Consider the following 56455-nt stretch of genomic DNA (forward strand, 5'->3'; position numbering starts at 1 on the left):
TCTCGCAACGTTCGAGTAGCGTTTGTTCTGACCAAGCAAGTGTTGTTCTCAATTCATGACGAAGATTTGCCAGTGTTCCGTTTGGTTCGCTTGCGTGCGCGTTTGCGTCCTGGCTCAGTGAGTAATGCAAAAGATGTGTTGCTAGATTTGTACTCAACAGATGCTGAGTATTCTGCTGATGCTTTGGAAGAGGTTTATGAAAACCTGGAGCAAGCTGGTAAACGGGTCTTGCAAGATGACATCAATGATGCAGATGCAGAGCAAGTCCTCGAAACTATTGCCAAAGAGGAAGATACCAACGGACGCATTCGTCGTAACGTGATGGATACCCGCAGAGCCTTGTCCTTCCTTATGCGCAGCAAGTTACTCTCTGATGAGCAGCAAGAGGAAGCGCGTCAAATTTTGCGCGATATCGACTCTCTGGAAAACCATACTGCTTTCTTATTCGACAAGATTAACTTCTTGATGGATGCTACCGTCGGTTTTATTAACTTGAACCAATCCAAGATCATCAAGATCTTCTCGGTGGTATCCGTAGCCTTAATGCCGCCAACCTTGCTTGCCAGTATTTGGGGTATGAATTACAAGCACATGCCTGAGTTAGATGCTACTTGGGGTTACCCAATGGCAATTGGTGCGATGGTAGTTTCGGCAATCATCCCTCTCTGGTATTTCCATAGCAAAGGCTGGATGAAGTAATTGGCGGTCTGGATTTGCGCTTAACTTCTGAGTAGTGCGATTAACTCAGTCAGCGCAAATGCTGTTGCTTGCTGCCTTACTGCTTGACGATCACCGTCAAAATACATGGTTTTAGTCAGGGTTTGATTTTCGGTGGCCCAGCCAAAACAGACTGTGCCTACGGGCTTCTCAGCGGCCCCGCCTGATGGCCCGGCTATACCGGTGATGGAAATAGCTACATTGCTTCCAGAATTGATCCGTGCACCTTCGGCCATGGCCTTGGCTACTGGCTCGCTAACAGCCCCATGGGACTCAATGAACTGGGCTGGGACATCCAGGCACTCCGTTTTCGCTTCATTGCTGTAAGTGATGTAGCCACGTTCGAACCACTCGCTTGAGCCCGCAAGTTCAGTCAGGGTAGCGGATACAAGGCCACCAGTACAAGACTCGGCTAGGGATACTGTCCAGTTTCTAGAGAGCAAAATCTCGGCTAAGGTTTTGGTGAGATCAGTTGAATTCATTATCTAATGAGAAACTGTATTAAGGCTACTGCGAGCAGTGTACAAAATGCAGCGGCAAGATCATCCACCACAATTCCAAATCCTCGCCAAATAATTTTCAAGAAGCTTGATCGCTGCGCGCTATCACTTGCTGTATTTTTAAAGTGACGATCAATCATGCCAATAGGGCCTGGTTTGATTGCATCAAAAAATCGAAATAGCGCAAAAGCAATCAACTGCATCCAAACATTAGCTGGCATGATGAAGATAAGCACCAGCCAGAACGCGACAATTTCATCCCAAACAATGCCGCCAAAATCTTTTTTCCCAAGCTCTTCGCTGACATGGCCGCAGATCCAGCAGCCGAGCAAAATGCCGCCACCAATGATCCAGAGAAAGTCTGCCGTACTTAAAAAGTATTCACCCATCAGAAATGCAGCCCAGGCCCAGAGGGTGCCAGCAGTGCCTGGAGCTATAGGGCTTAGCCCACTACCAAAGCCAAAGGCAATAGTACGACTAGCGGTTTGAAAAACCCATTTGAAGTTTGGTTTCACTTCTGCGGAATGCTCAACTTTAGTCATCAGGCAAAGTGGTCAAATGAGTTGAGGAAAGGGGCTGCTTGTAAATCGCTCAGTATTACTCCTGCTACATCTAGTAAATATACTCTTGTCTTCTCATCTTTTTTCGGAAGTATTTTTCCAATGAGTGTTAGTGGCAAGTTCAGTGACTTACCAATATCCTGTATTTTTTTCTGCTGGCTTGATGGTGCAGTAAAGCAAAGCTCATAATCATCACCACCGCATGCAGCAAATAAATTTTGAATAGAAGATTCTTGTTTTTTCAAGATGCTCGATTTTGGTAATTGATCCAGATGAACTTGCGCATCAACTTGCGATTGCTTCAAAATGTGGCGTAAATCACCTAACAAGCCATCAGAGATATCTAAAGCTGCGCTCGCCACATTTCTCAGTTGAATGCCTAATTCAATGCGCGGTTTTGGTTGATGCATGCGGTGTTCGATCTGTTGCAAATCTTCACTAGATAGATTTATTTCATGACGCAGTGCAGCAAGAGTGAGTCTGGCATCTCCAACCGCACCCGAGACCCAAATATCATCGCCTGCCTTCGCACCTGATCTGCAAATAGCATTGCCGGCAGGGATGTTGCCAAAGGCGGTGATAGAGATGGTGAGGGGGCCTGCAGTAGTATCTCCGCCGATAAGGGGGCAGGAATACTCCTTAGCAATGGCAAAAAGCCCTTTGGAGAAAGCTTCTAGCCAGACTTCATCTACTTTTGGTATGGCAATTGCCAAGGTAAAACCTAGCGGACTTGCCCCCATGGCCGCTAGGTCTGAAAGGTTGACTGCTAGGGCTTTGCGGGCCAAAAGGGCCGGATCGGTGCCAGCAAAAAAGTGCCTGCCCTCCACCAACATATCGCTGGTAATGGCTATTTCTTCATTCCCTGGTGGTTTGATCAGGGCGCAGTCATCACCAATACCCAAGGTAACGCCCTGATCTGCTTTAGTGCGCATTGAATCCGCACCCGTTTTGAAAAAACGTTCAATCAGGTCAAATTCACCGAGGGGGGTAGAGCGGGAAGACATGCCCCATTTTATGGTGGTTATGATGCGAATGTCCGAGAGGAATAGAATTGAAGTCTTATAAGTCTTAGATAAATGAAGATAAGACAGAACTTAGCGAGTTAGTGGATGAGCAAAGAAAATAATAAAGAGCAACAAATTGCAGCCTTAAGAGAGGCAGCGCTTCAGTACCACGAGTTTCCGACTCCGGGGAAAATTGAAATTGCCCCAACCAAGCAACTAACCAATCAACGAGATTTAGCGCTGGCTTACACGCCTGGCGTTGCAGCGCCTTGCGAAGAGATTGTTAAAGATCCCGCAAATGCATTCAAGTACACGGCGCGTGGAAATTTAGTGGGCGTTATTACGAACGGCACTGCTGTTTTAGGTTTGGGAAATATTGGGCCTCTGGCAAGTAAGCCGGTGATGGAAGGTAAAGCAGTTCTTTTTAAGAAGTTTGCTGGCATTGACGTTTTCGATATTGAAGTCAATGAAAACGATCCCGATAAGTTAGTAGAAATTATTGCGGCACTAGAGCCAACGTTTGGCGGTATCAATTTAGAAGACATTAAAGCGCCCGATTGTTTTGTGGTCGAGCGTAAGTTGCAAGCGCGCATGAAGATTCCGGTCTTTCATGATGATCAACACGGTACAGCGATTGTGGTTGCAGCCGCTATCCTCAATGGTTTGAAGGTAGTTGGTAAAAAAGTAGAAGAAGTAAAGCTTGTTACTTCTGGGGCGGGAGCTGCTGCCTTGGCCTGTTTAGATCTGCTGGTTGATTTGGGTATTCAGCGTAAAAATATTTGGGTGACTGACTTAGCTGGTGTTGCCTATAAGGGCCGTAAAGAGTTGATGGACCCTGAGAAGGAGCCTTTCTGCCAAGACACTGATTTGCGTACATTGGATCAAGCCATTGAAGGTGCAGATATTTTCTTAGGTCTTTCTGCTGGTGGCGTATTAAAGCAAGACATGGTGAAGAAGATGGCGCCTAAGCCATTGGTCTATGCATTAGCAAATCCAACTCCAGAAATCTTGCCTGAAGAAGTAAAAGCGGTTCGTCCAGATGCAGTGATGGCAACGGGCCGTACTGATTATCCGAACCAAGTGAATAACGTTTTGTGTTTCCCGTTCATCTTCCGCGGTGCATTGGATGTGGGTGCGACAACGATTACCCGCGGCATGGAAGTCGCAGCAGTAAAGGCTGTCGCGGAATTGGCGCAAGCCGAACAGAGTGAAGTAGTTGCCTCTGTTTACGGTATTGAGAACCTATCCTTTGGTCCAGAGTATTTGATTCCGAAGCCATTTGACCCCCGCTTGATCACGGTGATTGCCCCGGCAGTTGCTAAGGCAGCTATGGATGATGGTGTAGCTTCACGTCCGATTAAAGATTTCGATGCGTATCGCAATCAGTTGCAGCAATTCGTGTACCACTCTGGTACTTTGATGAAGCCACTCTTTAGCATTGCTAAACGTGTACCAGCAAATCAAAAACGTATTGTTTTTGCTGAGGGCGAAGATGAGCGCGTATTGCGCGCAGTACAGATCATCATTGATGAACATCTTGCAACCCCAATCTTGATTGGTCGCCCAGCTGTCATCGAGCATCGGATTGAGAAATTCGGTCTGCGCATGAAGGCAGGCGATGACTTTGAGATTGTGAATCCAGAGAATGATTCTCGCTTCCGTGATTTCTGGCAAACCTACCTTGCACTCACAGAGCGTAAGGGCGTAACGCAGTCGTTTGCTAAGTTAGAAGTACGCCGCCGCAACAGTTTGATTGGAAGTCTGTTGATTCAAAAGGGCATGGCCGATGGCATGATTTCTGGGACGGTTGGCAATATCGCCACCCATTTGAAGTATGTTGATGAAGTGATCGGACATGAGCCTGGCGCGAATGTTTATGGTGCGATGTCAGGTTTGATCCTACCGGGTCGCCAAGTATTTTTAGTGGACACCCATATCAATCTTGATCCTACTGCTGAACAATTAGCAGATCTCACTCTCATGGCCGCAAGTGAAATGAGAAAGTTAGGGCTAGCTCCTAAAGTTGCGCTTCTGTCTCACTCGAATTTTGGTTCTAGCAACGCCCCTTCTGCAGTCAAGATGCGTGAAGTGTTGGCATTACTCCAAAAGGCAGATCCAACTCTAGAGGTTGATGGAGAGATGCATGGCGATAGCGCTTTAGATGCCAGCATTCGTGAAGGTGCAGTATCTTCATCTTCACTGAAGGGCGATGCCAATCTATTGGTTCTGCCAAATATCGATGCTGCCAATATTTCTTACAACTTGCTAAAAACAGCAGCAGGCAATGGCATTGCAATCGGCCCGTTGTTGCTGGGTGTTGCTAAGCCAATTCACATCCTCACTCCGGCCGCAACTGTGCGCCGTATTGTGAATGTGACAACTTTGGCGGTTGTAGAGGCAGCAAGTAACGCCAGAGGTATTTCTTAAGAATTGGTAATTTATGTAAGTTAGTAATAACTTACATAAATTATTTCTATATAAATCAGTGCTTTACATAAAATGCACTGTATTTGGGCTTGATTTGATGGCGTGTTACGGGTAACCTAGCACCCATCATGAATAATCGCTCTGAAAACAGCAATACAGCCAGCTTCGATGAACATAGCCGTGCTGAAAGTTGGGATAGCAATGATCGACTGGAAACCGAATCATCCGCTGCCAACATTTATGCTGAAGGCGGTTTATCTCGTTTACAAACCTATGCAGCAAATCAAGTTTCGGGGAAAAAAGTGACAGCTTCTTGGCGTGCCGCTTTGGCCGTTCGCGATGCCGGACCGCCGGCAATGTTGCGCAGTGTGCGCCCTAATATCGTTCAATCCATTCGCGCTTTCCGCACTCCTGATTTGAAGGAAGCGGCAACTGAATTGGGTCAACACTTCATTTATGCCAATTGCGCTAATGCAATGACTAAAGGTGAGGTTTTGGAGTCGATTGCGATTGCTTACTCATTTACTAAGCAGCAGGCAAAAAATTACGATCCTTTGTTAGATGCATTGACTACTACGGTAGACAAGTCTGGCCCACAGCCTGGATTTGTAGTGGTGCTCGAAGGACTGCCTTGCACTCAGAAGTTTGACAAAGAAGCTCGTGAAACGCTGTTAGATGTTTTCCGCGATGCCGTTGATTTCTGGGCCGAGCGCCGCACTCCATACCGCGTCTTCTATTCTTTTGCTTAACCGCTAAAGTCCTGCAAGCCCTATAAATCGCCTCTATTTGAGGCGATTTTGCATTTCTGGATTCCATATGCTGTGTACGGCTGTAATAGCCACTACACCCGCTGTTTCTGTTCTGAGTACCCGCTCCCCCAGTGAAACTAATTGATAGCCTGCTGCTTGCGCTTGTGCCTCTTCTTCAGGTGAATGACCGCCTTCAGGGCCGATCATTAAGACGATATCTTGGGGGTCATTTTCAATTAGTACCGAATACAGGCTTTTCGTGGCATCAGGACTGAGTAGTAGTTTGAGTGCGGGTTTTGGAGTCGCCTTTAAATAACTCTCAAAAGTTTGAATGGGCTCTAGGCTGGCAAAGACAGTCCGATCGCATTGCTCGCAAGCGGCTTGAATAATGCCTTCCCAGTGGGCAAGCCTTTTTTGGGCACGCTCTAGGTCGCTGGAGCGGGTGAGCTTGAGGATGGAGCGTTCACATTGCATCGGGGCAATATTTTGGGCGCCAGTTTCTACTGCTTTTTCCACAATCCAGTCCATTTTGTCGCCACCAGCCAATCCCTGGGCCAAGGTAATGGCATAAGGTGTCTCGCGATGGGTGTCTGTGCGGATATCCGTTAACTGCACTTGACCTGTTTTCCCGCTTAAAGAAAGGAGTTCGCCCTTTGCGACCTGCCCCTTTCCATCAAATACCGGGAAGAATTCCCCGATTTGGACACGTCTCACGCGCAAATGGTGGGCAACCTCTGGGGGGAGGGCGGTTGGCTTTTGGGATTCCCATGGTCCGGGAAGATAAAATTGAGGCATTACTGCAATATAGCCAATTAATTTTCCAGAGACCACTTTTACGATGTCAAATCTTCAAATTCGTATGGCCAATGCCATTCGCGCCTTATCCATGGATGCTGTACAGCAGGCAAATTCAGGTCACCCTGGCATGCCAATGGGTATGGCAGATATTGCTGTCGGTCTTTGGAATGAACATTTAAAACATAACCCAACAGATCCACATTGGATTGATCGTGATCGTTTTGTTTTATCCAATGGTCATGGATCCATGTTGTTGTATTCACTCTTACATCTTTCTGGTTACGACTTGCCGATTGAAGAGTTGAAAAATTTCCGTCAATTGCATAGCAAAACTCCAGGACATCCTGAATATGGAATTACTCCAGGCGTGGAAACAACTACTGGTCCATTAGGTCAGGGTATTTCCAACGCAGTTGGTATGGCACTCGCTGAAAAATTACTCGCTGAAGAATTTAATCGTCCTGGCTTTAATATTGTTGATCACTTCACCTATGTATTTTTAGGCGATGGCTGTTTGATGGAGGGCATTAGCCATGAAGTATGTTCTTTGGCTGGCACACTCAAACTCAATAAGCTGATTGCATTGTGGGATGACAACGGCATCTCGATTGATGGCAAAGTTGTTTCTTGGTTTAATGAAGATACCCCTAAGCGTTTTGAGGCTTATGGTTGGAATGTGATTCGGGCTGTTGATGGGCATGATGCAGAAGCTGTATCTGCCGCGATTGCCAAGGCTAAAAAGAGCGATAAGCCAACCCTGATCTGCTGTAAGACCGCGATTGGTCAAGGCTCGCCGAATATGGCGGGTAGCGATAAGGTGCACGGGTCCCCATTGGGTGCGACAGAAATTGCAGCTACTCGTGTTGCATTGAATTGGCCATACGCTCCATTTGAAATTCCGAAAGATATTTATGCGGCATGGGATTTTAAAAAGCGTGGTCAAGCAGCAGAGCACGAGTGGAATAAAGAATTTCAGAAATACAAAAATAAATTTCCAGAACTTGCTGCTGAATTGCAACGTCGTATGGCGGGTGATTTATCTAAAGACTTTTCATCTACATTAAATGCGTACTTAAAAACTTGCCAAACTAAAGCAGAAACCATTGCGACTCGTAAAGCCAGTCAGAACGCGATCGAAGCTTTGGCGCCTGCTTTGCCAGAATTTATGGGCGGTTCTGCTGACTTAACAGGATCCAACCTAACTAATTGGTCTTCATGCAAACCTGTACGCGGTGATCAATGGGGTAACCATATTAATTATGGTGTGCGTGAATTTGGTATGAGCGCCATTATGAACGGCATTGCCTTGCATGGTGGTTACATCCCATTTGGTGGCACATTCTTAACATTCTCAGATTACAGTCGTAACGCTTTGCGTATGGCTGCTTTAATGAAATTGCGCAGTATTTTTGTCTTTACCCACGACTCAATCGGTTTGGGTGAGGATGGTCCAACCCATCAGTCTGTAGAGCACGTAGCTAGCCTACGCCTCATACCGAACCTGATGGTTTGGCGTCCTTGTGACACCACGGAGAGCGCTGTAGCCTGGGGCTCAGCCATTGAACGTAAAAATGGACCTAGCGCCCTGATCTTTAGTCGTCAGAATTGTCCATTTGTATCTCGTACTCCTGCACAAATTAAAGAAATCGCACGCGGCGGCTATGTTTTGCGTGACCCGTCTGGAAAGATTGATGCAGTCATTATTGCAACTGGCTCTGAAATTGCTCTCGCATTACAAACTGCGCAACAGTTGGAAAAAGAAGGTTTAGGTATTCGAGTGGTTTCAATTCCATCAACCACTGTCTTTGATCAACAAGATGCTGCCTACAAAGCAAAAGTATTGCCTGCGAATACTCCGCGCATTGCAGTTGAAGCGGGCGTGAGTGATTTCTGGTGGAAGTATGGTTGCGCAGCAGTTCATGGTGTGGATACCTTTGGTGAGTCCGCACCTGCGCCAGTGCTATATGAATATTTTGGTTTAACGGTTGATCAGATTGCGAAGACAGTTAAACAATGCGTCGCAAAGAAATAAATCACAGTACAAAGTAAATTCAATATTAGTAAGGGGAAATAAATGACAATTCGTGTCGCAATTAATGGTTATGGGCGTATTGGACGCATGGTATTACGTGCCTTGTATGAAGATCAAGTAAACGGCAAGCCACGTCGTGATATCAAGATCGTCGCAATTAATGCAATGGGTGATATTGCTATTAATGCCCACCTTACAAAATATGACTCTGCTCATGGCCGCTTCCCAGCGGATGTATCTGTTGATGGTGATTGCATGGTAGTTAATGGCGATCGCATCAAAATGTTCTGCACACGTAATCCTGCAGAAACTCCATGGGGCGATTTGGGCGTTGATTTAGTTTTGGAATGTACTGGTAAGTTCACTTCAAAAGAAAAAGCCATGATCCATATCGAGCAGGGCGCGAAGAAAGTTTTGATTTCTGCCCCTGGTGAAAAAGATGTAGACGCAACTATTGTGTACGGCGTAAATCAAAATGTATTAAAGCCAAGCGATGTTGTTGTGTCTAATGCTAGTTGTACAACAAACTGTTTGGCTCCATTAGTTAAACCGCTCTTAGAAAAGATTGGTATTGAATCTGGTTTGATGACTACGATTCATGCATTTACTAATGACCAAGTGTTAACAGATGTGTATCACAAGGATATGCGTCGTGCGCGCTCTGCTGTTACCAGCATGATTCCAACGAAGACGGGTGCTGCTAAGGCGGTTGGTTTAGTTCTGCCAGCTTTGGCAGGTCGCTTTGATGGCTTCGCAATGCGCGTACCAGTCATCAATGTTTCCGTTGTGGATCTGACTTTTGCTGCAAGTCGTGCCACCAGCGTCGATGAGGTGAATGCCATTCTCAAGACCGCTAGCGAGGGAGAGCTCAAAGGTATTTTGGGCTTCAATACATTGCCATTGGTATCCATCGACTTTAACCACGACCCACGACCAAGTATTTATGACGCCTCCCAAACTCGCGTCTCTGCAGATGGCAAGTTGGTAAAAGTATTGGCTTGGTATGACAACGAATGGGGTTATTCAGTGCAGATGCTGAATGCTGCAGAAGCATTAATGGCTGTAAAGTAAGAAAAAATAGCTAAGAGCATCTAAAAGTTGCTAAAAAACGCTTAAATCGTACTTTTAGGCTTAATTATGTAAAAAAGACCTCAATTTGAGGTCTTTTTTGCTGCTAAAGCGCCAAAAATGGCTTATTTTGACTGTTTTATTTAGCTTGTTTGTTGCGGCAATTCTTCTTTAGACAGTGACCATACATGGCCAAAGCATGCTCTTGGAGCTTAAAACCGAGGTTTTTGGCAATATCGCGCTGCCTTTTTTCAATAGCTTCGTCCACAAACTCCTCAACATGGCCACAATCAATGCAAACCAGATGGTCATGATGCTGACCCTCATTGAGTTCGTAGATAGCCCTGCTATCGCCTTTACTGGATTCAAAATGGCTTCGCAATAGGAGGCCAGCCCGCTCAAACTGGGTCAGCACCCGGTAAACCGTTGCCAAACCGATCTCTTTATCTTCTTTGGCCAAGGCCATAAAGACATCTTCAGCGCTAAAGTGCGTGCCACCGTTTTGATGAAAAAAATCGAGGATTTTCATCCTTGGACCGGTAGCTTTTAGGCCAATATCGCGTAAATCTTCAGGGGTAGGGTTTTGGGTCATATTTATGGCATTGGGAGCTAAAATCAATGTCTTAATGATACGGCCAGCCATGCAAAATTGCCTTGAACTTTTTACCCGTCTTTTGAACCCGGTTCTGAAGGGTACTTACTCACCAATCCGATTGGGAATAATCGCTCTTGCCTTGTTTGGTTTGCTGGGGGTAACTGGATGCTCTACCGCAGTTGATGAAACTCAACGCGCTTGGATGAATAAGATTTTTAGACCTTATGTCCCCGATGTTGTGCAAGGCAACTTCATTTCTAGCGAGCAGTACGCTAAGTTGCAGTTAGGCATGACGCGTGAGCAGGTGCGTCAAATTTTAGGCACACCATTATTAGCAAGTTACTTCCACGCAAATCGCTGGGACTATATTTTTGAATTTAAGCGCGCTGGTCAGGTCATGGGCAAAGATCGTCATGTCACAGTGTTCTTTGATGGCGACAAAGTGGTGAAGTTTGAAGGTGATGCTTTGCCTACAGAAGTTGAGATGGTTGCCGAGATTGATAACTACGCCAAAACCAAGCGTTCGTTCTGGGAAGTCATCACGGGCACCAATAAGCCACCTGTTACCCCACCATTGCAGCAGCCTGAACTCATGGTGCCAAGTAAAACGGATAATTTAGCGGCTGGTGTAGCCATACCGCCAGCTAATACTAGCAGTTCATTCTGGGACTATTTTAGTTTTTCTAAAAAGGATCCAAATGTTCAGCCTGAGCCATTAGGGCCTGGCGCTCTTAATGTTCCGCAGGCTAGTGAAGCCAAGTAAAAATTACTTATGTGTTGATGCTGAAGTGAGTTTCTTCAGCAACTTTTAATCAGAAGCGAAGAAAAATGATGAAGATTGCAATAGCAGGCGCAACAGGGCGTATGGGTAAGATGTTGATTGAGACCGTTCTCAATACAACTGATGCACAGTTGGTTGGTGCGCTTGAGCATAATGCTTGCCCACAGTTGGGTGAAGACGCTGGCGCCTTTTTGGGCAAAAAAACTGGCGTACTGATTTCCTCTGATGTTGCCCAGGTTTTAGCTAATGCACAATTCTTAATCGACTTCACCAGGCCTGAGGGCACCATGGCCCATTTGGCTGTTGCCGAAAAGACCGGCACCAAAATGATTATCGGTACAACAGGCCTAACTACCGATCAAATTGCGAGCTTGAAAAATGCATCAGCAAAGTTAGCGATCGTTTTTGCGCCAAACATGAGTGTGGGTGTGAATGCGACTTTTAAGTTGCTAGAGATCGCTGCAAAAATGCTCAATCAAGGTTATGACATTGAGATTATTGAGGCTCATCATAAGCATAAGGTGGATGCTCCTTCTGGTACTGCACTCAAGATGGGTGAAGTGATTGCGGATGCTTTAGGTGAAAAGCTCGATGACGTTGCTGTGTATGCCCGTGAAGGTCATACGGGTGAGCGCAAAGAAGGCTCAATTGGTTTTGCAACGATTCGTGGTGGCGATATTGTTGGTGACCATACTGTCTTATTTGCAGGTGATGGCGAACGTATTGAGATTAGTCATAAATCTTCAAGTCGTCAGTCCTATGCGCAAGGTTCATTGCGTGCAGCCCGTTTCTTGCAAAACCAAAGTGCTGGTTTATTCGATATGCAAGATGTTCTCGGCTTACGTAAATAATTAGTCAATCAATCAAAAATAGAAGAAAAGAGTTGTCGAAGAATGAGCAAGGATTACGACTACCGCAGTATTGAAGCGGCAGCGCAAGCTGATTGGGAAAGTGCACAAGTCTATCAAGTAGCCGAGAACGCAGTTGATGCGCAGGGTAAGCAGAAACCAAAGTACTACGCCTGCTCAATGTTGCCTTATCCATCTGGCAAGCTCCACATGGGGCACGTACGCAACTACACCATTAACGATGTGATGGCACGTCAGCTCCGCATGCAGGGCTATAACGTCCTCATGCCTATGGGTTGGGATGCCTTTGGCATGCCTGCAGAAAATGCAGCGATACAAAATAAAGTTCCTCCCGCTAAATGGACCTACGACAACATTGCTTATATGAAAAAGCAAATGGCTGCGATGGGTTTAGCGATCGATTGGTCACGTGAAGTGGCTACCTGTAGTCCTGACTACTATCGTTGGAATCAGTGGCTCTTTTTAAAGATGCTCGAAAAAGGTATCGCCTATCGCAAAACGCAAGTGGTGAATTGGGATCCAATTGATCAAACTGTTTTAGCAAATGAGCAAGTGATTGATGGTCGTGGTTGGCGCTCTGGCGCTTTAGTAGAGAAGCGCGAGATCCCTGGTTATTACTTCAATATCACGGCGTATGCAGAACCATTGCTTTCTGGTTTAGATGGCTTGGGTTGGCCTGAACGCGTTAAGACGATGCAGCAAAACTGGATTGGTAAAAGTCGTGGCGTTCGTTTTGCGTTTAAGCACGAGATTACCGATGACCATGGTAATTTCATTCAAGATGGTCTGCTCTACGTATTTACTACCCGCGCTGATACCATCATGGGCGTCACTTTCTGTGCGGTAGCGGCTGAACATCCTTTGGCAACACAAGCAGCCGCTAATAATCCAGCGCTCGCTACATTCATTGAGAAATGCAAAACAGGTAGTGTGATTGAAGCTGATTTAGCTACCCAAGAAAAAGAAGGAATGTTTACTGGTTTGTATGTCACGCATCCGTTGACGCATGAACCTGTGCCTGTTTGGGTTGGCAACTACGTATTGATGTCTTATGGTGATGGCGCGGTGATGGGTGTGCCTGCGCACGACGAGCGTGATTTTACTTTTGCACTCAAGTACGACTTGCCAATTAAACAAGTGATTGCGCTTCAAGGCGAATCTCCTATGTTTAATACCACTCGTTGGGAGGATTGGTATGCCCAAAAAGAGGGTGTCGTTTGCTTTAATAGTGCTCAGTTTGACGGCCTATCGCATGAAGAGGCTGTGAGTGCTGTTGCGAAAGAGCTAGAAAAGCTTGGTGTTGGTGAAATCAAAACCACCTATCGCTTGCGCGATTGGGGAATTTCTCGTCAGCGCTATTGGGGCACACCGATTCCGATTATTCATTGTGGTGATGAGGGCAATCCGGGATGTGGCGCTGTGCCTGTACCAGAGGCAGATCTGCCGGTAGTGTTGCCGGAAGATTGTGTGCCAGATGGCAGCGGTAATCCGCTAAATAAACGCGCTGACTTCTTAAACGTCAAATGTCCGAAGTGCGGCAAGCCTGCACGTCGTGAAACTGACACCATGGATACTTTTGTAGATTCCTCTTGGTATTTCATGCGCTATACCGGTCCTAATGCTAAGACCATGGTGGATGAGCGTAATGAATATTGGATGCCAATGGACCAGTACATCGGTGGCATTGAGCATGCGATTTTGCATCTTCTCTACGCGCGTTTCTGGACTAAGGTGATGCGTGATCTCAATCTCATCACATTTGATGAGCCGTTCCAGAATTTGCTGACCCAAGGCATGGTTCTCAATGAGACTTACTACTCTGAAGATGCTTCAGGTAAAAAAACTTGGCTCAATCCTCTAGATGTGGAATTAGACCTCGATGAAAAAGGCCGCCCTCAAGGCGCTAAGCTTATTGGTGACGCTTCGAATACACCAGTGATCATTGGTGGTGTTGAGAAGATGTCTAAGAGTAAGAACAATGGCGTTGATCCTCAAGCTTTGATTGATCAGTATGGCGCTGATACCGCGCGCCTATTTGTAATGTTCGCTGCCCCGCCTGAGCAACAGCTGGAGTGGTCTGGTGCTGGTGTAGATGGCGCCTCTCGTTTCTTGCGTAGAGTCTGGATGTATTCCAGCGGTCACGCTAGTGTCTTGCGTGATGCATCTGACACCCTGCCTAATAATCTGAGCGATGCTGAAAAAGAATTGCGTCGTGAAGTTCACACTATCTTGAAGCAAGCTAACTTTGACTATCAACGTCGTCAGTACAACACGGTTGTTTCTGCTGCGATGAAAATGCTCAATACACTTGAGCCGATCAAGCTCGATCAGAATGCCGCGATTAGCGCGCCGGTCTTGCGTGAATGCCTGAGTATCTTGTTGCGCGTTCTCTATCCAGTAGTTCCACACATGACCCATGTGTTATGGAAAGACCTTGGCTACACCAAATCTTTTGGCCCTTTGCTTGACGCCCCTTGGCCTTCTGTAGATGAGGCTGCATTGGTGCAGACTGAACTGACTTTGATGCTCCAAATTAACGGTAAGTTACGCGGTGATATTAAGGTACCCGCTGACGCAACCAAGGAGCAAGTTGAAACCATGGCTTTACAAAGTGAGCCTGCACAAAAAGCATTAAATGGTGGTGCGCCGAAGAAGGTGATTGTAGTGCCCGGACGTTTGGTCAATATTGTTGCTTGAATAGAAAAAAGATATGAGCGTAAATTCCCTACGTCGCGCAATGCTAGGCTTCATTGCTACAGCCCCGGTAATGGGGTTGATCGCTTGCGGCTACCGCTTGCGCGGTATGGTGGACTTGCCTTTCAAGGTCATTGCGATTACAGGTAATCCATCCCCGCCATTGAGAGCGGATTTGCAGGCAGCAATCTTGACGGGAACGGATGCAAAAGTTGCGATTAATCCTAAAGATGCAGATCTCATTTTGGATATTAATAACGACATAAATGGTCGTGAGATCTTGGCTTATAACTCCAATGGTCAAGTATCAGCCTATCGCCTGAATATTCGAGTTGGATTTAGGGCATATGATTTGGCTGGTGCTGAAATCGTCCCAGAATCTGAGATCTACATGACCAGGGATATAGACTTCAGTGTGTCAACAGTGTTGGCAACTGACGTTCAAATTCAGCAGTTCTTAACTCTGATGCGCAAAGATTTGGCGACTCAGATTTTACGTCGTGTATCGGCTGCTGCAAGAGCGCCGCAAGCAAAATCTTTCTAGAGATGAATTAGGGCATGGTTAAAGTTGATGCCTTACAAGTGCACCTCAAGTCTTTGAGTTCTGGTGGTGCAATGTTGCCACTCTATGTATTTAGTGGTGATGAGCCTCTGTTGATGATGGAGGCTATGGATCAACTGCGATCTGCTGCCAAGAAACAAAACTTTACTGAGCGTGAAGTCTTATTGCAAGAGCGTGGCTTTGATTGGAGCGCTTTGTTAAATGCCGGTCAAACCATGTCATTGTTTGGCGACAAACGTTGGGTGGAGTTACGAATACCGACCGGTAAACCTGGTCGCGATGGGGCTGACGCTTTAAAACAATTTGCCACTCAAATTGCTTCTCAAGCTGTTGGGTCAGATGGTCCAGATACCGTTGTTTGTATTGTGTTGCCCCGTTTAGATGGTAAGACTAAGACTTCTGCGTGGTTTAGTGCTTTAGATGATGCTGGTATGGCGATTCAGATTGATTCTTTGGATCGCAGTCATTTGCCGCAGTGGATCGCTGGACGACTTAAGCGCCAAAATCAAGAAGTAGAGCCGGGTCCAGAAGGTCAGCGCGCACTTGAATTTATTGCTGATCAGGTAGAAGGCAATCTCATCGCTGCTCATCAAGAAATTTTGAAGTTGGGGTTGTTATACCCCGTAGGAAAATTGACTGAGGAGCAAATTCGGTCATCCATTTTGAAGGTGGCGCGCTACAACGTCTTTGAGCTGACTGAAGCAATGCTGGCTGGAGATCTGGCTAGGCTCAATCGCATGCTGGATGGCCTCAAAGGCGAGGGTGAGCCGCTGGTATTGATTCTGTGGAGCGTAACTGAAGAGCTTCGGATACTATCTAAATTGAAGGCTGCAAGCGATGCTGGCGAATCAGTGCAGAACTTGATGCGGGCCAACCGAATTTGGGGAAATAAAGAGCGTTTATACCCAGCAGCATTGAGAAGGGTTCAGCCCCTCAAGTTGCGAAGAGCGATGCAGGTTGCGGCAGGATTAGATCGCCAAGTAAAGGGTTTGTATGCGGCTGAATTGCCTGCCGATCCATGGGATGGTTTGCGTTTAGTTGGAAATTTACTCCGTTAAGAAATAAGAGATTAAGAAATGAGTTCACCCATTCAAGAAATGATGCAAGACATTGGGATGCGAGCGCGTGCGGCTTCGCGTGCGATGGCACGTGCATCAAGCGAGCAAAAGAATCAGGCTTTATTGCATATTGCTAAGGTAGTTCGTCAGCAGGCCGCTGAAATTCAGAAGATTAATCAAGTGGATGTAGAGCGCGCAAAAGGCAATGGACAAGATCCTGCTTTTGTTGATCGCCTAACTATGAGTCCTAAAACGATTGAAACCATGGCTTTGGGTTTAGAGCAAATTGTTTCTTTGGATGATCCGATTGGCAAAATTTCCGCTTTGCAAAAGCAGGCTTCCGGCATTGAGTTAGGACAGATGCGTGTACCTTTGGGTGTTATTGGCATCATTTATGAGTCTCGCCCAAACGTCACTATTGATGCGGCCGCCTTATGCTTAAAGTCCGGCAATGCCGTGATTTTGCGTGGTGGTTCGGAAGCAATTGATTCAAATACTTTTTTGGCGCAGATTATTCAAGAGGGTCTGGCTGCTGCTGGCTTACCTAGAGATGCTGTGCAAGTGGTAACTACTACCGATCGTAGCGCCGTCGGCCAGATGATCACCATGACCCAATATATTGATGTGATCGTGCCTCGTGGTGGTAAGAGTTTGATTGCCCGTCTTATGGATGAAGCGCGTGTACCGATGATTAAGCACTTGGACGGAATTTGTCATACTTATATAGATGCTGATGCGGACATAGCAATGGCAGTAAAGGTGTGTGATAACGCCAAGACTCAACGCTATGCACCTTGCAATGCGATGGAAACTTTGTTGGTGAATCAAGATATTGCACAGAAAGTCTTACCAACGCTTTGCAAGATTTATCAAGATAAAGGCGTGGAGTTACGGGTTGATGGCTTGACTCGCAAAACCCTTGAAGCAAATGGCTTTCAGAATTTGGTCGATGCCAAAGAGGAGGATTGGCAAACTGAGTACTTGGCTCCCATCTTATCTATTAAGACAGTGGCTAATATCGATGAAGCCATGAATCATATTGAGCAATATGGCAGCAAACATACGGATGCCATTATTACTAATAACAAAGCGCAGGCCGATCGCTTCTTGCGTGAAGTGGATAGCGCCAGTGTGATGGTCAATGCCAGCACTCGCTTTGCAGATGGCTTTGAATATGGCTTAGGGGCAGAAATCGGCATCTCTAATGACAAATTGCATGCCCGTGGCCCTGTTGGCCTTGATGGATTGACCTCATTGAAGTATGTGGTCATGGGTCATGGTGAGATTCGGACCTAAAGTAAAAAGATAAATAGAGCAAACTACATATGAGCAACGCCTACCTCTGGGTAAAAACCTTTCACATCGTATTCATTACCTCTTGGTTCGCTGGTTTGTTTTACCTGCCCAGAATTTTTGTGAACTTAGCAGAAGAGAAAAACTCGGATGCTTATGCCCGTTTATTGGGTATGGCAGACCGTCTCTTCCGCTTTATGACTATCTTGGCTGTGCCAGCGGTACTGCTAGGTCTGACGCTATGGCTTTACTTTGGCATTGGCGCTGGCGATATCTGGATGCATGCCAAATTGTTCTTTGTGATTTTGGTGATTGGGTATCACCATGCCTGTTTAAGTCTACTCAAGAAGTTTCGCGCAGGTGTCAATAAACGATCTGGCGTTTGGTTTCGTTGGTTTAATGAAGTCCCAGTGATCTTATTGGTCATTATTGTTGCCTTGGTGTTGTTTAAGCCTTAAGACCAGCTTTTTAATACTGCTTAATGCTGTTTTATTTTTTAATCCCCTCATTTAAAGACTGTTAGCCTCATGAGATTTTTTGTTGTTTGTCCAGGCGGTTTGGAAGTACCGCTTGCCCAGGAGCTAGCAGAGATTGCTGGACGCCCAGAATGTAAGGCCTTGGGGGCATGGGTAATTGACCCTACGCCAACTAGCCCTACGGGTGGTGTTGGTCTTGCTGCACCGATTTCTGCTGCAATGGCGCTGAACTTGCATTCCCGCATTGCGAGTCGGGTGTTATTACAAATGGCCCAAGCGCCTTATAGGCAAGAAGAGGACTTATATAAATTGGCGAGCGGCTTGGCCTGGGAGGAGTGGTTTAGTTCAAAGCAAACTTTACGAGTGGATGTGACAGCGCATCGCTCCCCATTAAAGAGCTTAAATTTTGCAACCCTCAAAATTAAAGACGCCATCGTTGATCGTTTGCGCGATGTGACTGGTGATCGCCCCAGTATCGACACTGCCTTTCCGGATGTGCGAGTGCAGGCTCATTTAACAGCCACTCAAATCACAATTTATTTAGATACTTCGGGTGAAGCATTGTTCAAGCGGGGCTGGCGTGATGAAAAGGGTGATGCGCCTCTGAAGGAAAATTTAGCCGCTGGCATCTTGTCGATTACTTCTTGGAAACCAGGGCAAGCTTTATTTGATCCTATGTGCGGTAGCGGCACCTTCTTAATTGAGGCTGCGCAGATAGCACTAGGCGTTCCGCCGGGCGCTATTCGTGCGGGCTTGTATGGCGATGATGCCAAGCCGAGCCGCTTGGCTTATCGTCCTTTAATCACCTCTGCTCATGGTTTTGGATTTCAGAGACTCAAGCCATTTAATGATGCTGCAGAACAAAAGCGCTGGGTAGACTTAAAAGATGCTGCTCTTGCTTTGATGTTGGAGAAGCGTAAGCAGCATCCTAGTGTCGAGTCCTTAAAAATTTCTGGTGGCGATATTAATGAGAAATTAGTATCGATGTTTAAGGGTAATTGGCAAAGAGCGCAATTGCCAGATCAGCCTATCGTTCGTCAGGTTGATGCTTTGGCAGCGAAAGCACCGGGTAATTTGAGTGAGGGTGTGATGCTATTAAACCCTCCTTATGGTGAGCGTCTAGTGATTAAAGGTGGACGTGGTCAGGATCGCGCCTCTTCTCAAGAGGAAAGCTACGATGATGAGCCTGATAATCGTTTTGAGTTGAATTTAGAGACTGGCCGTCAAAGCGCAAAGCGCTCTAGTCGTGAGTCATTGAAGAAGCTTCAAGCTCAAGAAGAGCAGGATCCGAAGTTTGTCGAGTTCTTGCGTCAGTTTGGACAACACCTCAAAGAGGAGTTTGGTGGGTGGAATATCTTTGTGTTGACTGCAGATATGGCGCTTCCAGGCCAACTGCGCATTAAAGAATCTAAACGCACACCTTTATTCAATGGCCCATTAGAGTGTCGTTTATTCAAGTTTGAGATGCACGCTAAGCGACCAACTTAAAGCAAGTAAAAACCTTAAAATAAAAGAGCGGGCTTATTGCAGCTAAATTCAAGTAGCTAAAAATATTCGGAGATTAAAGCAATGGAATTTAAAACGTATATGTGTTTGATATGTGGCTGGGTTTATGACGAAGCCACTGGTCTCCCTGATGAAGGTATTGCACCTGGAACCCTTTGGAAAGATGTTCCGATGAACTGGACTTGCCCAGAGTGCGGTGCTCGTAAAGAAGATTTTGAAATGATGGCGATTTAATTTATTAAATTCGAAAAAATAATGGCAAAAGTAGATCAAAACGAAGCGCTGTTTGAGCGCGCACAAAAGACTATCCCTGGGGGCGTCAATTCCCCGGTGAGGGCTTTTCGTCAGGTGGGCGGAGTTCCCCGTTTTGTTTCTAAAGCCAAAGGGCCTTATTTTTGGGATGCAAATGATCAGCGCTATATCGATTTAATTATGTCTTGGGGCCCCATGATTGTGGGTCATGCAAATCCAGAGGTAGTGGCTGCAGTTCAAAAAGCGGCTGAAACCAGTTTTAGTTTTGGCGCACCTACCGAAGGTGAAATTGAACTGGCTGAGCGTATTTGCGCTTTGATGCCCAGTATTGAGCAGGTACGTATGGTGTCAAGCGGCACTGAGGCAACGATGAGTGCCTTACGCTTAGCCCGTGGGTATGCCGGTCGCGATTTGATTATCAAGTTTGAGGGCTGCTATCACGGACACGCTGACAGCTTATTGGTAAAGGCAGGCTCAGGATTGCTTACTTTTGCTGACTCTACACAAAATGCACCTTCTTCTGGTGGTGTTCCACAAGATCTGGTGAAACACACTTTGGTGTTGCCATATAACGATGTAGCAGCCATTGAAGAGGTCTTTAAAAAGCAGGGTGATCAAATTGCCGCTGTCATCATCGAGCCTATTGCTGGCAATATGAACTTGATTAAGCCTTCAAAAGAGTTTTTAGCGGCTATTCGTAGTCTGACTAGCAAGCATGGCGCTGTATTAATTTATGACGAAGTCATGACTGGTTTTAGGGTGGCCTTAGGTGGCGCTCAGTCTTTGCAAGGCATCACTCCTGACCTCACTTGTTTAGGCAAGGTTATGGGTGGCGGTATGCCTATGGCAGCGTTTGGCGGCAAGCAAGAAATCATGTCTAAGCTAGCCCCGCTGGGTAATGTGTACCAGGCAGGTACGCTTTCTGGTAATCCGGTAGCTGTGGCTGCAGGCCTAAAAACTTTAGAGATTATCTCTAGAGAAGGTTTTTATGAATGCTTAACTGGTCAGACTGAGAAGTTAATGGCTGGCTTGAAACAGGGTGCAGATAAAGCAAATATTCCATTTGCTGTTGATAGCGAAGGCGGCATGTTTGGGTTTTACTTTACCAATCAAGTTCCTGCTTCATTTGAAGCGGTGACTAAATCCAATATTGATGCGTTTAAGAAATTCTTTCATCTCATGCTAGACGAAGGTGTGTATTTGGCGCCTTCAGCTTATGAAGCAGGCTTTACATCGATTGCACATGACAATGAGGTAGTCGATGCCATCGTTGCTGCTGCTGAGAGATCATTCAAAAAACTTTAAACCTTAAAAAGTTTTTAATTCTAAAGAGAAATTACATTCGAAGTGGGTGGTCATAGCCGCTCACCTGAATAATCTCTAATTTCTTGCTGTCTTTATTGGAGTCTGAGATTTCTAGGGCAGTGAGCTTTCCACCCCATACGCAGCCAGTATCTAAGCCAATCACGTTATGTTGGCGCAATAGCCCCAAGGTAGACCAGTGGCCAAAATAGGTAAGGACGTCCTGGGTTTTCCTGCTTGGAACGGTGAACCAGGGAACATAGCCTTTGGGACCTTGCTCTAAACCTTCTTTGCTCTCAAATTCCATTTGACCTGCGGGAGTGCAAAAACGCATTCTGGTGAGCGCGTTGGTGATTACTCGAAGACGTTCGTAACCTTTAAGTGACTTGCTCCACTTATTTGGAGTGTTGCCATACATATTGGCCAGAAAGTCTTTGTACGATTTACTGCGCAGTGTTTTTTCAACTTCTTGAGCGCATTCGATTGTTTGCTGTAAGTCCCATTGCGGCATTACGCCTGCGTGCACAGTTAAAACATTTCCATTGCTCAGTGCCATGGGTCTATTGCGAACCCAATGAATCAGCTCTTTTCTATCGGGCGCTGATAGTATGGGCTGAATCGTATCCAAGCCTTTAGGGTTGCGTAAGCCAGCATCAATGGCTAAAAGGTGCAGATCATGATTGCCTAATATGCATTCGGCACGACCTGACTCCTGCAAAGATTTGAGTTGGCGTAAAGCACCAAGAGAGTCTGGACCGCGATTAACCAAATCCCCCAAAAAAATCATCTTTGATTTTTGAGGAATTTTTTTAACGAGGGCTTTGAGGGATGGTGCGCAGCCTTGCACATCTCCCACGGCATAGATCTTGCTCATGCCCTATCTTAAATCGGAACTGCAAATAGTGTTCTATTAAGTTCTAAGGCGTGATGGATTAGGCAACCTTTTTCACCACGCTATAGCGCACCAAGGTATTTTTCCGCGCTTCATCGTGATCTACGACTGGTAATGGGTAATCTCGCCCAATAACTATCCCAGCAGCCTCTAATTCAATATGACCGGCCTGCCACGGGGCATGGATAGATTTCTTGGAGAGCCTTTCCAGTTGGGGCAGGTAGCGCTTGATGAACTTGCCCTCAGAATCAAACTTCTCTGATTGAGTAATGGGGTTGAAGATGCGAAAGTAAGGTTGTGCGTCACATCCAGATGAGGAGGCCCATTGCCATCCACCATTGTTTGAGGACAGTTCAAAGTCATTGAGATGTTCGGCAAAATAGGCTTCGCCCCAACGCCAATCAATACCCAGATCTTTTGTCAGAAAGCTTGCAACCACCATACGTAAGCGATTGTGCATATAGCCGCTTTGGTTGAGTTGATGCATTGCTGCATCCACTAGTGGATAACCAGTTTTACCCTCACACCAGGCAGCAAATAATTTTTTAGCCTTAACTCCAGACTCCCAGGCAATGTTGTCATAGTCAGGTTTAAAAGATGCGCCTGATGCAAGGCGGGGATGATTGGCGAGAATCATGAAATAGAAATCACGCCAGATCAACTCACTTAACCAAATGGTTGCACCCATACTGCCTGCCAGCATACGTCGATGGGCTTCGCGCACCAAACCTCTGATCGATAACATCCCAAAGCGTAAGTGGGCGGAAAGATAACTTACCCCCTTAATTGCAGGAAAGTCTCTGCCAATTTGGTATTGATCAATGCGGGATAAGAAGTCCTCCAGGAAGGCCTGACCACCCTCTGAGCCAGGCGGCAGATAGCTTTCGATACCAGTGGCACAAAACCCCATGGATTCTAAAGAAGGAAACGGCTCATTTAACTTTTTGGGAACAGCTGCTAGTTGACCTGGCTTTGGATTGCACTCATAAGCGGCTAGATCTTTTTCTTGCAGAGTTTTTAGCCAATTATTTTTATAGGGTGTAAAGATTGAGAAGACAGTATTAGAGTTGGTGAGGATTTCTTTTTTCTCAAAGATCACCTGATCTTTGAAAGTCTCAAACCCAATATCTTGTTGCTCTAATTTTGCTTTAACTATTTCATCGCGTTCAATTGCCGAAGGTTCGTAGTCGTGATTTACAAATATAGTGTCAACGCCGAGTTCTTTGGCAATCTCAGGAATGCACTCAGTCGGCTTGCCAAAGCGAACGATGAGTCCTCCACCTTGTTTACGTAATTCATCATCTATTTGCTTTAGACCTTGCCATATGAAATCCACGCGGCGGTCATGCTTTAGACCTTTGGGATCTAATTCACCCTTAAGCAGGGGCTTGAGGATATCTGTATCAAAGATAAAGGTGAGCCAAACCCTCTCACTTTCCTTGAGAGCATGGTGAAGGGCGGCATTGTCATAAAGACGGAGATCACGGCGGAGCCAAACTAGAGCTTTTTGCATAGCCCCTATATTAGGGCTTATTTAGCTTCATTGCAGGCGCCTGGGCTTGTCAGTCAGGTTAAGATCGTAGGGAATTATGGATACGATCTTTTTTATTTTGTCGAAGTTGGTACAGTTTTGTATAGAGCCACTGAATTGGGTGCCTATATTTACCTTCTTGGCTTTACTCTTTCTGTCCCTCCGAAAACCGCATCTCTGCAAGAAATTCCTGGTGCTCGCTTTGGTAGACCTGGCCCTGGTGGGTTGGCTTCCTGCATCTGAAGTGTTTCTGAGGGTGCTTGAGAATGCTGTGACGAAAATAGAGATTTCAAAATTATCAAATAATGAAATCGGCGGCATCATTATTCTAGGTGGCGCAATTGAGGGCGGGGAGATTGCAGTTGATCGTGGCGAGATTTCAATCTATTCATCTGCCGAGAGAGTCACTAAAGCCTTTGAGTTAATTCGTAAGCACCCCAATGTGCCATTTATATTTAGCGGTTACTCAGGCCGCATTCTGTCGAAAGGAGTTTCGGAGGCTGATGCATTTAAGCAGTTGATTCAAGAGCAGGGCTTAAGTGAGCAGAACGCTCACTACGAAAATCAGTCTCGAAATACTTACGAGAATGTTCTATATATGAAGCCAATGATTGAGGAATTTGGTTTAAAAGCAGATACGGGGCAATTAAAGCCATGGCTCTTGATTACCTCAGCTAGCCATATGTATCGCTCTACTAGGATTTTCCAAAAACAAGGATTAGAAGTGCTGCCAATGTTGGTAGATTATCAAACGGCCAATAACCTTCAGTGGACAACGTTTGACCTGGTGGATGGAGCTCGTAACTGGAATACCTTGGTTCATGAAATAGTTGGTCTTTTTGCTTATTGGATTACCGGAAAAATCTAGATATTCTGTAAAATAGACCTCATGACTTCTGCTAAAAAAGCACCCCCTGCTTCAGAACGAGCTTCTGTGTCAGAGTCATCAATTTCCTTTTCCGCAGACCATCTTGCCAATCAGTTTTTAATCGCCATGCCAGGCATGGTTGATCCCAACTTTGCCGGTTCCGTGATCTATCTCTTTGAGCACACCGAGAGAGGTGCAATGGGCTTGGTAGTGAATCGACCTACCGAGGTTGATTTAAAAACCCTCTTTGACAAGATTGAGTTGAAATTAGAGATTGCTCCCCTGTTAAAGCAGCCAGTGTATTTTGGCGGACCAGTTCAGATTGAGCGCGGTTTTGTTTTGCATGAGTCTGATTCACTAAGTCCTTATAGCTCTTCTCTTGTCATACCAGGCGGTCTGACAATGACCACTTCAAAGGATGTTCTCGAGGCGGTAGCTGCAGGCAAAGGACCACAACATTTTTTGATGACTTTGGGTTATGCGGGTTGGAGTGCAGGTCAGCTTGAAGAAGAAATCACTCTCAATGGTTGGATGAATGTGCCACTTGCACGTGAGCAAATGATTGAGATTATCTTCAATACCCCATCGAGTCAGCGTTACGAGAAGGCAGTGGGTCACCTAGGATTTAATTTATCGGATTTATCTGGTGAGGCTGGGCATGCCTAAGGCATTGACCATACTGTCTTTTGACTATGGAGCTCGCAGAGTAGGGGTAGCGGTTGGAAACTCGATATCTAAGTCAGGCCAAGCTTTAAAGACGATTGCTGCGCCAAGTAGCGATGCCTTGTTTAAAGATATAGAGATCCTTATAGCGGAGTGGCAGCCAGACCAATTGGTGGTTGGAAAACCAACCCATCCAGATGGAACGCCCCATGAGATGACGTCTAAAGCAACGCGCTTTGGCAATCAGCTACATGGACGCTTTCATTTGCCGGTTGCTTGGGTTGATGAGCGATATACCTCAGCTGTTTTAGAGGGGAATCCAGAGATGTACGACAATCTAGATGCCCATTCTGCCGTTTTGATTTTAGAGCAGTATTTTGCAGAGCAAAGCGCGAAGTCTTTAAATTAAAAGTAGATACAAAAATAGAATTGATATAAGCACCGGACCAAAGAATGAACGCTGAACAGTTATACGGAAAATTATTAGAGAATCTGCGCAACAGAAAACAAGAGGGTGCATTTGAGCTTGCAGGTCTCGCTATGGGAGGCGCATGGATTGCAGAGCGTTTGGCTAACGATTTAGGGCTTTCACACTTTGGCGTAATTAATGTGGCCTTTCATCGGGATGATTATGCAGAGAAGGGTATGACAGCTCTACGGACTGCCAGCACGATGACTACCCATTTACCGTTTGATGTAAACGGCGCTAATGTGATTTTGATTGATGATGTTTTGCTAACAGGTAGAACTGTCCGCGCGGCTTTAAATGAGTTATTTGATTTTGGTCGGCCAGCACAGGTTGAGTTGATGGTTTTGGCTGATCGAGGAAATCGTGAGCTGCCAGTTACTGCTAATTTTGCAGGCGAGCAGATAGAAGTTCCAGAGAATCAAATTCTGGTTTTAGAGAAAGATACCGCTGGCAAGTTCAGCTTTCAGTTAGAGGAGCGTGAATAATGAGTCAGTTAGTCAATCAATTTAACTCCGCTGGCGAGTTAACGCATCTTCTAACGCTTGAAGGTTTGCCCAAAGAGCAAATTCTTCATATTTTGGATACCGCGCAGCAGTTTGTGAGCGTGACTGATCCTGCGCGTGAAGTGAAAAAAGTCCCACTACTCAGGGGTAAAAGTGTATTCAACCTCTTTTTTGAAAACTCTACCCGCACTAGAACTACTTTTGAGATTGCTGCAAAACGTTTATCTGCGGATGTGATTAATTTAGATATTTCCACATCCTCCACTGCTAAGGGTGAGAGCCTTCTCGATACGATCGATAACTTAGTAGCAATGCAGGCAGATATTTTTGTTGTACGACATGGTGTTTCTAAAGCGCCTATTGAAATTGCCAATCACGTGCCAGCACATGTGCACGTTGTGAATGCTGGTGATGGTAGCCATCAGCATCCAACCCAAGGTTTGTTGGATATGTATACGATGCGTCACTTCAAACAAAGTTTTAAGGGTCTGAAAGTCGCGATTGTGGGTGACATTGTTCACAGCCGTGTAGCAAAGTCCAATATTCATGCACTAACTACATTAGGTTGCGAAGACATCCGTGCTATTGGACCAGAAAGTTTGCTCTCAAGTGATTTAGATATGCTGGGTGTTAAGGTATTTCATAGCATGGAAGAAGGCCTAAAAGACGTTGATGTGGTGATGACATTGCGTATCCAAAAGGAGCGTATGGAAGCCGGGCAAGTTCCTGAAGGCGATGCATTCTTTAAGCAATATGGTTTAACGCCTACACGTTTGGCCTTGGCTAAGTCAGACGCAATAGTCATGCACCCTGGTCCCATGAATCGTGGCGTTGAAATTGACTCGATTGTTGCTGATGGTCCTCAGTCAGTCATTCTGAATCAAGTCACCTTTGGTATCGCAGTGCGCATGGCTGTAATGTCTATAGTTGCCGGTAACTAAGATCATCAGCATGCAGTCTAAAAAACGTTGGTTGATTCTGTCGCATGGCTTCAATATGGATGGCCGTGCCTCAAGCCAAACGATTACCGACAAGATTCCTTATTTTCTAGAGGCAGGCATTGAGCCGATTGTCTTTAGTGCTATCACTGGAATTAAAGATCAACGCTTTCCTCATCGCCAATTTCTAGCTTGGGGCCCAGCAGCGTTCCGGTTTGATTTTCGTCATTGGATTGCAAATCAATACGGCAGGGGATTCTTCTACAAGATCTCAACCGGCATCGTTTCTTTACTGCTTGCTCCCTTTATTGCCTTGGAAAAGTTTGTTCTTGGCTATTCCAGTCAATGGTCTTGGTCGATTCCTGCCTACCTTCATGGCTTGCATTTGATTCGATCTGGCAAGGTTGATCTGATTTATTCAACAGGCGGAGCATGGTCTGCTCATTTGGCGGGTTTATGGCTCAAGAAGAAAACGGGCGCACCATGGATAGTAGAGATTCATGATCCTTTGGTCATTCGTCATAGTCCTGAAGATCCAGGTTTTGAAAAGCCTAGCAACCGTGATGCTCGCTTTAGACAATATTTAGAAAAGCAAATCTGCAAATATGCCGATTTAGCCTGGTGGTTTACTGATGGTGCCGTGCATTATGCGAAAGTACGCAACCCTAATTTAAATACCTTAAATAACGCTCATGGTTTTATGGTTCTTCCTGGCGCTGAACCTCCGGGGGGCTCAAGTGGCCAGCAAGCGCATCAGTATTCTGAGCATTTAAACCTATGTCACTTTGGTTCCCTAGCAAATGATCGATCTTTATCGACCATCCTGAATGCCTTAGTACCACTTTTTAAGAAGTATCCTCATGCAAGAAAGCATATCCGTATACATGCCTATGGAGCGCCCTTAGATTCATTAACAGTAGAAGCTCTCAAACAACTAGCATTTGAAGGTGTTTTACTCGCCCATGGACGTTTAGAAAAAGATCCTAGTACTGGTAAGTCAGGGCGTGAGCGCGTGGTTGAAAAAATGCAATCTGCAGACGTTTTAATACTTTTGCATGGTAATGATGAGTGGTGTGCGGAATACATTCCCTCTAAGTTTTATGAGTACCTTTGGACCGGCAGGCCCATTTGGGGTATTACCCATCGCAACCCTCAATTGGATCAAATGCTATTGGAGCGCTCTGCTTACTTGAGTCCTCAAAATGATTCTGAGGCCGTTGAACTGGCTTTAGAGAGAATTTGGTTGGACTGGGAAAGTAAGCAGTTAGTAGCGCCCAAAGGTGTCCCTATCGGTGTAAATCAGGCTGCATATAGAATACTATCTGAAGTACAAGCTAAAACTGAAAGAAGCGCTTGAAAGATATCGCCCTCTATTGCAAATCTTACCGCAGAGACTTTTTGCGTCTTAAGCGCCTGTTAGATTCAATAAATCGACACAACGTCGACCAAATCCCCTTTTATATTTCTACTCCCGAAGATCAATATCAGGAGTTGCAATCGGTTTTGGGTGTGGGCACCGGATACAGGTGGGTTTCTGATGAGTCGATTATTGCCTCCAATCCTCGAGTTCCTGATGGCATCGAAAAAACGAGATCTGGTGGTTTAAGTCAGCAAGCCATCAAATCGGAGTTTTGGCGCCTTGGTTTGGCTGAGAATTATGTTTGCCTCGATTCGGACTGTGTCTTTATTAAAGACTTCCATCGGTCTGATTTTTTAAGCTCTGATGGCACCCCATACACAGTCATCTATCAAAATAAAGAATTTTTCCAGCTATCGATTAATCGAGGGCATGAAAAAGTTGCAGCTAATCTTCGTAAAGAGGGTGATCGTGTAAAGGCTTTGTTTTCTAGGTTGGGACCTAACTACTATTGCCCATGCCCGCCATTTATTTGGTCAGCTAAGGTTTGGCAGTCTCTCGATAGACAATATCTTGAACCCAGAGGTTTGCATTTCTGGGATATTTCTAGTGACGAACACCCAGAGACACTTTTATATCTCGAGGCTTTATTGAACTTCCGTGCAATTCCTTTGTATCCAATCGAGCAATTATTTAGGATTTACTACTACGATTGGCAATACTATTTGGTGCGCAGAACGGGCGAGTCTGAGGCTAAATTAAAAGCAAATTATTTGGGCGTGATCTATCAATCAAACTGGGATTCTGGAATGGATTTTGGGGGAGCATCTAAATCCCTTGCCTCTCGTATAGTCAAGCGCTCAAAGCGTTTTGGAAGATATTTGCAAAGTTATTTTTAAGGCCAAATGGAAGCAAAGTTACCACTACAAGTCTTCGTAATCTCACTAGAACGCTCTACCGAAAGAAGGCGGAGGGTAGAGGAGCAGCTCAATAAAACAGGTATTCAATGGCAATTTTTAAATGCCGTAGATGGATATGCTCTTTCTGCAATGCCTTCTAGCTATAAACAGTCAAAGGTAAAAAGGCTACAGGGATATGAATTAACCCCTGGAGAGATTGGCTGTTTTTTATCGCACATTAAGACTTGGAATTTGTGTGTACAAAATAACATCACTACTCTGGTATTTGAAGATGATTTCCTTGTCGGCGATAAATTTGAGTCTGTGATTGATGATTTGCTAAAGATTGTTGACCAATGGAATTTGGCGAGACTGTCTGGAATTTATGAAACTCAGCATCAAATTCTACAAAAAAGATCAGATTATGATTTGGTTAAAAATCTTGGTGAGCCATGCGGAACAGCGGCTTATATGATTCAGCCAAGTGCCGCCAAAATCTTACTTGAAAATGCATCCGATATTTATGAGCCTGTTGACCACTACTTAGAGCATTATTCAAAGCATGGTCTTCGTTGCTTAGCCGCAAAACCCTATCCAATAGGGTTGGCACATACAAAGTCGACAATTACCGATCGCCCTGGAAGATTGCCAGTCAAAGGCTTACGTAAGACTATCCGATCTATCTGTCGTTTTATTGATAGATACACCAGCCCATCACCTTGGTTTCCGACGTAAGAGTTTAGGATGTTGCTGATTCGAGTATTTGCTTGATGAATTTTTTAAGCGGCTCGATTGATGGTCTGGCGAGTAAAAGCGGTTGTTCCGCGTAAGTTGCCAATGCTTCCTTAGAGTGCAGAATTTCCCCTAATTTGGTGAAATGACTAATTGCCATCGGCGCAAGATTGATGAATGCATTGGGATTAAAGTCCGCTTTTACATTTTCATCAGCCCAGGTGATGGGTAGGCATCCCGCCATAAACGCTTCTGGAATTTTCTCTGTGTAGTAACCAGGGTGCATGCCATTTTCGGGGCATAAATTAAAGGCAAACGCCTGGAGCTCATCAAATTTAATTAAGCCACTCTCTGAGTGATTTTTGATGAGTGGATTAAATGATTTACCAAACTCCACCACCTCGATTTGGCTCTTCACAGCATTTAATAAGGTGCCTCTAGGCTCTCTGAGGTGTGAGGCAAATATCGCTGCCTTTTGGGGGCGCATCAGAAAGTCATTGCCAAGCGGTTGCAGGAGGCGATTGATATCTAGCAACTTTCCGTATCTGGGGTTGGTGTTGCCAGTTACCCCTTGCGCAGACCAGTCAGCCACTTCCATCCAGTAAGGCATGCGGAAGTGATGGGGGCCAGATACCCCTAGATCGAAAGTTAGAGCATAGTCATTGGACACAAAATCATGCCGAAGATTCTCGCCGGTCTGGAAAAGGATCAAAGCTTGCTTATGCGATGCGGGGATAATCGCTTGAATCCCATCGCCTAGACTTTTAACTAAGGGTCTAAGCGGTTTGGGGCACCAAGCTAGCTTCTTTTTGCCTAAATTATGAAATGATCCGATAATCATCAAATCACATTTTTTTGGCTCAACCCATTCAATTTGATAGCCTAGGTTCTGACATATAGCTGGAACAAGGCTGGTTTTATAGTCGCTGGGCAACCCTACAGCGGATACTCGGATTGCAGTCATAAATACCTTACTTTCTACATGCCTATATGAAGTATTCAATTGTAATAACTACCTTTGACAAGCGCTTCGAAAGCGATCTCATCCCCCTCATTACTAGCATTAAAACTCTACGACCATCAGTAGAGATCATTTTGACAGTAAATGGACCTTGCCGCTCGCACTTTGATCAGGTTTATCGCTCAAATCTGATGAAATTTTTGTCAAAATGGGACGAGGTTTACCCAACCCTTTTTCCGGAATTCCAGTCCCTTGCGAAGATGTGGAATAGAGGAGTTCTTACTGCGTCCCATGAGAGGGTACTTATTCTTAATGATGACTTAAAAATCCCTGTAAATAGTGAAATGTCATTTTTTGAGCACTTTGAGCGCACACTTGAAGTGGCGCCGGAAACCTTCATCATTAATGGTAGCTTCTCTCATTTTGTCGTAAGTAAAAAAGAGCTAATGGAGGTCGGATTCTTTGATGAGCGCTTATTGGGTTTGGGTGAAGAAGATGGTGATTTTTATTGGCGCTATCACGAGAAATACAATAGAGAGATACCTGAAATCGCCATTGAGTTAATTGAAAACATTCATTCCGATGTGACCGATGGCGGTTACACAAAGGGTATTCGCACTGCTTCTCAATTTAACCGTGACTTTATGAAAATGACAAAATACAAAGACATGCTCTTTGGGGGTTATCGCGGTATGTTTGATAAGCGGGTCAAGAAACTATTAGTTGACGAGATTCAATATCCTTACGAAGACTTCTATAGAAAAAATAAAGAGCGTCTTTAAGCAGAGTGTCAGGAAAATAAGTCAGATTGATTAAGAAAAATAGATAGCTTTTTCTTCCAAGGTTTATTAGTAAAGTTGCGATGAATATAGCGCCCATTCTTTAATGTGGCCCTATAAAAGTCATTCACTCTGAGCCATGAATCTACCCTTTTTTCAAAAAGCTCCCCAGCAAATTTGGGATAGCGCTCTGAATATGGGTGGCGATAGTTATAGATTCTCTCCTTGAAGTCCTCGGTGCGCACCAAATACATCTGATCAGAAAAACCAATGGAATACCAGTGATCTGGCGTTTCATAAATCATCTCCTCTCTTATCGCTGCGTCAGACTGCTCCCACATTAGATTGATAACTTTTACCTGAGGATGCCTTTCTAAAGTTTTAATACCAATTTCAAGCCAATTTTTGGCGCTTTCTCTGGAAACCATGCTATCGCCAGAAAAATGTAATAAATACTGGGTTTTTGATAGATACAGGGATACCAATTCAGCGATTGAATAGTAATAACCCATACCAAGCGATTCTTTGCTGATTTCAAAGTGCTTTAGAGCTTGATTTGCATGCTCTGCCACATTGATATACTCGGTTATGACCTCATTTTTGACTAGACGATCAGCTTCTTTTAGAACTTCTCTGAGATTATTAACGTTATTAATGAGCAATATTTTTTTATCAAATTTATGATTACACGCTTTAATCAAATTTTTAAGACGATTAGTTTTAAGGATCAACTCCCAATCCTTCTCCCAAACTTTGGTTTCAAAGCTTATGGTCATGCGCTTGACTTTCTAAGTTAAACATAAAATACATAATGAGAACTTTACCTTACGCACCTCCAAATTGGCTAACTTTTATTAATGCTGATTAAAACAATCATTAATCTTTTAACTTTTTATCAAAAAGTCTTTAAGGGAAATCATTATTCATGTCGCAAAATTTCTCAGGCTTACTTTATTTGCGATCAACGCTATGATCGAGTAATCCGAGATTATTATGAGTATGTTGAGTCTCTAATTGCAAAAGATCTTGTAGAAATTCATACTCCATGCCTAGTTTTGTTGGATTGCAGCGGTTTTTCTTGGTTAAATACTTTCCTACCGATTAAAAAGATTGCGTTTCAGATAGAGCATACCCTTGTCAAGCCAGGCGCAAGAGATTGTGAGGGGGCGATACAAGGTCATGTTGCTATGTTAGGTGGTTCTGAAAGGTATTTGGTGCGCTTGGTAAACGCTTTGCAATTGGAGGGCGCTAATTTAGTGATTGAATATAGTCAAATTAATCAATTGAATATTCAAAAAAGCCCAGATTTGAAGGCTTATACAGCTAAATCTTTTTGCATCAGTCCTGCTCTCTATCCATTACTTGAGTATTCTCTAGATTCATCTAGCTATCGGACTCTTAATACCGTTACCTTATTTGGGAATCCAGAAGAGCCCCGTAGGAAAAAATTTCTTGTTACGCTGGCTACATTAGGGATTAACAGTCAAAATATCAATCAGGTTTTTGATGGGATAGAAGATCTTTATCGTAATACACAAATTTTGATTAATATTCGACAAACTGATCACCACGATACTCTCGAAGAGTTAAGGGTTTTACCTGCATTAAGATGTGGAGTGATTGTGGTTAGCGAGCGAGCTCCTCTCATCGAGCGAACTCGCTATTCACAATATATTATTTGGGGTGAATTGGATGAATTGCCTGCCTTAGTGAAGGAAGTGCAGAGTAATTATGATTATTGGCATAAAAAAATATTCGATAATTCTGGGTTCATTAGCCGAATGAACAGAATTTCAAGACGTAATCAGTTGGTATCATTAAGGGCAGTTAAGTATTTAGGGGATTTATAACTTCATTCTAGGTTTTAGGGGGTTTCTTGATTTTAGTGACTGGTGGCGCGGGATTTATAGGCGGTAATTTTGTTTTGAATTGGTTAGCCGATCCAAACGCAGAAGGAATTGTTAATTTAGATAAATTAACTTATGCGGGCAACCTAGCAACATTAGATTCTCTAAAAAATAATGAACGCCATGAATTTATGCACGGCGATATCGGCGATAAAGAATTAGTCACTAAATTATTAAAAGAATATAAGCCGCGTGCAATTGTAAATTTCGCTGCAGAGAGTCACGTCGATCGATCCATTTGCGGACCGGCAGATTTTGTTGAAACCAATATTGTAGGCACTTTTAATTTATTGGAATGTGCTCGTGAGTACTGGAATAATCTTGAAGGAAACCCTAGAGAAGAGTTTCGATTTCATCATGTCTCGACTGATGAAGTCTATGGCTCCTTATCTTTAACGGATCCAGCATTTACGGAAAAAAATTCATATGAGCCAAATAGCCCTTACTCGGCATCGAAGGCGGCATCCGATCATTTGGTACGTGCTTGGTTTCATACGTATGGCTTACCAGTAGTCACTACCAACTGCTCCAATAACTATGGTCCTTATCATTTTCCAGAAAAATTAATTCCCTTGGTGATTTTGAATGCGCTACATAGCAAGCCATTACCCATTTATGGTGATGGCCAACAGATTCGCGATTGGCTCTATGTGGGCGACCATTGCTCAGCAATTCGTGAAGTGTTAGCCAAAGGTAAATTGGGTGAGACTTACAACATTGGCGGTTGGAATGAAAAGGCCAATATCGATGTGGTGAAAACTATTTGCACTATTTTGGATGGTCTTAAACCCCGTGTAGATGGGAAGTCATATGTTGAGCAAATCACTTACGTAAAAGATCGCCCGGGACACGATCGTCGCTATGCAATTGATGCTAGTAAGGTGGAGCGTGATTTAGGTTGGAGACCTGCAGAGACCTTTGATACCGGTATTCGAAAAACAGTCCAGTGGTATCTCGATAACCCTATTTGGGTCGATGGCGTAGTGAGCGGATCTTATCGTGACTGGCTGCAAAAGCAATACAACTAACCATAAATACTTAGAGTAAATAACTGCGTGAATATTTTAGTTTTCGGAAAAGATGGTCAGCTAGGTAAGGCGTTCAAAGCTTTATTTGATCAACTACCCCTCTCTGCAAATCTGCATGTAACTTACCTCGGTAGGGTAGAGTGCGATCTCAGTAAAGAAGAGGAAGTGCTTGCACATCTCAATAAAGTTGAGGCAGATCTGATCATTAATACCTCTGCTTACACGGCAGTTGATAAGGCTGAATCTGAAATCCATTTGGCTTACGCAGTAAATGCCACAGCTCCAGGGCTCATGGCGAAATATGCTGCAGCTCATGGCATTAGTTTTCTGCATTACTCATCGGATTATGTCTTTGATGGCTGTAAGGATGGTTTTTATGTTGAGGATGATGCTCGCAATCCATTAGGCATTTATGGCAAAAGTAAAGCTGCTGGTGAAGAGGCAATTGAGAAAGTATTTGCAAATTCTTCAAAAGGTCAATTTGCCATTTTTAGAACCAGCTGGGTTTATGGAGATGGTGGCAATTTCATACGCACGATCTTGCGTTTGGCAAAAGAGCGTGAAGAGTTAAAAGTGATTCATGATCAGCATGGGGTTCCTACCAGCGCGGAGTGGCTTGCAAAGGTAAGCCTAGATTTGGCGCTAGATTCAGAATGGAAGATAAAACAGTTCCCATCGAGTATTTATCACGCCGTACCATCAGGTGAGACTACTTGGCATGGTTTAGCCTCTTTTGTGATTCAGGCCGCTCTTGATGCTGGCATTGAACTAAAGGCTAAGCCAGCCGCTATTAAACCCATTCTGGCTGTTGAATACCCGCTCCCAGCTCCAAGGCCAATGAATTCCCGTATGGATAGCCACAAACTGCGATCTGCCCTGAAAAATCAGGCTTCTAAAGCCTCAAACTCTTATAATGATTCTCAAAATATGCCAAATTTCTCAGTCTGGGACGGCATGGTTCAAGAATACGTATCCAAGTTAGCCTTGAAGGGTTTGATTTAATACCTCAGGTTTGCTAGAGATGTGGAATAGGGGTTGTTAATGGCTGTAAATCGAAAAGGCATTATCTTGGCCGGCGGGTCTGGTACCCGTCTCTATCCAGTGACTCAGGCAGTTTCTAAGCAGTTGATGGCGGTCTATGACAAGCCAATGGTGTATTACCCATTAAGCACCTTAATGCTGGCTGGCATCCGCGACATTCTGTTAATTTCTACCCCACAAGATACTCCGCGATTTTCAGAGCTTTTGGGTGATGGTTCCCAGTGGGGTCTCAATATTGAGTATTGCGTGCAGCCTTCGCCAGATGGTTTAGCGCAAGCATTTACGCTAGGGAAAAACTTCGTTGGAAATAATCCCAGCGCCTTAGTACTTGGTGACAATATTTTCTATGGCCATGAATTAGTGGATCAACTTAATAGTGCAAACGATCGCACTTCTGGTGCATCGGTATTTGCGTATCATGTGAATGATCCAGAACGTTATGGCGTAGTAGAGTTCGATAAAGACTACAAGGCATTGTCAATTGAAGAGAAGCCTTTGAAACCCCGTAGTAACTATGCAGTAACGGGCTTATATTTTTATGACAACCAGGTTTGCGATATTGCCGCCTCCATTAAGCCTAGTGCTCGTGGCGAGCTCGAGATTACCGATGTCAATCGCGTCTATCTTGAAAAGAATGAGCTTAATGTAGAGATCATGGGCCGTGGATTTGCATGGCTTGACACTGGCACGCATGACTCATTGTTAGATGCCGCAGGTTTCATTGCCACCTTGCAAAAGCGCCAAGGCTTGATGGTAGCTTGCCCTGAAGAGATTGCTTATCGCCAAGGCTGGATTAGTGCCGAAGTAGTGCGGAAGGTTGCTACGCAGTTAAGTAAAAATAGTTACGGCCAGTATCTTGGAAAGATATTAAATGAATTGAATAATTCAGCTCAGCCCATTAGCTTGTCACATAAAAAAATTATTGGGTAAGTATGTTCTCTAAATTATTGATTACACCCACTGCTATCCATGATGTTTTTATTATTGAACCAAAAGTATTTGGTGATGAACGGGGATGGTTTGCGGAGTCATTTAATGCAGACGATTTTTCTAAAGCTACTGGTCTAGATGTTCAGTTTGTGCAAGACAACCATTCCTTTTCTAGTCAGTGGACTTTACGTGGCTTACATTATCAAGTAGAGAAGACTCAAGGAAAATTAGTTCGAGTCGTGGCTGGTAGCGTATTTGATGTAGCGGTAGATATTCGCAAAGATTCCCCAACTTACGGTAAATGGGTTGGCGTTGAATTAAGTGCTGTAAATCATAAGCAATTGTGGATTCCGCCGCAATTAGCACATGGTTTTTTGGTGCTGTCACCAACAGCTGAATTTCTTTACAAAACGACGGATTACTATCATCCACAGAGCGAAGCCTGCCTTGCTTGGAATGATGCAACCGTGGGAATCGAGTGGCCATTGCCTGCCGGTGTTCAGCCTAATATGAATGCTAAGGATGCGTCCGGTCTTTCATGGGACGCAGCACCCAAGTTCTAGTCGCCTTGGACAATTTCAAAAAGATAAGATAATCGTTATATGAGCGATTTATCTTCGACCTATTCAAAGGGTCTCCCGTCAAATCCCAAGATTTTGTTGGTAAAGCTCTCCTCATTGGGGGATGTGCTTCACAATTTACCGATTGTTTGGGATCTGCGTGCGCGTTTGCCTCATGCGCAAATTGATTGGGTGGTTGAAGAGGGTTATGTCCATTTACTTGAGCCCCTGCTTAGTCAAAAAGGTTTTAGCGGAATTGATCGAATTATTCCGTTTGGATTACGTCGCTGGAAAAAGAATCTATTTAAGCTCTCTACTTGGCAGGAGTTTTTTGCATTTAAGAAAGAGCTCCAAGAAACTTCTTATGACGTGATCATTGAGACTCAAGGCCTGCTTAAGTCAGCAATTGTTTGCTCTCTAGCAAATAAAACCCCTAATTCAGTAATTGCGGGCCTCGCCAACGCCACAGAATATTCTGGGTATGAGTCTATTGCCCGATCTTTTTATAACCAGTCTGTGCAAGTGCCAACGCAATGTCATGCAGTAGATCGTTCACGCTGGGTTATGTCTTCTGCTCTAGATTGGCTGCTGGTTGATCGCACTATTGCACCTCAGTTTTATCCAAAGACTTATGTTGATTTTCTGGGCGTCAATTCCGGTGCGGTTTTAAAAGAATTAAAGTCACCTTATGTTTTGTGTTTTCATTCGACTGCAAGAGAAGCTAAGCGTTGGCCCAATGAAAGCTGGATAGCTTTGGGTAAGGAGCTAGCTGCTCGTGGTTATGAAGTTGTTCTGCCTTGGGGCAGTTTGGCCGAGCAAGCGGTGAGTAATCAGATTGCAGCACATATTCCAAATGCTTTGGTGCCTCGGGCATTTTCAATTGAAGAGGCTTTTTCGGTGATCGCAGGTGCTGCACTGACAGTGGGTGTTGATACGGGCCTCACACATCTTGCAGCTGTTTTAGGTAAGCCTACAGTAGAAATTTATTGTGATTCACCAAGATGGAAGACCGAAGGGTATTGGTCTAACAATATTAGGAATGTGGGTGATATACAGGCGCCACCGCAGGTGGCAGAAGTCATTACGGCTTCTTTAAGTTTATTGACCTAGAGCCTAGCGTAATAAAGAGTTAATCGCTATTAAATCTTCATCTGTTAATGTGGCGGCACTGGCTTTTAATCTAATGGCACTCAGGATGGTGTTATAGCGTGCTTGCTGCAGCAATGAGCGAGTATTGATAACAGAATCCAATGCAATCAATACATCAATATTAATTAAGGTGCCCACTTGAAATCCCAGCTTGCTGGACTCTAATGCAGAGGTGGTAGAGCGCTCTGCTGCTTCATAAGCCTTAACGCTAGCTAAGCCACCATAAAAGCCTGTAAAGGCAGTCCGAGTGTTTTGAGCGGCCGCACGACGATAGTTGTCATAGTTGGCTTTGGCTGCATCTACCAAGGCAGCATTTTGACGAATGACAGAACTGTTATATCCACCTGAAACCAGTGGAATCGTCATTTGTAGGCCCAAGGTATTGTTGTACACATTGGTGCTCGATGGCGTGTAGTTGTTAGGCGTGCCATTCGAAGTGTTATATCCCGATGTGCCAACTAAGTTGATAGTTGGATAATTTAAAGCTTGGGCGCCGCGATAAGTACTTTCTGCAAGACTCACTGATAGCTGTCCTGCTAAGACATTAAAGTTTGCAGATTCTGCCTGGTTGATCCAATCATCAAGAGTTTGTCCAGGAGGAAGCGGTGGGTTTACGCTCTCAGCAATAGGGTAGCCTTTGGAATCTTTATTCTTGCTACGCGGATCTTTGAGAACACCTTCAATTTTGGCATCCTTCACTAGCGGCTTTAATGCTCCCACTGGGCGTCCAACAATTTGTTCTAGTGCACCGCGCTTCACAATCAGATCAGCCTGAGCGGTGATCTCTTGAGAGTTTGCTAGATCAAGGGCTGCTTGAGCAGTGTTCACATCTACAATCGTTGCTAAGCCAGCATCAAATTTTGCCTGTGCAGATTCAAGCTGTTGCTTAATCAAGTCCTTCTTACTTTTATAGAGTGCTACGTTATCTTGACTAGTCAGCGCATCAAAGTAAGCCTGTGATACCCGCAGGATTAAGTCTTGCTGCGCCAAGAAAAAACGCATATCTGCCAGCTTGGTATTGAGATCGCCTTGTTTGAAAAGTTCTAATGCGCCAACGTTAAAAACAGGTTGAGTGAGTGTGACGGTGTAACTTTTTTGATCAAAGACCCGCGAGTTACCAGAGTTATTTGAAACTACGGTGCTGCCCACTCCATGCTGATAGTAGCGGGTACCACCAGGGGTGGCATTAGCCTGCGGCATCAACAAGGAAAAGCCTTGCCAGTAGAGCTCTTTGCTTGCTTGGTAATTAAAGCGAGCAGCAGTTAATACTGGGTCGCTAAAAGCAGCTTCTTGATACAGCTGAATTAAATCGTTTAGTTGCCCCTTGGTGTCGGCACTTTTATTGCCGTTCAAATTAGAGGGCGCTGCAACTGCCGGTACCGCTAGTTTGCTTGGCGGCGGAATCATCTGTGGGGGCTGCTCAAGTCCAATCAGGGTAGATGCACTCATTGGAGTAGGTAAAGCGGGTCTTGCGGCAGCATTGGGGCTTTGCGCCAATGCCTGAGATGACCATGTGCCAAGACCGAGCGATTGACTAAGGATCAAACCAAAGGCGGTAAGTCGAGAAAGTCTAAAGCGGGCTGGGGTCATGTAATTCGGATACTTTTCAATGTGCCATGCAGTTTAAGGCTAATTTATTCAAAATGCTCATTTAGACGCTATTTTGCCAAATCCCCGAAATTGCATCCATATGCCTATAAAATTTGGCTCATGGACCTAATTTTGTTACTTAAAGCAGTCATTCTGGGGGTGGTCGAGGGATTAACGGAATTTTTGCCAATCTCTAGCACCGGGCATTTGATATTGGTTGGTGATTTACTCGACTTTAATGATGATCGAGGCAAGGCTTTTGAAGTCATTATTCAATTTGGTGCAATTTTGGCGGTTTGTTGGGAATTTCGCCAGAAGTTAATTCAGGTTACAACTTCTTTTGTCAGCAATGCAAATGCACGTCGTTTTGTATTGAATTTATTGGTCGCATCTATTCCGGCTATGGGGCTGGGTTTTTTATTCGGCAAACATATTAAGGCGGTTTTGTTTTCACCAATCCCAGTAGCAACTGCATTTATTGTGGGCGCCCTTATTATTTTTTGGGCAGAGTGTCGTCAGCAAAATCTGGCTGATATTTCTAGTCACATCAAAACAGTAGATGACCTCACTCCTTTGGATGCATTTAAAGTTGGTCTGGCCCAATGTGCCGCATTAATTCCAGGAACCTCCCGTTCGGGCGCAACGATTATTGGTGGCATGTTATTTGGTTTGCCGCGCGCAGTTGCCACTGAATTTTCTTTTTTCCTAGCGATACCAGTTATTGGCGGTGCTACTGCTTATGAGTTGCTCAAGCTATGGAAAGAGCCAGTGGCTTTCTCTGGCGAGTTTACTTTGGCTATTGTGGTTGGTTTCATTGCCGCATTCATCTCCGCATTTGTCTGTGTACGTTGGCTAATTCATTATGTAGCACATCATAATTTCATTCCATTTGCTTGGTATCGAATCGCGTTTGGCTTACTAGTTCTATTAACCTCGTATAGTGGTTTAATTGCATGGTCTCACTAACACCCTTAATCAAAATTTACGGAATTTAATATGGATGTTTCAATAGATGCAATCACGAACAATATTCAACTGGCTTTAGCCCCTGTTTTTTTATTAACCGCGGTTGCCACCCTACTCAATGCCATCTCAGGACGCTTAGCTAGATCTGTTGATCGTATGCGTGCCATTCGACATTCTATTGACCGAGGTGAGGTTAAGGATGCGTTGCTCATTCAGCACTTAAATAAAGAAGCAGACGAAGCTCAAACTCGCGGCCGTCTTTGCACTGCTTCTATCTTTTTCAACGTGCTTAGTGGCGTTTTTATTTCATTGACGGTTCTTGAGCTATTTTTCTTCCAGGCGGGCGCTGTACGTTCTTTGCAGACATCTTATGTTATTTGGACTTTTGTCTTAGGCCTCGTTTTCTTTATGATTTCTCTTTTAATCATATTGACTGAAGTTGTCTATGCATACCGATCAGCAGGTTGGATTACTCCAAAAAAGAACTAGAATCTGTTTGACTAAATATTAATTTCTACGCAAAGACTGACTATGAATAAAATCCTTATCACCGGCGGAGCTGGCTTTTTGGGATCTCACTTAACTGAGAAACTTCTCAAAGAAGGCAATGACGTCTTGGTAGTAGATAACTATTTCACGGGCTCTAAAGATAACTTAGCACATTTATTGCCTAACTCTCGTTTAGAGCTCATGCGTCACGATGTGACCTTCCCACTCTATGTAGAAACTAATCAAATCTATAACTTGGCTTGCCCGGCATCTCCAGTGCACTATCAATACGATCCAGTACAAACAACCAAAACAAGTGTGCATGGTGCCATCAACATGCTCGGCTTAGCTAAGCGCACGAGAGCCCGCATTCTTCAAGCGTCAACTAGCGAGGTATATGGCGACCCTGAAGTACATCCTCAGCCGGAATCATATTGGGGTAAGGTCAATCCCATTGGTGTTCGCTCTTGCTATGATGAAGGCAAACGTTGCGCTGAAACCCTCTTTTTTGACTATTACCGACAGCATAACTTAGATATTAAGATCGTACGGATCTTCAATACTTACGGTCCTCGTATGAATCCCAATGATGGCCGAGTAGTAAGCAACTTTATTGTTCAAGCCCTTAAGGGGGAGAGCATCACTATTTATGGTGACGGTCAGCAAACTAGAAGCTTTTGTTATGTAGATGACTTAATCGACGTCATGGTCAAAATGATGAACTCAGAAGCAGGCTTTACAGGACCAGTCAACATTGGTAACCCTGGAGAGTTCACTATGCTGCAATTGGCCGAAACGATTCTTAAACTCTCTGGTAGCAAATCGAAAATCATTTATCAGCCGCTCCCATCAGATGATCCGAGGCAGCGTCAACCCAATATCGAACTAGCTAAAGCCAATCTAGGCTGGCAGCCTAAGGTCAACCTAGAGGATGGTCTAAAAGAGACGATTACGTACTTTAAGAAAATTGTTGGTTAGTGGTGGTTGAAAGCAATACTTCTGGGAAGCGCTTTGATGAGCGTATTCGCTCCTTTGTTTTGAGGGCCGGGAGAATTACTGCTGGTCAACAGCGTGCCATGGAAGAATTAGGTCCTCAGTTTTTAGTTCCATATCAACCCTCCAATCTCAATCTAATAGAGGCGTTCCAGGGCTCAAACAAGCCAAAGATACTGGAGATAGGCTTTGGTATGGGCGAGACGACTGCCAAGATTGCTGCCTTAAGGTCGGATGATGACTTCTTGGCAATTGAGGTTCATCCTCCAGGTGTCGGCGCCTTACTAAAACTCATTGGCGAAAACCAGCTGAGTAATCTCAGACTCATTCGCCATGATGCTGTTGAGGTTTTGGAAAATATGATTGCTCCAGATTCTTTGGATGGCATTCATATTTACTTTGCCGACCCTTGGCATAAGAGGCGTCATCACAAGCGTCGTCTAATCCAGGCTGAGTTTGTGAAGTTGTTGGTCTCTAGATTGAAGCCCGGCGCATATTTGCATTTAGCAACTGATTGGCATAACTATGCCGAACAAATGCTCTTAGTCCTCAATGCAGAATCTACTTTACAAAACACTTCTGGCGAATTAGTGAGGGTAGAAACTTTTACCCCTGAAGATCTTGCTAAGCAAGATGAGGATTGTAATGAATTCAAGCCAACAATAGAGCAGTTAAATGCTCAGCATGCTGGATATGTGGAAAGACCTACTTATCGCCCGGTAACCAAGTTTGAAAACCGTGGCATCAAGCTAGGCCATGGTGTTTGGGACTTGGTTTATAAAAAGAAATAAAAAATAAAGAATCTAAGGCGCTAAGAAAAAATCAAGCGCTTTTTAGGTTCATAGGTTCATAGGCCTACGCAGACGTATTTCATTTCAAGGTATTCATCCATACCGTAGACGCTGCCTTCACGCCCGAGACCGGATTGCTTGATACCGCCAAAGGGTGCAACCTCATTTGAGATTAATCCCGTATTAACACCTACCATGCCGTATTCCAGCGCCTCGGCTACTTTCCAAACGCGGCCAATGTCACGGCTGTAAAAATAGGATGCCAGACCAAACTGACTACTGTTTGCGAGCTTGATGACTTCTTCGTCACTCTCAAATGGAATGATCGGCGCTATCGGACCAAATGTCTCCTCATAAGTAATGAGCATTTGACTGTTTACATTGGCGAGGATGGTTGGTTCATAAAAGTTCTTGCCTTCAATCGACTGTTTGCCGCCAGTCACTAGTGTTGCACCCTTGCTGAGAGCATCTGCAACATGTTTCTTTACTTTATCAAGGGCAGCAGTTTCAATCAGGGGGCCTTGGGTAACGCCGGCATCCATGCCGTTGCCAACTTTGATGATGGCAAGTGCTTTGGCAAACTTTTCAACAAACTGATCGTGTACTTTTTTATGGACATAAAAGCGGTTTGCGCATACACAGGTCTGGCCTGAGTTTCTAAACTTCGAAGCCATAGCGCCACTAACTGCAGCATCAATGTCAGCATCCTCAAAGACGATAAACGGTGCGTGTCCGCCTAACTCAAGAGCGAGCTTCTTAACAGTAGGGGCGCACTGTTCCATCAGAATTCGACCAACTTCTGTCGAGCCTGTGAAGGATAGGTGGCGCACTGTAGGTGAAGAGCACAGAGTTTTGCCAATAACAATGGATTGATTTGCATCGGCGGTCACAATATTAATGACCCCATCCGGAATACCAGCACGCCTGGCAAGTTCGGCAAGAGCCAATGCGGATAGCGGGGTCAATTCAGCAGGTTTAATCACAATCGTGCAGCCAGCAGCTAATGCAGGCGCAATCTTGCGCGTAATCATGGCAATCGGAAAGTTCCATGGAGTAATAGCTACGCAGACACCAATTGGTTGCTTCAAAACCATCAGGCGCTTATCGCTCCAAGTGGTTCCTAAAATTGAACCCTCAACCCGTTTAGCTTCTTCAGCAAACCACTCTACAAAAGAGGCTCCATAAATTACTTCACCAGCAGCTTCAGTCAAAGGTTTGCCTTGCTCAAGCGTCATCAGCTTTGCAAGATCTTGTGTATTTTCGATAATGAGATCAAACCACTTGCGCATGATCGAGGCGCGTTCTTTAGCAAGTTTGCTGCGCCATGCTTGCAGAGCTTTTTCTGCTGCAGCGATAGCTTGTTCGGCATCATGAGTTTCTAAATTAGCAACATTAGCAATGATTTCATCAGTTGCTGGGTTGCTTACCGCAAAAGTCTTTTTAGATGCAATCCATTTGCCATCGATAAAAGCGTTCTCTCTAAAAAGAGTGGAATCTTTGAGTTGGCTGCGAATATCTACTTTTTGCATGATCTATTGCCCTGTTCTTGCTCTGTAATCGATACAGATCATTTTATCCCTCTATAAATAAAAAAGCCTCCAAGCGGTTTAGGCTTGAAGGCAGGTATTGTGGGCTGCTAATTGGAGGTTTTAGCCTGCCTGAGTTTCCGTGGTTCGCAGTTTCTGGGCCAGTAGGTCTAATACGCCGTTCACATACTTATGGCCATCTGTGCCACCAAAGGTTTTGGCAAGCTCAACAGCTTCATTGATTGCCACTTTGTAGGGCACTGAGAGGTCTACGGCTAGTTCATAAGCGCCGATGAGGAGCGCTGCATGCTCTACAGGAGAAAGCTCATTAATCGGGCGATCTAGGGCCGGGGTGATGATGGCCTCTAATTCATCGGTGCGAGCCAATACACCATCAAAGATGCCCTGAAAGAGGTCAAGTTGGCAGCGACGGAATGCAGGGTCCTCGGCAAGTTGTTTGGCAATCGCGGCGCCATTCGGAATGCTGCCGGCACGACGCATCACAAGGCTTTGATAAACACCCTGAAGGGCGTACTCACGAGCGCGACGACGTGGTGTGAGTGAGCGCTTAGGTGCTGGCTTTAATTCTTTACCGGCTTGCGGATTGGGTGGGTTCTGGCTAGATGTAGACATGCGAATTATTCTTCTTCACTCGAGTTGATTTCGATATCGATATCAGGGGTCAATGCCAAGGCTAAGTTCGCCATTTCTACTACTGCTTGAGCGCATTCCGCACCTTTAACCTGAACACGCGCAAGCGCTTGTTCATCGGTGTCGCAAGTGAGCACACCATTAGCGATTGGCAAGCCAGAGTCAATAGAGATGCGCGTAATTCCAGCGGCAGATTCATTAGAGACTAGCTCAAAGTGATAAGTCTCGCCGCGGATCACTGCACCAAGGGCAACCAAACCATCAAACTCGCCGGTCTCAACTAGCTTTTGCAGTGCAAAGGGAATCTCAAGTGCTCCAGGTACGGTCACGAGCTTGATATCAGATTGACTAACGCCAAGTGAAATAAGCTCATTAATGCAAGAGTTCGTTAGCGCAACGCAATGATCTTCATTAAAGCGCGCTTGTACAACGCCAATGCGTAAATCCTGACCATTGAGATCTACTTCTAATACGCCTACAAAGTCATTGGTGCTAGTCATATCAATTTTCTAAAGTTATTTAATACTATGATGATTGTCAGATTTGTTAGGAAGTGTAGGGCTTATAGCCTGTCACTTCGAGCTTATAACCAGAGAGGCTTGGAACAGGGCTTGGATTGGCTAGTAAACGCATTTTGCCAACGCCGATATCTTTCAATATTTGGGCGCCAATGCCGTAGCTTCTGAAATCGGTTTTTCTCGCTAAAGGTTTTTTGGGTTCTTCTTGTGATTGATTCAGTTTCTGGAACTGTGCCAACCAATCTTGATCATTTGGAGCAGCGATGCCAGAGGCATTGAGAAGCACTGCAACACCAGAAGATGAAGAAGCAATCTCCTCCAAAGCCTTTGCTAGCGGCCAAGAATGGGTACTGACGTTAGAGTCTAGGAAATCCAAGACGGTAACTGGCTCATGCACGCGCACCAAGGTTTCTTGAGCTTCAGAAGGTTTGCCATGCACCAATGCAATATGAATGCCTGAGCTTGGAGTATCGCGATAAATAATGCCTTGGAATTTTCCCCAAGGTGTGATGAATTCTCTGCTACCTTCGCGCACCACAATGCTCTCATGTTGACTGCGGTACTGAATGAGATCTGCAATGCTACCAATTTTTAATTGATGCTCTTTTGCAAATTCAAGGAGATCTGGAAGGCGCGCCATGCTGCCATCGTCTTTCATGATTTCACAAATCACAGAAGTAGGTGAGCATCCTGCCATTGCTGCTAAGTCACAGCCCGCTTCAGTATGACCGGAGCGAATGAGTACACCACCAGGTTGCGCCATCAATGGGAAGATATGACCAGGCTGAACTAAATCACGAGGCTTGGCATTTGGCGCTACAGCAGTTTTAATAGTGAGCGCACGGTCGGCTGCTGAGATTCCAGTGGTAACCCCAGTTGCTGCCTCAATAGATACCGTGAAATTGGTTCCCATCGATGTGCCGTTATCACGCACCATCAGTGGAAGATTCAATTGTTGGCAGCGCTCACGCGTCAAAGTTAAGCAAATCAAGCCGCGTCCATGTTTTGCCATGAAATTCACGGCCTCTGCAGTGACATGATCGGCAGCAAGGACTAGATCGCCTTCGTTCTCGCGATCTTCTTCATCGACGAGGATCACCATTTTGCCGGCACGGAGCTCGGCAATGATTTCTTCGGTGGAGGCAAGGGTATTTGGCATAGCCCTCTATTTTAAGCGCAGGACCTACTTGTTGTTCAGTCCTACCGCAATATCCCATCTTTCTGACGGCAAGAGCCTTGGACAGGAGTTTCAGCCAAAGCACCTACCTTTGAAAATGGTCAATGCACCCTAAAAAGCAATTCAACTCAGGATTCGGCCCTCGAAATTGCCAGGGATTCATCTTGCTGGAGGTTTTGGTGGCAATGAGCATCATTTTGGGGGTTTGGATGGCATCGGTGGGGGTTTATCAGCGCCTCGCTTTAAACCTAGTCCAACAAGAGGCCAAAAGATCGCAATTGCGAAAGGAGTCGGTTGTCCATGAAACACAAGAACAAGTTAGAGCTAATTCCTATTTATCTGGCAAAAATTTAATCAATGAGCTTGCTCGAATGCCTAGTCGGAATCGCCCTATGCGCACTACTACTCAACCCATTGCTAAAAACCAGCGCTGATTTAGTTATCAAGCAAATTGAGTTTGAAAAAAAACAATCATTAATCTCAGAAGCAGATCGCGCCTTCGAGCTGATTGGTCGCGCTATTCGCATGGCTGGCTACCGCAATATTCAAAATACACAAATAAGAAGTCAAACTTCAGGACAAAAAACAAATGCAATTCTATTTCTTGAGATAAATAAAAAATCAGGATTTCGAGGATCTGATGCTTTGACTATCCGTCATGAATTATCGGATGGGGTGGATTTTGATTGCATTGGTAATGTGTTGACCAAAGATCGAACCAAGAATCATCTAGCTATGCAAGGGTTCTTGGTGGATCGTCAAGCAGGAGTTCCAAAGGGTCAAAAAGTAAATGGCGGCTCCCTGATATGTCAGTCGCTGGATCGTCAAGGGCGGATTCAAAATACCACCCTGATGAATGGTGTGAATGGACTCTTTATTGAGGAGCTCAATGCCGCTCAGACCGAATCTATGAAGGGCCAAAGGCTTTTTAAGATCAAGCTACAAATGACTGACGGGGCTAAGCTCAATGTGGATCTGGAGCGAACTTTTGCAACCAGGAATCTGTTGTGATCTTAGCTTGGGTAATTTCACTACTCTTGCTTTGCTCCTCTCTGGTGGCTTATTTAGAGAGGTTGAACGCATTGCGCATCGTGGAAGTGAAAACAATGCAAGTTTCACAGAGAAATTTTATTTCCGCTGAAAGTGCAGTATTAGAGTGTGAGAAAAATTTAACAGCTCTTGCTGATCTCAATGAGAATAGATGTTTTATTCAGTCAGCCGGTAAAAACCATTGGCTAATCTCAAGTAAAGAAAAGCCAGCAATTCAGATAGGTGTTGTCATTGATGAGAAGACTGGTGTTGCAACTCGTATGAATTGGCGACAAGTATTTGAATAAAGAAAATTCACATTTAGGATTTAGTCTTTTGGAGTTGATGGCTGTGGTCTTAATTATTGCAATTGCTGCTGTGGCAACGATGCCTTTATTGCAAGAGCAAATAGCAGCCAGAGAAATCGATACTATCGCCAGAAGGTTTATTGCTGATGCACATTTTGCTCGTCAGCAAGCGCTTTATTTGGGTCAGCCCGTTCACCTGGTGCCAAGCTCAGGAGATCGATGGGAAGCGGGGTGGGTTGTCAAAAGTGGCTGTATCGGAAAGTATGTGCAGCCCGGATGTATTAATAAGCCCTGGTTTGCTCAGGCAAGCATTGAGCCTATTTACTTTAAGGGAGGCGGCAAGCAGTTCATTGACCCCCATTCTGGCAAGAAGGGCATTTTGTTTAATGCGGCTGGCGCTGCTAAAACGGCTCAAGGCGGCTTTGTGGCCAATCGATTGATACTCGGCCACAGTCGGGATCCTGACTTGGAGCGGCAAATGATTCTGGGTAGCGGCGGTCGCTGGCGCATCTGCGATCCCACGAGAGATGCAAAGCGCTGCCATTGAATGGTTTAATAGACCCCATGTATAGCGCAGTTGACCACCAGTTCATGAGCGAGGCAATGGCCCAAGCTCAAAAAGCACTTTATTTATCCAACCCCAATCCCAGGGTAGGTTGCGTGATTGTTAAAGATGGGCAAGTGATTGGAAAAGGTTTTACACAAAAGGTGGGTGGTGCTCATGCCGAAGTACAAGCCCTGGCTAATGCTAAAGCGCTTGGAAATGATCCCATTGGATCAACTATCTATGTAACCCTAGAGCCATGCAATCACACTGGTCGTACGCCGCCCTGTGTAGATGCCCTAATCGTAGCTAAACCAGCCACTGTATTTATAGCCATGTCAGATCCCAATCCGCTGGTTTCCGGCAAAGGCATCGAGCGTTTAAAGGCGGCGGGGATTAATGTTCAGTGTGGGCTTATGGAGTTAGAGGCCCACGCTTTAAATCTAGGATTTATTTCACGTATGACTCGAGGTTTGCCTTGGGTGCGAATGAAGATTGCCGCAAGTCTCGATGGTAAGACAGCTTTACCGGATGGTCGTAGTCAGTGGATCACTGGATCGCTGGCAAGAGCCGATGGCCATCATTGGCGTGCACAAGCATGTGCCATTGTGACTGGTGTAGGTACTGTTAAAGAGGATGACCCTAGCCTGAATGTACGAGATGTACAAACTGAGCGACAGCCTTGGCGCATCATCGTTGATTCCAAATTAGAGACACCGCTTACTGCAAAGATCTTGGGTGGGGATCAATCTGACGTCATTATTGTTTGCGCCAGTCTAGATGGCTCTGAGATGCAAGAAAAAGCCAAAGTATTTACTGAGCGCGGCATTGAAGTTATTGCCATGGCGAACCCCTTTGGTAAGGTAGATCTGCCAAAACTTTTCTCGTATTTGGCCAAAGAGCGTGAAATGAATGAGATCCATATTGAGGCTGGCTTTAAGCTCAATGGTTCTTTGCTTAGAGAAAACTGTGTAGACGAGTTGTTACTCTACTACGCACCATTCTTCATGGGTGAGGGCATTGGCATGGCCAATGTTTCACCCCTGAATTCCTTAAATGATAAAGATCAGTGGCAAGTCATTGATCACAGTCTCTTTGGCTCCGATCTTCGACTACGTTTAATTAAGAACTAAAATTACATCTATGTTTACTGGAATCATTACTGCAGTTGGTCAAATTAAAAGCGCTCAAGCAAAAGGCGATGGCTTGCATTTAGTTGTTGAAGTTCCAGCAGGCTATCTGGATGATGTTGCCTTAGGTGACAGTATTGCGATTCAGGGCGCTTGCATGACTGCCACCCAGCTAACAAATAATTCCTTTGCCCTGGATATCTCCCGTGAGTCCCTCAATAAAACCGTTGGTCTGGATAAAGTCGGCCCAGTTAATCTTGAAAAAGCCATGCGCTTAAATGATCGCCTGGGCGGGCATTTAGTGAGCGGGCACGTAGACGACGTTGGTAAAGTAGCACACTTTGCACAAGTGGCTAACGATGAGTATGGTTCTTGGTTATTACGTATTGAGGCGCCGAAAGAATTGGCGCAATACTTGGCTTACAAAGGCTCTATCGTCATCAATGGTGTATCACTCACCGTTAATCAGACTGAAGATACACCTACTGCTTGCATCATCGATATCAATATCATTCCTCATACTTTGCAGAACACTACGCTAGGTAACTTGAAGCAAGGTGATGCTGTGAATCTGGAGGTGGATCTTATTGCGCGTTATGTGGCGAGAATGCTCAACAAAAGTAGCTGATGTGAGCTTATGAACAAAATAGTTTCCATTAAAGACGAGATTGAATATCAAGCTGCGCTGATTGAAGCATCAGTTTTCATTGATAATGAGCCCAGTCTTGGTAGTCAAGAGGCAATTAGATTTGAGTCCCTACTGAATTCAATAGAAGCTTACGAAGCTAAACATTATGCGATTGATCTGCCTGATCCAAGCCAATCAGTCAAATAAAAAAGATCTTATTTCTTTTTCTGATAGCGAGTAGGATCACTCACATTAGCTTGTTTAAAGCCCGCCTGCCTTAATCTGCAAGACTCACATTCACCACAGGCTTCACCCAAATCATTTGCTTGATAGCAAGAGACTGTTTGGGAGTAATCCACTCCTAGGGTGCTGCCTAGTTGAATAATCTCTGCTTTGGTAAGGCTGATGATGGGTGCATGCACCCGAAAGCGATTCGCATCGTTGATAGCTTCTACGCCGGCCTTGGTGGCTAGGTTGGCCATATGCTCAAAAGAGGCTACATACTCAGGCCTGCAATCTGGGTAACCTGAGTAATCCACTGCATTGGCGCCATAGAAAACATCGAGACCCCCTAATGACTCTGCCCAACCCAATGCAAGTGATAGCAAGATCGTATTGCGTGCTGGTACATAAGTGACAGGGATTTCTTGATCTTTACCTGGGGTAATAGGGACGGCAATGGAAGAATCAGTTAAAGCGGATCCCCCAAAACGGGTGAGATCTAAATTCACTACTTCATGACGAGCAACACCAATTTGTTTGGCAATATGTTTGGCTGCAGCTAATTCAGAGGAGTGACGTTGACCATAGCCAACTGATAATGCATAAGGCGTGTAACTAAGATCTTTAGCAAGTGCTAGAACGGTAGTGGAGTCTAAGCCACCAGAGAACAAGATGACCGCTGGAGCACCTGCCTTACGGGGCGCCAGCGATTCAAATGCAGCGGACAAATTAGACATGGCTGATGAATTACTTGGTGCCAGCAATGAGTTGCTGTGCATCTTTAGCTGCTTCAGTATCTGGATACTTGGCAATAATCTCGCTAAAGGTTTTCTTGGCGGCAGCTTTATTGCTACTCTCTAATTGAGAGTTTCCTAATGTGACCATTGCCGCAGGAACGCGTGGATGATTCGGGAATCTCTTAATCAGGCTTTGTAGTTGATTAATTGCGCCGGAGTAATCTTTATTTGCATATTTACTATTTCCGCTCCAGTACAAGGCAAGCGGTAAGTAAGGGCTCTTGGGGTATTTGATGGCAAATGCTGAAAATCCTTCGTCAGCCTTTTTGAGATTACCAGCTTGAAATGACTTTAAGGCATCGTCGTACGCTTTCTTTTCACCGGGCTGTACGGTGCCGCTCACGCCTTCGATAGTGACAGTGCGTGGCTCAAAATTACCTAAGCGAGTATCAAGATCTTGGTAGTAAGTCTTCTGACTATTATTAATGTCTTCACCTTGCTTTTCAAGCTCTTCCACTTTGCCACGCAGCTCTGCATTCTCACTTTTGAGTTTGTCGATTTGACCCTGTAACTCAAGCTGGGTGGTTGCTAGAGACTTGCGTAGGTCCAAAATAGCCTTGCGCGCTTCATCATCCGAGAAAAGAGCCCAAGCGCTATTAGATGCGCCTAAACAGATCAGTGCAGCACTTAAACAAAACGCTCGTGAGAGCGTTTGTTTTGCAGAGTGAGAAAGCGTCATCATTAGTTTGTGATGTAAACAATGTCAGCGCGGCGATTTTCTGCCCAAGCTGCCTCATTGTCACCTTCGGCTTTTGGTTTTTCTTTACCAAAACTAACAGCTTCCATTTGGTCGTCAGAAACACCCATCAAATTTAACGATTTGCGCACAGCGTCAGAGCGACGTTGGCCAAGTGCCAAGTTGTATTCAGCGGTACCGCGTTCATCGGTATTGCCTTGAATAATGACTCTCTGCTTAGGATTGGCTTTTAAGTAGCTTGCATGAGCAGATAGCATTTTTTGATATTTAGTTTGAACGGTATATTCGTCAAAGCCAAAGTACACACTCTTCTCAAAGAGCGGGCTGCTAGGATCATTCCATGGCTGTGAGCCAAACTTGCCGCTACCGCTGCCACTGCCATTAGCGCCATCTGTGTCATCTAGCTTGACGCTGGAGCATGCCGCCATGAGAAGTGCTGTTGCGCCGATCAGGGCAAATGTCGCTGCGCGACGTGCGATAGAAATCTTCATGAATTTTCCTTTTACCTACGAACTGAATCTATAAATGAATCAATAGTCAATATTATGCCCCTAAGAGCATCAAAAGTGACTATTTCAACCCCTAAAAAGGGGTATAGGCGAGCGTAAGGGTGCTCTTGGCTTAATCCATGAATGGACCCCAGGACGGCTGACGAACATCAGATCCTGGAATGCTGAGTACCTGCTTAGAATTGCCATCCACTGAAACGGCGGCAAGAACGCGTTTGCCACCCACTTTGGTGGAATAGAGAACATAGCGACCATTGGCAGCAAAGGAAGGAGATTCATCGCTAGTGCCGTCGGTGAGTGCTTGAGCATCACCGGTAGCTAAGTTCAGAATGTAGAGGCGATAAGCTCCACCAATATTGGCGATGTAAGCTAAGTATTTGCCATCTGGAGAGATGCGAGGGGATGTTACAAAACCTTGTTTGAAGGTAATGCGCTTGACACCTTCAGATTGTTCACCATCAGCACTCATCCGATAGATCTGTGGATTGCCACCGCGATCGCTAGTGAAGTAGATATAGCGACCATCAGCAGAATATTGTGGCTCAGTATCAATCGTATTGCCACGAGTTAGACGATGTAAACCAGTTCCATCTGCATTAATGCCATAGATCTGAGTATTGCCATCTTTAGATAATGAGATAGCGAGTTTCTTGCCATCGGGTGACCACGCTGGTGCACTGTTATTTCCCTTTTGATTTGAAAGAGAAATACGACGACCAGTCGCGAGCTCATGAACATAAATGACTGGCTTGCGATCTTCAAAAGATACGTAAGCAACTTTCTTACCATCAGGTGACCATGATGGAGAAATAATCGGCTCGCCACTGTTCATAGCATTGCGAATATTTTGTCCATCCGCATCTGAGATGACTAGGCGATAGCGCTTACCATCCTTGATGACATAGGAGAGGCGGGTAGAGAACACGCCACGCTCACCTAGTAATTTAAAGATGATGTCATCCGCAATCTTATGGGCTACGGCGCGTAAATTATCTGTGCTGGAGTTGAGATTTAAGCCGCCAAGGCTTTGAGATTTACGAACATCAAATAGCTTGTAGCGAATGTCAAATTGATTATTGCCAGTTTGTACAACCGAACCCACTACCAAAGCATCGGCGCCACGTGCAGCCCAAGACTTGTAGTTTGGTGTGCCTTCATCGCTTTCAACGGCATTACCATTCTCAGTATTTTTAAAGTAACCACTATGAGCTAAGTCTTGACGAATGATTTCAGTAACGCTGGTGAGTAATTTGTTTTCATCTTTAAAACGCATGACTGCGATTGGATAGAGTGATTGACCTACACCAGTGATTTCAATATTCATCTGCGCCAGCGCAGGTGTTGTCAAGCTAATGCATAGTGCAAATATGACTAAGCCAAAAGAATTCAGTTTTGATGCTTGTTTCTGTATCTGTCTTTTCGCTATGTGCAGCATGCATTAATCCTTGGGTTTGAAAGTCAGTTTTACTTCGCGTTGAGGAATTTTGCCATTGTCGTCTTTTGGCAGACTCTCTGCACGTGAAAGGGCTAGTAATACCGCACGATCCCAGCCGGCATTACCGCTAGAAGACTGAATGCTGGTGCTCAAAATAGCCCCATCTGGAGCAAGGCTTACCAAAACGACTGCTGCAGGGTTACCGCTCACGGATTCTGGATTAAAGACAATGAGGGGCCTAACCTTCTTAATGACTTTGTCGGTCCAGCCTGGAGGTGCATTGCCTCCACCTCCAACACCGCTACCGACTGTGCCGCCACTACCCCCTTCGGCACCGGCTGCAGCACGTAAGCGCGCTAATTGATCGGCGCGGACTTTTTCTGCTGCGGCATTGGCTTTGGTTTCTGCTGGCGATACTGCTTTTGGAGCTTCCACCTTTTTCGGTGGCTCTTCTTTCTTTGGCTTTTCTTTTTCTTTTACCTTCTCCTTAGGTGGAGGAGGTTTTACTGTTTTAGGAGTTTCCTTCACTACCTCTTTTTTAGGCGGCTCTTTCTCAACCTTCTTTTTCTTGACTGCGATGTCGGCAGCTTCTTCTTTAACTTCTGTTTTAAGTTCTGGCTCAGGGGGTGCCTCAACCTGTGGAGCGGAATCCCAAAGTTCAACTTCAACGCCAGAAGAAGTAGAGTTATTCCAACTAATACCAATCATCAAAAAAGCAAGCAAACCCAAATGCGCAATCAGTGAAAAAGTAAAGGCGCGTTTAGTGCTTTCGGATTTGGTATATCGACCTCGCTTAAATGGCGAGAGCGATGGCTGAAAAGAAGATGCGCTATTCATGAGTAGCTATGAAGGCAAGAGCCTTACTGGGTCTTGACCGCAAGGCCAACGCGCTTAACGCCATTCTCTTTGAGCTTGGACATAACTTCCATTACTGTTTCGTATTTAATCGATTTATCAGCAGCAATGACGATAGGTTGATCGGCAGATTTTTCTACTTGTGATCTTGCAAAAGCACCAAGCTCAAATTTATTCAGCGTTTGTGTTGGGTCGCCATCTTTGCGCACGATGACATTTTCGTTTGCATCGATAGTTAAGAAAACGGGCGGCAAAGATTGCACTTTAGCGCCACCAACGGTTGGTAAGTTAACAACGCCTGGGTTAACCATTGGAGCTGTGACCATGAAGATCACGAGCAATACCAACATCACGTCAATATAGGGAACAACGTTGATGTCAGACATCGCCCGACGTTTGTTTTTGCGTAATGAAGATCCGGCCATAATTTTTTCGCTTATCGATTTACTTATTAGCTCAATCAGCGTCCAGCAGTTTGACGCTGCAAGATATTGGTGAACTCTTCAATAAAAGTTTCGAAACGAATGGAGAGGCGATCGACATCAGTGGCCGATCGGTTGTAAGCAACCACTGCCGGAATCGCTGCAAACAAACCAATCGCTGTTGCAATCAACGCCTCCGCAATGCCAGGGGCTACAGCTGAAAGAGTGGCGTTTTGTACGTTGGCCAAGCCGCGAAAGGAATGCATGATGCCCCAGACGGTGCCAAAGAGGCCGATATAAGGGGAGACTGAGCCTACGGATGCTAAGAACGGTAGATTGGCTTCCAGGAGGTCCATTTCGCGCTGGTAGGTGGCTTTCATGGCACGGCGGGCAGCATCAATCTCACGACCCTTGTTGAACTCCTGCATCCCGGCCTCAAAAATATGCTCCAGCACGGCATCGCTGCGGGTATTGCGCTGGGCGGCCTCCAGAAGGGTATTGAGGTCTCCACCAGCCCAAAAGTCACGCTCAAAGCGCTCGGTATCCTGGCGGACCCCTCGTAAAACGGCGGTTTTCTTGAAAATAATGGTCCAGGAGGCCACAGACATGCTGAGTAATAACAACATTACCAACTGCACTAATAGGCTGGCATTGAGGACTAGGGAGAGAAATGAGAGGTCTTGTGTAGAGGTCATGGTGGATTTTGTATGATGTAGGTAGATTTTACT

At 45.0% G+C, this 56455-nt stretch carries 62 protein-coding genes (1 of these 62 running past the window's edge); 41 read left to right on the forward strand and 21 right to left on the reverse strand.

Annotated features, from left to right (window positions below):
- Positions 1-699, forward strand: partial view of a magnesium/cobalt transporter CorA gene (gene corA, locus ICV90_RS01230; protein WP_215358999.1) — the 3' portion only. The gene continues 267 nt to the left of window position 1, outside the view; only the last 699 of its 966 coding nucleotides appear in the window; its start codon lies off the left edge, out of view; it ends in the stop codon at positions 697-699.
- Between the two features lie 20 nt (positions 700-719).
- Here the strand turns inward: corA and ICV90_RS01235 are convergent, their stop codons facing one another.
- From ICV90_RS01235 to thiL, 3 genes are read right to left on the reverse strand one after another with little or no spacing between them, the layout of a single operon-like run.
- Positions 720-1199 carry a CinA family protein gene (locus tag ICV90_RS01235; protein WP_215359001.1) on the reverse strand — a complete coding sequence of 160 codons (480 nt, stop codon included), beginning with the start codon at positions 1197-1199 and terminating at the stop codon, positions 720-722.
- Positions 1199-1759 carry a phosphatidylglycerophosphatase A gene (locus ICV90_RS01240; protein ID WP_215359003.1) on the reverse strand — a complete coding sequence of 187 codons (561 nt, stop codon included), beginning with the start codon at positions 1757-1759 and terminating at the stop codon, positions 1199-1201. The genes ICV90_RS01235 and ICV90_RS01240 overlap by 1 nt, the downstream gene beginning before the upstream one ends.
- Complete coding sequence (gene thiL, locus ICV90_RS01245) at positions 1759-2781, reverse strand: thiamine-phosphate kinase (RefSeq protein ID WP_215359005.1); 1023 nt, start codon at positions 2779-2781, stop codon at positions 1759-1761. Before thiL ends, ICV90_RS01240 begins: the two co-directional genes overlap by 1 nt.
- Before the next feature lie 105 nt (positions 2782-2886).
- Here thiL and ICV90_RS01250 point away from each other — a divergent pair, with 105 nt between their 5' ends.
- Both ICV90_RS01250 and ICV90_RS01255 read left to right on the forward strand, forming a co-directional pair.
- Positions 2887-5208 carry an NADP-dependent malic enzyme gene (locus ICV90_RS01250; protein WP_215359007.1) on the forward strand — a complete coding sequence of 774 codons (2322 nt, stop codon included), beginning with the start codon at positions 2887-2889 and terminating at the stop codon, positions 5206-5208.
- Positions 5209-5336: 128 nt separating this feature from the next.
- Positions 5337-5957 carry a barstar family protein gene (locus ICV90_RS01255; RefSeq protein ID WP_215359009.1) on the forward strand — a complete coding sequence of 207 codons (621 nt, stop codon included), beginning with the start codon at positions 5337-5339 and terminating at the stop codon, positions 5955-5957.
- 33 nt (positions 5958-5990) lie between these two features.
- Here the strand turns inward: ICV90_RS01255 and ICV90_RS01260 are convergent, their stop codons facing one another.
- Positions 5991-6752 (reverse strand): 16S rRNA (uracil(1498)-N(3))-methyltransferase, encoded by a 762-nt coding sequence (locus ICV90_RS01260; protein ID WP_215359011.1) that lies wholly within the window; start codon positions 6750-6752, stop codon positions 5991-5993.
- A 43-nt stretch (positions 6753-6795) separates the two neighbouring features.
- Between ICV90_RS01260 and tkt the strand changes: the two genes are divergently transcribed.
- Positions 6796-8787 (forward strand): transketolase, encoded by a 1992-nt coding sequence (tkt, locus tag ICV90_RS01265; protein WP_215359013.1) that lies wholly within the window; start codon positions 6796-6798, stop codon positions 8785-8787.
- A 42-nt stretch (positions 8788-8829) separates the two neighbouring features.
- Complete coding sequence (gene gap, locus ICV90_RS01270; protein ID WP_215359015.1) at positions 8830-9858, forward strand: type I glyceraldehyde-3-phosphate dehydrogenase; 1029 nt, start codon at positions 8830-8832, stop codon at positions 9856-9858.
- A 136-nt stretch (positions 9859-9994) separates the two neighbouring features.
- On the opposite strand, the gene fur is transcribed toward gap, so the two are convergent.
- Positions 9995-10447: a ferric iron uptake transcriptional regulator gene (gene fur / locus ICV90_RS01275; protein WP_215360288.1), complete on the reverse strand. Its 453-nt coding sequence runs from the start codon at positions 10445-10447 to the stop codon at positions 9995-9997.
- A 49-nt stretch (positions 10448-10496) separates the two neighbouring features.
- Here fur and ICV90_RS01280 point away from each other — a divergent pair, with 49 nt between their 5' ends.
- The 10 genes from ICV90_RS01280 (at position 10497) to hemL (ending at position 21246) form a co-directional block, all read left to right on the forward strand.
- Entirely contained in the window at positions 10497-11213 is a 717-nt protein-coding gene (locus ICV90_RS01280) for an outer membrane protein assembly factor BamE (RefSeq protein WP_251367759.1), read from the forward strand.
- Between the two features lie 68 nt (positions 11214-11281).
- The gene (dapB, locus tag ICV90_RS01285) at positions 11282-12082 is read left to right on the forward strand and encodes a 4-hydroxy-tetrahydrodipicolinate reductase (RefSeq protein ID WP_215360292.1); all 801 of its coding nucleotides are present in this window, start codon (positions 11282-11284) and stop codon (positions 12080-12082) included.
- Between the two features lie 42 nt (positions 12083-12124).
- Positions 12125-14797, forward strand: a complete 2673-nt coding sequence (leuS, locus tag ICV90_RS01290) for a leucine--tRNA ligase (RefSeq protein WP_215359017.1) — start codon at positions 12125-12127, stop codon at positions 14795-14797.
- A 13-nt stretch (positions 14798-14810) separates the two neighbouring features.
- Positions 14811-15338 carry an LPS assembly lipoprotein LptE gene (gene lptE, locus ICV90_RS01295; protein WP_215359019.1) on the forward strand — a complete coding sequence of 176 codons (528 nt, stop codon included), beginning with the start codon at positions 14811-14813 and terminating at the stop codon, positions 15336-15338.
- Between the two features lie 14 nt (positions 15339-15352).
- Positions 15353-16414: a DNA polymerase III subunit delta gene (gene holA / locus ICV90_RS01300; RefSeq protein WP_215359021.1), complete on the forward strand. Its 1062-nt coding sequence runs from the start codon at positions 15353-15355 to the stop codon at positions 16412-16414.
- An 18-nt stretch (positions 16415-16432) separates the two neighbouring features.
- Positions 16433-17710, forward strand: coding sequence for a glutamate-5-semialdehyde dehydrogenase (locus tag ICV90_RS01305; RefSeq protein ID WP_215359023.1), 1278 nt, complete (start codon positions 16433-16435; stop codon positions 17708-17710).
- Positions 17711-17739: 29 nt separating this feature from the next.
- Positions 17740-18165: a CopD family protein gene (locus ICV90_RS01310; RefSeq protein ID WP_215359025.1), complete on the forward strand. Its 426-nt coding sequence runs from the start codon at positions 17740-17742 to the stop codon at positions 18163-18165.
- Between the two features lie 69 nt (positions 18166-18234).
- A complete protein-coding gene (locus ICV90_RS01315) occupies positions 18235-19671 on the forward strand; it encodes a class I SAM-dependent RNA methyltransferase (protein ID WP_215359027.1) in 1437 nt (478 codons plus the stop codon).
- A gap of 81 nt (positions 19672-19752) precedes the next feature.
- A complete protein-coding gene (locus tag ICV90_RS01320; RefSeq protein WP_215359029.1) occupies positions 19753-19923 on the forward strand; it encodes a rubredoxin in 171 nt (56 codons plus the stop codon).
- Between the two features lie 21 nt (positions 19924-19944).
- A complete protein-coding gene (gene hemL / locus ICV90_RS01325; RefSeq protein ID WP_215359030.1) occupies positions 19945-21246 on the forward strand; it encodes a glutamate-1-semialdehyde 2,1-aminomutase in 1302 nt (433 codons plus the stop codon).
- Positions 21247-21277: 31 nt separating this feature from the next.
- Here hemL and ICV90_RS01330 read toward each other — a convergent pair whose 3' ends face one another.
- Both ICV90_RS01330 and ICV90_RS01335 read right to left on the reverse strand, forming a co-directional pair.
- Positions 21278-22117: a symmetrical bis(5'-nucleosyl)-tetraphosphatase gene (locus ICV90_RS01330; protein WP_215359032.1), complete on the reverse strand. Its 840-nt coding sequence runs from the start codon at positions 22115-22117 to the stop codon at positions 21278-21280.
- A gap of 58 nt (positions 22118-22175) precedes the next feature.
- Complete coding sequence (locus ICV90_RS01335; RefSeq protein WP_215359034.1) at positions 22176-23648, reverse strand: deoxyribodipyrimidine photo-lyase; 1473 nt, start codon at positions 23646-23648, stop codon at positions 22176-22178.
- A gap of 76 nt (positions 23649-23724) precedes the next feature.
- On the opposite strand from ICV90_RS01335, the gene ICV90_RS01340 reads away from it, so the two are divergent.
- The 8 genes from ICV90_RS01340 to ICV90_RS01375 all read left to right on the forward strand — a co-directional run bounded on the left by ICV90_RS01340 (position 23725) and on the right by ICV90_RS01375 (position 30098).
- Complete coding sequence (locus ICV90_RS01340; protein WP_215359036.1) at positions 23725-24534, forward strand: YdcF family protein; 810 nt, start codon at positions 23725-23727, stop codon at positions 24532-24534.
- Between the two features lie 81 nt (positions 24535-24615).
- Positions 24616-25200: a YqgE/AlgH family protein gene (locus tag ICV90_RS01345; protein ID WP_215360294.1), complete on the forward strand. Its 585-nt coding sequence runs from the start codon at positions 24616-24618 to the stop codon at positions 25198-25200.
- Positions 25193-25606: a Holliday junction resolvase RuvX gene (gene ruvX, locus ICV90_RS01350; protein ID WP_215359038.1), complete on the forward strand. Its 414-nt coding sequence runs from the start codon at positions 25193-25195 to the stop codon at positions 25604-25606. The genes ICV90_RS01345 and ruvX overlap by 8 nt, the downstream gene beginning before the upstream one ends.
- A gap of 44 nt (positions 25607-25650) precedes the next feature.
- The gene (pyrR, locus tag ICV90_RS01355) at positions 25651-26151 is read left to right on the forward strand and encodes a bifunctional pyr operon transcriptional regulator/uracil phosphoribosyltransferase PyrR (protein ID WP_215359039.1); all 501 of its coding nucleotides are present in this window, start codon (positions 25651-25653) and stop codon (positions 26149-26151) included.
- Positions 26151-27110 (forward strand): aspartate carbamoyltransferase catalytic subunit, encoded by a 960-nt coding sequence (locus tag ICV90_RS01360; protein WP_215359041.1) that lies wholly within the window; start codon positions 26151-26153, stop codon positions 27108-27110. Before pyrR ends, ICV90_RS01360 begins: the two co-directional genes overlap by 1 nt.
- Before the next feature lie 10 nt (positions 27111-27120).
- Complete coding sequence (locus ICV90_RS01365; RefSeq protein WP_215359042.1) at positions 27121-28464, forward strand: glycosyltransferase; 1344 nt, start codon at positions 27121-27123, stop codon at positions 28462-28464.
- Positions 28461-29363: a DUF6492 family protein gene (locus tag ICV90_RS01370; protein ID WP_215359044.1), complete on the forward strand. Its 903-nt coding sequence runs from the start codon at positions 28461-28463 to the stop codon at positions 29361-29363. The genes ICV90_RS01365 and ICV90_RS01370 overlap by 4 nt, the downstream gene beginning before the upstream one ends.
- Positions 29364-29369: 6 nt before the next feature.
- Positions 29370-30098 (forward strand): glycosyltransferase family 25 protein, encoded by a 729-nt coding sequence (locus ICV90_RS01375; RefSeq protein ID WP_215359046.1) that lies wholly within the window; start codon positions 29370-29372, stop codon positions 30096-30098.
- Positions 30099-30102: 4 nt separating this feature from the next.
- Here ICV90_RS01375 and ICV90_RS01380 read toward each other — a convergent pair whose 3' ends face one another.
- Positions 30103-31059, reverse strand: coding sequence for a glycosyltransferase family 10 domain-containing protein (locus ICV90_RS01380; RefSeq protein WP_215359048.1), 957 nt, complete (start codon positions 31057-31059; stop codon positions 30103-30105).
- A gap of 131 nt (positions 31060-31190) precedes the next feature.
- Between ICV90_RS01380 and ICV90_RS01385 the strand changes: the two genes are divergently transcribed.
- The gene (locus ICV90_RS01385) at positions 31191-31838 is read left to right on the forward strand and encodes a hypothetical protein (RefSeq protein WP_215359050.1); all 648 of its coding nucleotides are present in this window, start codon (positions 31191-31193) and stop codon (positions 31836-31838) included.
- 8 nt (positions 31839-31846) lie between these two features.
- On the opposite strand, the gene ICV90_RS01390 is transcribed toward ICV90_RS01385, so the two are convergent.
- Positions 31847-32611, reverse strand: coding sequence for a hypothetical protein (locus tag ICV90_RS01390; RefSeq protein WP_215359052.1), 765 nt, complete (start codon positions 32609-32611; stop codon positions 31847-31849).
- 81 nt (positions 32612-32692) lie between these two features.
- Here ICV90_RS01390 and ICV90_RS01395 point away from each other — a divergent pair, with 81 nt between their 5' ends.
- The 6 genes from ICV90_RS01395 to waaC are packed head-to-tail and all read left to right on the forward strand — an operon-like array spanning position 32693 to position 38411.
- Positions 32693-33685, forward strand: a complete 993-nt coding sequence (locus ICV90_RS01395; RefSeq protein ID WP_215359054.1) for a hypothetical protein — start codon at positions 32693-32695, stop codon at positions 33683-33685.
- A gap of 26 nt (positions 33686-33711) precedes the next feature.
- The gene (rfbB, locus tag ICV90_RS01400; protein ID WP_215359056.1) at positions 33712-34770 is read left to right on the forward strand and encodes a dTDP-glucose 4,6-dehydratase; all 1059 of its coding nucleotides are present in this window, start codon (positions 33712-33714) and stop codon (positions 34768-34770) included.
- A gap of 27 nt (positions 34771-34797) precedes the next feature.
- On the forward strand, positions 34798-35772 hold the full coding sequence (gene rfbD / locus ICV90_RS01405) for a dTDP-4-dehydrorhamnose reductase (RefSeq protein WP_215359058.1): 975 nt from the start codon (positions 34798-34800) through the stop codon (positions 35770-35772).
- Between the two features lie 39 nt (positions 35773-35811).
- Complete coding sequence (rfbA, locus tag ICV90_RS01410) at positions 35812-36741, forward strand: glucose-1-phosphate thymidylyltransferase RfbA (protein ID WP_215359060.1); 930 nt, start codon at positions 35812-35814, stop codon at positions 36739-36741.
- A gap of 2 nt (positions 36742-36743) precedes the next feature.
- Positions 36744-37304 carry a dTDP-4-dehydrorhamnose 3,5-epimerase gene (gene rfbC / locus ICV90_RS01415; protein ID WP_215359062.1) on the forward strand — a complete coding sequence of 187 codons (561 nt, stop codon included), beginning with the start codon at positions 36744-36746 and terminating at the stop codon, positions 37302-37304.
- A gap of 39 nt (positions 37305-37343) precedes the next feature.
- The gene (gene waaC / locus ICV90_RS01420; RefSeq protein ID WP_215359064.1) at positions 37344-38411 is read left to right on the forward strand and encodes a lipopolysaccharide heptosyltransferase I; all 1068 of its coding nucleotides are present in this window, start codon (positions 37344-37346) and stop codon (positions 38409-38411) included.
- Between the two features lie 3 nt (positions 38412-38414).
- Here the strand turns inward: waaC and ICV90_RS01425 are convergent, their stop codons facing one another.
- A complete protein-coding gene (locus tag ICV90_RS01425; RefSeq protein WP_215359066.1) occupies positions 38415-40040 on the reverse strand; it encodes a TolC family protein in 1626 nt (541 codons plus the stop codon).
- Between the two features lie 120 nt (positions 40041-40160).
- Between ICV90_RS01425 and ICV90_RS01430 the strand changes: the two genes are divergently transcribed.
- From ICV90_RS01430 to trmB, 4 genes are all read left to right on the forward strand, one after another.
- Positions 40161-41006, forward strand: coding sequence for an undecaprenyl-diphosphate phosphatase (locus ICV90_RS01430; protein WP_215359068.1), 846 nt, complete (start codon positions 40161-40163; stop codon positions 41004-41006).
- A gap of 30 nt (positions 41007-41036) precedes the next feature.
- Positions 41037-41495: a DUF2721 domain-containing protein gene (locus tag ICV90_RS01435; RefSeq protein WP_215359070.1), complete on the forward strand. Its 459-nt coding sequence runs from the start codon at positions 41037-41039 to the stop codon at positions 41493-41495.
- 42 nt (positions 41496-41537) lie between these two features.
- The gene (locus tag ICV90_RS01440; RefSeq protein ID WP_215359072.1) at positions 41538-42473 is read left to right on the forward strand and encodes a UDP-glucuronic acid decarboxylase family protein; all 936 of its coding nucleotides are present in this window, start codon (positions 41538-41540) and stop codon (positions 42471-42473) included.
- A gap of 98 nt (positions 42474-42571) precedes the next feature.
- Positions 42572-43279, forward strand: a complete 708-nt coding sequence (gene trmB, locus ICV90_RS01445) for a tRNA (guanosine(46)-N7)-methyltransferase TrmB (protein WP_371743881.1) — start codon at positions 42572-42574, stop codon at positions 43277-43279.
- 56 nt (positions 43280-43335) lie between these two features.
- Here the strand turns inward: trmB and ICV90_RS01450 are convergent, their stop codons facing one another.
- The 4 genes from ICV90_RS01450 to ribBA all read right to left on the reverse strand — a co-directional run bounded on the left by ICV90_RS01450 (position 43336) and on the right by ribBA (position 47133).
- Positions 43336-44808: an NAD-dependent succinate-semialdehyde dehydrogenase gene (locus ICV90_RS01450; RefSeq protein ID WP_215359076.1), complete on the reverse strand. Its 1473-nt coding sequence runs from the start codon at positions 44806-44808 to the stop codon at positions 43336-43338.
- A 120-nt stretch (positions 44809-44928) separates the two neighbouring features.
- Positions 44929-45438, reverse strand: a complete 510-nt coding sequence (gene nusB, locus ICV90_RS01455) for a transcription antitermination factor NusB (RefSeq protein ID WP_215359078.1) — start codon at positions 45436-45438, stop codon at positions 44929-44931.
- Between the two features lie 5 nt (positions 45439-45443).
- A complete protein-coding gene (gene ribH / locus ICV90_RS01460) occupies positions 45444-45956 on the reverse strand; it encodes a 6,7-dimethyl-8-ribityllumazine synthase (RefSeq protein WP_215359080.1) in 513 nt (170 codons plus the stop codon).
- A gap of 46 nt (positions 45957-46002) precedes the next feature.
- A complete protein-coding gene (ribBA, locus tag ICV90_RS01465; RefSeq protein WP_215359082.1) occupies positions 46003-47133 on the reverse strand; it encodes a bifunctional 3,4-dihydroxy-2-butanone-4-phosphate synthase/GTP cyclohydrolase II in 1131 nt (376 codons plus the stop codon).
- 122 nt (positions 47134-47255) lie between these two features.
- Between ribBA and ICV90_RS10355 the strand changes: the two genes are divergently transcribed.
- From ICV90_RS10355 to ICV90_RS01500, 7 genes are read left to right on the forward strand one after another with little or no spacing between them, the layout of a single operon-like run.
- Positions 47256-47585, forward strand: coding sequence for a prepilin-type N-terminal cleavage/methylation domain-containing protein (locus tag ICV90_RS10355; protein WP_215359084.1), 330 nt, complete (start codon positions 47256-47258; stop codon positions 47583-47585).
- On the forward strand, positions 47509-48162 hold the full coding sequence (locus ICV90_RS01475) for a hypothetical protein (RefSeq protein ID WP_215359086.1): 654 nt from the start codon (positions 47509-47511) through the stop codon (positions 48160-48162). The genes ICV90_RS10355 and ICV90_RS01475 overlap by 77 nt, the downstream gene beginning before the upstream one ends.
- Positions 48159-48488 (forward strand): hypothetical protein, encoded by a 330-nt coding sequence (locus ICV90_RS01480; protein ID WP_215359088.1) that lies wholly within the window; start codon positions 48159-48161, stop codon positions 48486-48488. Before ICV90_RS01475 ends, ICV90_RS01480 begins: the two co-directional genes overlap by 4 nt.
- Positions 48481-49035 (forward strand): Tfp pilus assembly protein FimT/FimU, encoded by a 555-nt coding sequence (locus tag ICV90_RS01485; protein ID WP_251367760.1) that lies wholly within the window; start codon positions 48481-48483, stop codon positions 49033-49035. The genes ICV90_RS01480 and ICV90_RS01485 overlap by 8 nt, the downstream gene beginning before the upstream one ends.
- 17 nt (positions 49036-49052) lie before the next feature.
- Positions 49053-50165 carry a bifunctional diaminohydroxyphosphoribosylaminopyrimidine deaminase/5-amino-6-(5-phosphoribosylamino)uracil reductase RibD gene (gene ribD / locus ICV90_RS01490; RefSeq protein ID WP_215359090.1) on the forward strand — a complete coding sequence of 371 codons (1113 nt, stop codon included), beginning with the start codon at positions 49053-49055 and terminating at the stop codon, positions 50163-50165.
- Positions 50166-50175: 10 nt separating this feature from the next.
- Positions 50176-50790: a riboflavin synthase gene (locus ICV90_RS01495; protein WP_215359092.1), complete on the forward strand. Its 615-nt coding sequence runs from the start codon at positions 50176-50178 to the stop codon at positions 50788-50790.
- Positions 50791-50799: 9 nt separating this feature from the next.
- Positions 50800-50997: a hypothetical protein gene (locus ICV90_RS01500; protein ID WP_215359094.1), complete on the forward strand. Its 198-nt coding sequence runs from the start codon at positions 50800-50802 to the stop codon at positions 50995-50997.
- 8 nt (positions 50998-51005) lie between these two features.
- Here the strand turns inward: ICV90_RS01500 and queC are convergent, their stop codons facing one another.
- From queC to tolQ, 7 genes are all read right to left on the reverse strand, one after another.
- Positions 51006-51749, reverse strand: a complete 744-nt coding sequence (queC, locus tag ICV90_RS01505) for a 7-cyano-7-deazaguanine synthase QueC (protein WP_215360296.1) — start codon at positions 51747-51749, stop codon at positions 51006-51008.
- Between the two features lie 10 nt (positions 51750-51759).
- Entirely contained in the window at positions 51760-52491 is a 732-nt protein-coding gene (ybgF, locus tag ICV90_RS01510) for a tol-pal system protein YbgF (RefSeq protein ID WP_215359096.1), read from the reverse strand.
- Entirely contained in the window at positions 52491-52997 is a 507-nt protein-coding gene (pal, locus tag ICV90_RS01515) for a peptidoglycan-associated lipoprotein Pal (protein ID WP_215359098.1), read from the reverse strand. Before pal ends, ybgF begins: the two co-directional genes overlap by 1 nt.
- Before the next feature lie 130 nt (positions 52998-53127).
- Complete coding sequence (tolB, locus tag ICV90_RS01520; protein ID WP_215359100.1) at positions 53128-54450, reverse strand: Tol-Pal system beta propeller repeat protein TolB; 1323 nt, start codon at positions 54448-54450, stop codon at positions 53128-53130.
- Positions 54451-54453: 3 nt separating this feature from the next.
- A complete protein-coding gene (locus ICV90_RS01525) occupies positions 54454-55287 on the reverse strand; it encodes an energy transducer TonB (RefSeq protein WP_215359102.1) in 834 nt (277 codons plus the stop codon).
- A gap of 23 nt (positions 55288-55310) precedes the next feature.
- The gene (tolR, locus tag ICV90_RS01530; RefSeq protein WP_215359104.1) at positions 55311-55730 is read right to left on the reverse strand and encodes a protein TolR; all 420 of its coding nucleotides are present in this window, start codon (positions 55728-55730) and stop codon (positions 55311-55313) included.
- 35 nt (positions 55731-55765) lie between these two features.
- Complete coding sequence (gene tolQ, locus ICV90_RS01535) at positions 55766-56422, reverse strand: protein TolQ (RefSeq protein WP_215359106.1); 657 nt, start codon at positions 56420-56422, stop codon at positions 55766-55768.
- Positions 56423-56455: the final 33 nt, after the last annotated feature.

It is taken from the genome of Polynucleobacter sp. JS-JIR-II-b4, from assembly GCF_018687815.1.
Classification (GTDB): Bacteria; Pseudomonadota; Gammaproteobacteria; order Burkholderiales; family Burkholderiaceae; genus Polynucleobacter.

Coding starts and splice junctions, on each gene's coding strand:
- ICV90_RS01235 (WP_215359001.1), bottom strand. CDS start 1,199: ATGAATTCAACTGATCTCACCAAAACCTTAGCCGAGATTTTGCTCTCT.
- ICV90_RS01240 (WP_215359003.1), bottom strand. CDS start 1,759: ATGACTAAAGTTGAGCATTCCGCAGAAGTGAAACCAAACTTCAAATGG.
- thiL (WP_215359005.1), bottom strand. CDS start 2,781: ATGTCTTCCCGCTCTACCCCCCTCGGTGAATTTGACCTGATTGAACGT.
- ICV90_RS01250 (WP_215359007.1), top strand. CDS start 2,887: ATGAGCAAAGAAAATAATAAAGAGCAACAAATTGCAGCCTTAAGAGAG.
- ICV90_RS01255 (WP_215359009.1), top strand. CDS start 5,337: ATGAATAATCGCTCTGAAAACAGCAATACAGCCAGCTTCGATGAACAT.
- ICV90_RS01260 (WP_215359011.1), bottom strand. CDS start 6,752: ATGCCTCAATTTTATCTTCCCGGACCATGGGAATCCCAAAAGCCAACC.
- tkt (WP_215359013.1), top strand. CDS start 6,796: ATGTCAAATCTTCAAATTCGTATGGCCAATGCCATTCGCGCCTTATCC.
- gap (WP_215359015.1), top strand. CDS start 8,830: ATGACAATTCGTGTCGCAATTAATGGTTATGGGCGTATTGGACGCATG.
- fur (WP_215360288.1), bottom strand. CDS start 10,447: ATGACCCAAAACCCTACCCCTGAAGATTTACGCGATATTGGCCTAAAA.
- ICV90_RS01280 (WP_251367759.1), top strand. CDS start 10,497: ATGCAAAATTGCCTTGAACTTTTTACCCGTCTTTTGAACCCGGTTCTG.
- dapB (WP_215360292.1), top strand. CDS start 11,282: ATGAAGATTGCAATAGCAGGCGCAACAGGGCGTATGGGTAAGATGTTG.
- leuS (WP_215359017.1), top strand. CDS start 12,125: ATGAGCAAGGATTACGACTACCGCAGTATTGAAGCGGCAGCGCAAGCT.
- lptE (WP_215359019.1), top strand. CDS start 14,811: ATGAGCGTAAATTCCCTACGTCGCGCAATGCTAGGCTTCATTGCTACA.
- holA (WP_215359021.1), top strand. CDS start 15,353: ATGGTTAAAGTTGATGCCTTACAAGTGCACCTCAAGTCTTTGAGTTCT.
- ICV90_RS01305 (WP_215359023.1), top strand. CDS start 16,433: ATGAGTTCACCCATTCAAGAAATGATGCAAGACATTGGGATGCGAGCG.
- ICV90_RS01310 (WP_215359025.1), top strand. CDS start 17,740: ATGAGCAACGCCTACCTCTGGGTAAAAACCTTTCACATCGTATTCATT.
- ICV90_RS01315 (WP_215359027.1), top strand. CDS start 18,235: ATGAGATTTTTTGTTGTTTGTCCAGGCGGTTTGGAAGTACCGCTTGCC.
- ICV90_RS01320 (WP_215359029.1), top strand. CDS start 19,753: ATGGAATTTAAAACGTATATGTGTTTGATATGTGGCTGGGTTTATGAC.
- hemL (WP_215359030.1), top strand. CDS start 19,945: ATGGCAAAAGTAGATCAAAACGAAGCGCTGTTTGAGCGCGCACAAAAG.
- ICV90_RS01330 (WP_215359032.1), bottom strand. CDS start 22,117: ATGAGCAAGATCTATGCCGTGGGAGATGTGCAAGGCTGCGCACCATCC.
- ICV90_RS01335 (WP_215359034.1), bottom strand. CDS start 23,648: ATGCAAAAAGCTCTAGTTTGGCTCCGCCGTGATCTCCGTCTTTATGAC.
- ICV90_RS01340 (WP_215359036.1), top strand. CDS start 23,725: ATGGATACGATCTTTTTTATTTTGTCGAAGTTGGTACAGTTTTGTATA.
- ruvX (WP_215359038.1), top strand. CDS start 25,193: ATGCCTAAGGCATTGACCATACTGTCTTTTGACTATGGAGCTCGCAGA.
- pyrR (WP_215359039.1), top strand. CDS start 25,651: ATGAACGCTGAACAGTTATACGGAAAATTATTAGAGAATCTGCGCAAC.
- ICV90_RS01360 (WP_215359041.1), top strand. CDS start 26,151: ATGAGTCAGTTAGTCAATCAATTTAACTCCGCTGGCGAGTTAACGCAT.
- ICV90_RS01365 (WP_215359042.1), top strand. CDS start 27,121: ATGCAGTCTAAAAAACGTTGGTTGATTCTGTCGCATGGCTTCAATATG.
- ICV90_RS01375 (WP_215359046.1), top strand. CDS start 29,370: ATGGAAGCAAAGTTACCACTACAAGTCTTCGTAATCTCACTAGAACGC.
- ICV90_RS01380 (WP_215359048.1), bottom strand. CDS start 31,059: ATGACTGCAATCCGAGTATCCGCTGTAGGGTTGCCCAGCGACTATAAA.
- ICV90_RS01390 (WP_215359052.1), bottom strand. CDS start 32,611: ATGACCATAAGCTTTGAAACCAAAGTTTGGGAGAAGGATTGGGAGTTG.
- ICV90_RS01395 (WP_215359054.1), top strand. CDS start 32,693: ATGCTGATTAAAACAATCATTAATCTTTTAACTTTTTATCAAAAAGTC.
- rfbA (WP_215359060.1), top strand. CDS start 35,812: ATGGCTGTAAATCGAAAAGGCATTATCTTGGCCGGCGGGTCTGGTACC.
- rfbC (WP_215359062.1), top strand. CDS start 36,744: ATGTTCTCTAAATTATTGATTACACCCACTGCTATCCATGATGTTTTT.
- waaC (WP_215359064.1), top strand. CDS start 37,344: ATGAGCGATTTATCTTCGACCTATTCAAAGGGTCTCCCGTCAAATCCC.
- ICV90_RS01425 (WP_215359066.1), bottom strand. CDS start 40,040: ATGACCCCAGCCCGCTTTAGACTTTCTCGACTTACCGCCTTTGGTTTG.
- ICV90_RS01430 (WP_215359068.1), top strand. CDS start 40,161: ATGGACCTAATTTTGTTACTTAAAGCAGTCATTCTGGGGGTGGTCGAG.
- ICV90_RS01435 (WP_215359070.1), top strand. CDS start 41,037: ATGGATGTTTCAATAGATGCAATCACGAACAATATTCAACTGGCTTTA.
- ICV90_RS01440 (WP_215359072.1), top strand. CDS start 41,538: ATGAATAAAATCCTTATCACCGGCGGAGCTGGCTTTTTGGGATCTCAC.
- trmB (WP_371743881.1), top strand. CDS start 42,572: ATGGAAGAATTAGGTCCTCAGTTTTTAGTTCCATATCAACCCTCCAAT.
- ICV90_RS01450 (WP_215359076.1), bottom strand. CDS start 44,808: ATGCAAAAAGTAGATATTCGCAGCCAACTCAAAGATTCCACTCTTTTT.
- nusB (WP_215359078.1), bottom strand. CDS start 45,438: ATGTCTACATCTAGCCAGAACCCACCCAATCCGCAAGCCGGTAAAGAA.
- ribH (WP_215359080.1), bottom strand. CDS start 45,956: ATGACTAGCACCAATGACTTTGTAGGCGTATTAGAAGTAGATCTCAAT.
- ribBA (WP_215359082.1), bottom strand. CDS start 47,133: ATGCCAAATACCCTTGCCTCCACCGAAGAAATCATTGCCGAGCTCCGT.
- ICV90_RS10355 (WP_215359084.1), top strand. CDS start 47,256: ATGCACCCTAAAAAGCAATTCAACTCAGGATTCGGCCCTCGAAATTGC.
- ICV90_RS01475 (WP_215359086.1), top strand. CDS start 47,509: ATGAGCTTGCTCGAATGCCTAGTCGGAATCGCCCTATGCGCACTACTA.
- ribD (WP_215359090.1), top strand. CDS start 49,053: ATGTATAGCGCAGTTGACCACCAGTTCATGAGCGAGGCAATGGCCCAA.
- ICV90_RS01495 (WP_215359092.1), top strand. CDS start 50,176: ATGTTTACTGGAATCATTACTGCAGTTGGTCAAATTAAAAGCGCTCAA.
- ICV90_RS01500 (WP_215359094.1), top strand. CDS start 50,800: ATGAACAAAATAGTTTCCATTAAAGACGAGATTGAATATCAAGCTGCG.
- queC (WP_215360296.1), bottom strand. CDS start 51,749: ATGTCTAATTTGTCCGCTGCATTTGAATCGCTGGCGCCCCGTAAGGCA.
- ybgF (WP_215359096.1), bottom strand. CDS start 52,491: ATGATGACGCTTTCTCACTCTGCAAAACAAACGCTCTCACGAGCGTTT.
- pal (WP_215359098.1), bottom strand. CDS start 52,997: ATGAAGATTTCTATCGCACGTCGCGCAGCGACATTTGCCCTGATCGGC.
- tolB (WP_215359100.1), bottom strand. CDS start 54,450: ATGCTGCACATAGCGAAAAGACAGATACAGAAACAAGCATCAAAACTG.
- ICV90_RS01525 (WP_215359102.1), bottom strand. CDS start 55,287: ATGAATAGCGCATCTTCTTTTCAGCCATCGCTCTCGCCATTTAAGCGA.
- tolR (WP_215359104.1), bottom strand. CDS start 55,730: ATGGCCGGATCTTCATTACGCAAAAACAAACGTCGGGCGATGTCTGAC.
- tolQ (WP_215359106.1), bottom strand. CDS start 56,422: ATGACCTCTACACAAGACCTCTCATTTCTCTCCCTAGTCCTCAATGCC.